This window comes from Citrobacter braakii (assembly GCF_002075345.1).
Lineage (GTDB): Bacteria > Pseudomonadota > Gammaproteobacteria > Enterobacterales > Enterobacteriaceae > Citrobacter > Citrobacter braakii.
On record NZ_NAEW01000004.1, the window covers coordinates 228,571 to 286,241 of the forward strand.

Annotated in this window: 45 protein-coding genes and 3 tRNA genes (2 of these 48 only partly in view); 16 read left to right on the forward strand and 32 right to left on the reverse strand. The window is 52.3% G+C overall.

Translation table 11 applies throughout. The annotated features are described in order from the left end of the window. The 5 genes from eno to rlmD all read right to left on the reverse strand — a co-directional run. Positions 1 to 589: the beginning of a phosphopyruvate hydratase gene (gene eno, locus BZK42_RS10990; protein ID WP_003034129.1), read on the reverse strand. 710 nt of this gene lie to the left of the window's left edge; only the first 589 of its 1,299 coding nucleotides appear in the window; the start codon lies at positions 587 to 589; its stop codon lies off the left edge, out of view. An 87-nt stretch (positions 590 to 676) separates the two neighbouring features. Beyond that, positions 677 to 2,314, reverse strand: a complete 1,638-nt coding sequence (gene pyrG / locus BZK42_RS10995; protein WP_016154233.1) for a glutamine hydrolyzing CTP synthase — start codon at positions 2,312 to 2,314, stop codon at positions 677 to 679. A 224-nt stretch (positions 2,315 to 2,538) separates the two neighbouring features. Beyond that, positions 2,539 to 3,330 carry a nucleoside triphosphate pyrophosphohydrolase gene (gene mazG / locus BZK42_RS11000; RefSeq protein WP_016154234.1) on the reverse strand — a complete coding sequence of 264 codons (792 nt, stop codon included), beginning with the start codon at positions 3,328 to 3,330 and terminating at the stop codon, positions 2,539 to 2,541. A gap of 130 nt (positions 3,331 to 3,460) precedes the next feature. Continuing rightward, positions 3,461 to 5,695 (reverse strand): GTP diphosphokinase, encoded by a 2,235-nt coding sequence (gene relA, locus BZK42_RS11005; protein WP_016154235.1) that lies wholly within the window; start codon positions 5,693 to 5,695, stop codon positions 3,461 to 3,463. Between the two features lie 100 nt (positions 5,696 to 5,795). Further along, positions 5,796 to 7,094 carry a 23S rRNA (uracil(1939)-C(5))-methyltransferase RlmD gene (gene rlmD / locus BZK42_RS11010; protein ID WP_016157350.1) on the reverse strand — a complete coding sequence of 433 codons (1,299 nt, stop codon included), beginning with the start codon at positions 7,092 to 7,094 and terminating at the stop codon, positions 5,796 to 5,798. Between the two features lie 57 nt (positions 7,095 to 7,151). On the opposite strand from rlmD, the gene barA reads away from it, so the two are divergent. Beyond that, a complete protein-coding gene (gene barA / locus BZK42_RS11015; protein WP_046276146.1) occupies positions 7,152 to 9,899 on the forward strand; it encodes a two-component sensor histidine kinase BarA in 2,748 nt (915 codons plus the stop codon). A 51-nt stretch (positions 9,900 to 9,950) separates the two neighbouring features. Here the strand turns inward: barA and BZK42_RS11020 are convergent, their stop codons facing one another. The 10 genes from BZK42_RS11020 to syd form a co-directional block, all read right to left on the reverse strand. Further along, entirely contained in the window at positions 9,951 to 11,093 is a 1,143-nt protein-coding gene (locus BZK42_RS11020) for a glycerate kinase (RefSeq protein ID WP_080859158.1), read from the reverse strand. An 81-nt stretch (positions 11,094 to 11,174) separates the two neighbouring features. Further along, positions 11,175 to 12,515 (reverse strand): glucarate dehydratase, encoded by a 1,341-nt coding sequence (gudD, locus tag BZK42_RS11025; RefSeq protein WP_016154239.1) that lies wholly within the window; start codon positions 12,513 to 12,515, stop codon positions 11,175 to 11,177. 20 nt (positions 12,516 to 12,535) lie between these two features. Then, a complete protein-coding gene (locus BZK42_RS11030; protein ID WP_029139643.1) occupies positions 12,536 to 13,876 on the reverse strand; it encodes an enolase C-terminal domain-like protein in 1,341 nt (446 codons plus the stop codon). A gap of 2 nt (positions 13,877 to 13,878) precedes the next feature. Further along, complete coding sequence (gene gudP, locus BZK42_RS11035) at positions 13,879 to 15,231, reverse strand: galactarate/glucarate/glycerate transporter GudP (protein WP_016154241.1); 1,353 nt, start codon at positions 15,229 to 15,231, stop codon at positions 13,879 to 13,881. A 599-nt stretch (positions 15,232 to 15,830) separates the two neighbouring features. Then, positions 15,831 to 16,247: a hypothetical protein gene (locus BZK42_RS11040; protein WP_080859159.1), complete on the reverse strand. Its 417-nt coding sequence runs from the start codon at positions 16,245 to 16,247 to the stop codon at positions 15,831 to 15,833. Beyond that, positions 16,225 to 17,898, reverse strand: coding sequence for a DUF8093 domain-containing protein (locus tag BZK42_RS29270; RefSeq protein ID WP_227021723.1), 1,674 nt, complete (start codon positions 17,896 to 17,898; stop codon positions 16,225 to 16,227). The genes BZK42_RS11040 and BZK42_RS29270 overlap by 23 nt, the downstream gene beginning before the upstream one ends. 324 nt (positions 17,899 to 18,222) lie before the next feature. Further along, entirely contained in the window at positions 18,223 to 18,672 is a 450-nt protein-coding gene (locus BZK42_RS11050) for a flavodoxin (RefSeq protein WP_016154242.1), read from the reverse strand. A gap of 19 nt (positions 18,673 to 18,691) precedes the next feature. Beyond that, positions 18,692 to 19,474: a tRNA pseudouridine(65) synthase TruC gene (gene truC, locus BZK42_RS11055; protein ID WP_047499384.1), complete on the reverse strand. Its 783-nt coding sequence runs from the start codon at positions 19,472 to 19,474 to the stop codon at positions 18,692 to 18,694. Beyond that, on the reverse strand, positions 19,474 to 19,803 hold the full coding sequence (locus BZK42_RS11060; protein ID WP_016154244.1) for a YqcC family protein: 330 nt from the start codon (positions 19,801 to 19,803) through the stop codon (positions 19,474 to 19,476). The genes truC and BZK42_RS11060 overlap by 1 nt, the downstream gene beginning before the upstream one ends. Positions 19,804 to 20,434: 631 nt before the next feature. Next, entirely contained in the window at positions 20,435 to 20,980 is a 546-nt protein-coding gene (gene syd / locus BZK42_RS11065; protein WP_080859160.1) for a SecY-interacting protein, read from the reverse strand. 68 nt (positions 20,981 to 21,048) lie between these two features. Between syd and queF the strand changes: the two genes are divergently transcribed. From queF to xni, 5 genes are all read left to right on the forward strand, one after another. After that, positions 21,049 to 21,897, forward strand: coding sequence for an NADPH-dependent 7-cyano-7-deazaguanine reductase QueF (gene queF, locus BZK42_RS11070; RefSeq protein ID WP_016154246.1), 849 nt, complete (start codon positions 21,049 to 21,051; stop codon positions 21,895 to 21,897). Between the two features lie 113 nt (positions 21,898 to 22,010). Beyond that, positions 22,011 to 23,375, forward strand: a complete 1,365-nt coding sequence (gene ppnN, locus BZK42_RS11075) for a nucleotide 5'-monophosphate nucleosidase PpnN (RefSeq protein ID WP_003840366.1) — start codon at positions 22,011 to 22,013, stop codon at positions 23,373 to 23,375. Positions 23,376 to 23,937: 562 nt separating this feature from the next. Then, positions 23,938 to 25,227 carry an HAAAP family serine/threonine permease gene (locus BZK42_RS11080; RefSeq protein ID WP_016154247.1) on the forward strand — a complete coding sequence of 430 codons (1,290 nt, stop codon included), beginning with the start codon at positions 23,938 to 23,940 and terminating at the stop codon, positions 25,225 to 25,227. Positions 25,228 to 25,280: 53 nt separating this feature from the next. After that, positions 25,281 to 26,648: an L-serine ammonia-lyase gene (locus BZK42_RS11085; protein WP_016154248.1), complete on the forward strand. Its 1,368-nt coding sequence runs from the start codon at positions 25,281 to 25,283 to the stop codon at positions 26,646 to 26,648. 137 nt (positions 26,649 to 26,785) lie between these two features. Beyond that, positions 26,786 to 27,541: a flap endonuclease Xni gene (gene xni, locus BZK42_RS11095; protein ID WP_016154249.1), complete on the forward strand. Its 756-nt coding sequence runs from the start codon at positions 26,786 to 26,788 to the stop codon at positions 27,539 to 27,541. 91 nt (positions 27,542 to 27,632) lie between these two features. On the opposite strand, the gene fucO is transcribed toward xni, so the two are convergent. The 7 genes from fucO to BZK42_RS11130 form a co-directional block, all read right to left on the reverse strand. Continuing rightward, positions 27,633 to 28,781 (reverse strand): lactaldehyde reductase, encoded by a 1,149-nt coding sequence (gene fucO / locus BZK42_RS11100; RefSeq protein WP_080859161.1) that lies wholly within the window; start codon positions 28,779 to 28,781, stop codon positions 27,633 to 27,635. A 27-nt stretch (positions 28,782 to 28,808) separates the two neighbouring features. Next, the gene (gene fucA / locus BZK42_RS11105; protein ID WP_003034062.1) at positions 28,809 to 29,456 is read right to left on the reverse strand and encodes an L-fuculose-phosphate aldolase; all 648 of its coding nucleotides are present in this window, start codon (positions 29,454 to 29,456) and stop codon (positions 28,809 to 28,811) included. A 141-nt stretch (positions 29,457 to 29,597) separates the two neighbouring features. Beyond that, positions 29,598 to 30,596: a LacI family DNA-binding transcriptional regulator gene (locus BZK42_RS11110; protein ID WP_016154251.1), complete on the reverse strand. Its 999-nt coding sequence runs from the start codon at positions 30,594 to 30,596 to the stop codon at positions 29,598 to 29,600. Positions 30,597 to 30,662: 66 nt separating this feature from the next. Beyond that, positions 30,663 to 32,243: an FGGY-family carbohydrate kinase gene (locus BZK42_RS11115; RefSeq protein ID WP_080859162.1), complete on the reverse strand. Its 1,581-nt coding sequence runs from the start codon at positions 32,241 to 32,243 to the stop codon at positions 30,663 to 30,665. Positions 32,244 to 32,296: 53 nt separating this feature from the next. Further along, on the reverse strand, positions 32,297 to 33,247 hold the full coding sequence (locus tag BZK42_RS11120; RefSeq protein ID WP_016157361.1) for an ABC transporter substrate-binding protein: 951 nt from the start codon (positions 33,245 to 33,247) through the stop codon (positions 32,297 to 32,299). Between the two features lie 73 nt (positions 33,248 to 33,320). After that, positions 33,321 to 34,304, reverse strand: coding sequence for an ABC transporter permease (locus BZK42_RS11125; RefSeq protein ID WP_003034055.1), 984 nt, complete (start codon positions 34,302 to 34,304; stop codon positions 33,321 to 33,323). Between the two features lie 3 nt (positions 34,305 to 34,307). Then, positions 34,308 to 35,807 carry a sugar ABC transporter ATP-binding protein gene (locus tag BZK42_RS11130; RefSeq protein WP_080859163.1) on the reverse strand — a complete coding sequence of 500 codons (1,500 nt, stop codon included), beginning with the start codon at positions 35,805 to 35,807 and terminating at the stop codon, positions 34,308 to 34,310. 463 nt (positions 35,808 to 36,270) lie between these two features. On the opposite strand from BZK42_RS11130, the gene fucI reads away from it, so the two are divergent. The 4 genes from fucI to fucR all read left to right on the forward strand — a co-directional run bounded on the left by fucI (position 36,271) and on the right by fucR (position 40,774). Continuing rightward, entirely contained in the window at positions 36,271 to 38,046 is a 1,776-nt protein-coding gene (fucI, locus tag BZK42_RS11135; RefSeq protein ID WP_047357907.1) for an L-fucose isomerase, read from the forward strand. Between the two features lie 99 nt (positions 38,047 to 38,145). Next, a complete protein-coding gene (gene fucK / locus BZK42_RS11140; RefSeq protein ID WP_080859164.1) occupies positions 38,146 to 39,564 on the forward strand; it encodes an L-fuculokinase in 1,419 nt (472 codons plus the stop codon). 1 nt (position 39,565) lies between these two features. Beyond that, positions 39,566 to 39,988, forward strand: a complete 423-nt coding sequence (gene fucU / locus BZK42_RS11145; protein WP_080859165.1) for an L-fucose mutarotase — start codon at positions 39,566 to 39,568, stop codon at positions 39,986 to 39,988. A 57-nt stretch (positions 39,989 to 40,045) separates the two neighbouring features. Then, entirely contained in the window at positions 40,046 to 40,774 is a 729-nt protein-coding gene (fucR, locus tag BZK42_RS11150; RefSeq protein ID WP_016157366.1) for an L-fucose operon activator, read from the forward strand. 35 nt (positions 40,775 to 40,809) lie between these two features. On the opposite strand, the gene rlmM is transcribed toward fucR, so the two are convergent. From rlmM to BZK42_RS11170, 4 genes are all read right to left on the reverse strand, one after another. Continuing rightward, a complete protein-coding gene (rlmM, locus tag BZK42_RS11155; RefSeq protein WP_003034040.1) occupies positions 40,810 to 41,910 on the reverse strand; it encodes a 23S rRNA (cytidine(2498)-2'-O)-methyltransferase RlmM in 1,101 nt (366 codons plus the stop codon). Then, on the reverse strand, positions 41,903 to 42,298 hold the full coding sequence (locus BZK42_RS11160) for a DUF423 domain-containing protein (RefSeq protein ID WP_003034037.1): 396 nt from the start codon (positions 42,296 to 42,298) through the stop codon (positions 41,903 to 41,905). Before BZK42_RS11160 ends, rlmM begins: the two co-directional genes overlap by 8 nt. Positions 42,299 to 42,316: 18 nt before the next feature. Continuing rightward, the gene (gene gcvA, locus BZK42_RS11165) at positions 42,317 to 43,234 is read right to left on the reverse strand and encodes a glycine cleavage system transcriptional regulator GcvA (protein WP_016154260.1); all 918 of its coding nucleotides are present in this window, start codon (positions 43,232 to 43,234) and stop codon (positions 42,317 to 42,319) included. Positions 43,235 to 43,597: 363 nt separating this feature from the next. Further along, complete coding sequence (locus BZK42_RS11170; protein ID WP_016154261.1) at positions 43,598 to 43,825, reverse strand: YgdI/YgdR family lipoprotein; 228 nt, start codon at positions 43,823 to 43,825, stop codon at positions 43,598 to 43,600. Between the two features lie 192 nt (positions 43,826 to 44,017). On the opposite strand from BZK42_RS11170, the gene csdA reads away from it, so the two are divergent. Further along, a complete protein-coding gene (csdA, locus tag BZK42_RS11175) occupies positions 44,018 to 45,223 on the forward strand; it encodes a cysteine desulfurase CsdA (RefSeq protein ID WP_016154262.1) in 1,206 nt (401 codons plus the stop codon). After that, positions 45,223 to 45,666: a cysteine desulfurase sulfur acceptor subunit CsdE gene (gene csdE / locus BZK42_RS11180; RefSeq protein WP_046276137.1), complete on the forward strand. Its 444-nt coding sequence runs from the start codon at positions 45,223 to 45,225 to the stop codon at positions 45,664 to 45,666. The genes csdA and csdE overlap by 1 nt, the downstream gene beginning before the upstream one ends. Positions 45,667 to 45,713: 47 nt before the next feature. Here csdE and tcdA read toward each other — a convergent pair whose 3' ends face one another. Then, complete coding sequence (gene tcdA / locus BZK42_RS11185) at positions 45,714 to 46,520, reverse strand: tRNA cyclic N6-threonylcarbamoyladenosine(37) synthase TcdA (protein ID WP_019077596.1); 807 nt, start codon at positions 46,518 to 46,520, stop codon at positions 45,714 to 45,716. Between the two features lie 39 nt (positions 46,521 to 46,559). Beyond that, on the reverse strand, positions 46,560 to 47,657 hold the full coding sequence (gene mltA, locus BZK42_RS11190; RefSeq protein ID WP_019077597.1) for a murein transglycosylase A: 1,098 nt from the start codon (positions 47,655 to 47,657) through the stop codon (positions 46,560 to 46,562). A 205-nt stretch (positions 47,658 to 47,862) separates the two neighbouring features. Between mltA and BZK42_RS11195 the strand changes: the two genes are divergently transcribed. From BZK42_RS11195 to BZK42_RS11205, 3 genes are all read left to right on the forward strand, one after another. Beyond that, positions 47,863 to 47,939, forward strand: a tRNA-Met gene (locus tag BZK42_RS11195). 34 nt (positions 47,940 to 47,973) lie between these two features. Beyond that, a tRNA-Met gene (locus BZK42_RS11200) sits at positions 47,974 to 48,050 on the forward strand. A gap of 34 nt (positions 48,051 to 48,084) precedes the next feature. Further along, positions 48,085 to 48,161 (forward strand) — tRNA-Met (locus tag BZK42_RS11205). 74 nt (positions 48,162 to 48,235) lie between these two features. Here BZK42_RS11205 and amiC read toward each other — a convergent pair. Then, positions 48,236 to 49,489, reverse strand: a complete 1,254-nt coding sequence (gene amiC / locus BZK42_RS11210) for an N-acetylmuramoyl-L-alanine amidase AmiC (protein WP_080859166.1) — start codon at positions 49,487 to 49,489, stop codon at positions 48,236 to 48,238. A gap of 235 nt (positions 49,490 to 49,724) precedes the next feature. Here amiC and argA point away from each other — a divergent pair, with 235 nt between their 5' ends. Beyond that, on the forward strand, positions 49,725 to 51,056 hold the full coding sequence (gene argA, locus BZK42_RS11215; RefSeq protein WP_008785703.1) for an amino-acid N-acetyltransferase: 1,332 nt from the start codon (positions 49,725 to 49,727) through the stop codon (positions 51,054 to 51,056). A gap of 46 nt (positions 51,057 to 51,102) precedes the next feature. Here argA and recD read toward each other — a convergent pair whose 3' ends face one another. The 3 genes in view from recD to ptrA are tightly spaced (each overlapping or abutting the next) and all read right to left on the reverse strand, a layout consistent with a single transcriptional unit that may run on beyond the window. Beyond that, positions 51,103 to 52,923 carry an exodeoxyribonuclease V subunit alpha gene (gene recD, locus BZK42_RS11220; protein WP_049269353.1) on the reverse strand — a complete coding sequence of 607 codons (1,821 nt, stop codon included), beginning with the start codon at positions 52,921 to 52,923 and terminating at the stop codon, positions 51,103 to 51,105. Next, complete coding sequence (recB, locus tag BZK42_RS11225) at positions 52,920 to 56,465, reverse strand: exodeoxyribonuclease V subunit beta (protein WP_080859167.1); 3,546 nt, start codon at positions 56,463 to 56,465, stop codon at positions 52,920 to 52,922. Before recB ends, recD begins: the two co-directional genes overlap by 4 nt. After that, positions 56,458 to 57,671, reverse strand: partial view of a pitrilysin gene (ptrA, locus tag BZK42_RS11230; protein ID WP_053390052.1) — the 3' end only. 1,675 nt of this gene lie beyond the right edge of the window; 1,214 of the gene's 2,889 nt are visible here — the last part of the coding sequence; the start codon falls outside the window, past its right edge — the gene reads right to left on this strand; its stop codon occupies positions 56,458 to 56,460. The genes recB and ptrA overlap by 8 nt, the downstream gene beginning before the upstream one ends.

The following is a 57,671-nucleotide window of genomic DNA, read 5'->3' on the forward strand; positions in this document are numbered from 1 at the left end:
GAACTTTAGCCAGGTTGTGGAACACTTCAGAACCCATACGTACGGCTTCTTTCAGGGTTTTAGCGCCAACCGGCTGAATCATGAACTCCTGGATGTCAACGTTGTTGTCAGCGTGCTCACCACCGTTGATGATGTTCATCATCGGAACCGGCATGGAGTATTTGCCCGGAGTACCGTTCAGTTCAGCGATGTGTGCATACAGCGGCAGGCCTTTAGCAGCAGCTGCTGCTTTGGCGTTCGCCAGGGACACAGCCAGGATGGCGTTTGCACCGAAGTTGGATTTGTTTTCAGTACCGTCCAGATCGATCATGATCTTGTCGATGCCAGCCTGATCTTTAGCATCTTTACCCAGCAGAGCCTGAGCAATTGGGCCGTTAACAGCTGCAACAGCTTTCAGTACGCCTTTACCCATGAAACGGGATTTGTCGCCGTCGCGCAGTTCCAGTGCTTCGCGGGAACCAGTAGAAGCACCTGACGGAGCTGCTGCCATACCAACGAAACCACCTTCCAGGTGTACTTCGGCTTCAACAGTCGGGTTACCACGGGAGTCGATGATTTCACGACCGATGATTTTAACGATTTTGGACATTAGATTTTCCTCAGTACAAGTTAAACTAAAACTCCAGACAAACAATGCACCCGGATGGGTGCATTGCCGTTCTAACTTTTTTACTTCTTACTTCGCCTGACGCTTCTGATGTTCACTGGCGGCTTTCACAAAGCCGGCAAACAGCGGGTGCCCATCACGTGGCGTGGAAGTAAATTCCGGGTGGAACTGACAGGCCACGAACCACGGATGATTCGGTACCTCAATGATCTCGACCAACTGATCATCACCGGAACGGCCTGCAATACGCAGACCCGCAGCTTCAATCTGTTTCAACAGCATATTGTTGACTTCGTAACGGTGGCGATGGCGTTCAACAATTGTCGGCGCGCCGTACAGCTGACGAACCAGGCTATCGTCGCTCAACTGACACTGCTGGGCGCCAAGGCGCATTGTGCCGCCCAGATCGCTCTTCTCGGTACGGACTTCAACGTTGCCGTCTTCATCGCGCCATTCGGTAATCAGGGCCACCACCGGGTACTTACAGTCTGGCACAAATTCCGTGGAGTTGGCGTTATCCATACCCACTACGTTACGTGCAAACTCAATCAACGCAACCTGCATACCCAGGCAAATACCCAGATAAGGAACATTGTTTTCACGCGCAAAGCGCGCTGTCGCGATCTTACCTTCAACACCACGGTAGCCGAAGCCGCCAGGGATCAGGATTGCATCAAGACCTTTCAGGATCTCAACGCCGCGCGTTTCGACATCTTGCGAATCGATCAGCTTAATGTTGACGGTGACACGATTCTTCAGACCACCGTGCTTCAATGCTTCGATAACTGACTTATAGGCATCCGGCAGTTCAATATACTTGCCGACCATACCGATAGTCACTTCGCCTGCCGGATTCGCTTCTTCGTAGATAACCTGTTCCCATTCTGACAGATTAGCTTCCGGACAGTTCAAGCTGAATCGTTTACAAATATAATCGTCAAGGCCCTGGGATTTCAACAGGCCTGGAATTTTATAGATGGAATCGACATCTTTCATTGAAATAACGGCTTTTTCTGGCACGTTACAGAACAATGCAATTTTTGCACGTTCGTTGGCCGGAACCGCGCGATCGGAACGACAGATCAGAATGTCAGGCTGGATACCGATAGACAGCAACTCTTTTACCGAGTGCTGAGTCGGTTTAGTTTTGACTTCACCGGCAGCGGCCAGGTAAGGAACCAGAGTCAGGTGCATGAACAGCGCGTGTTCACGACCAATATCTACCGCTAATTGGCGAATCGCTTCCAGGAATGGCAGGGATTCGATATCACCGACCGTACCGCCGATTTCAACCAGAACGACGTCATGACCTTCACCACCGGCAAGGACACGCTCTTTAATGGCGTTGGTGATGTGCGGGATAACCTGTACGGTTGCACCCAGATAGTCGCCACGGCGCTCTTTGCGCAGGACATCGGAGTAAATTCGACCGGTAGTGAAGTTATTGCGGCGAGTCATTTTGGTACGAATGAAACGCTCATAGTGACCCAGGTCCAGGTCGGTTTCAGCGCCGTCTTCAGTAACGAACACTTCCCCGTGTTGGATTGGACTCATAGTACCTGGATCGACGTTGATGTACGGATCCAGTTTCATCATGGTCACGTTGAGGCCACGAGCCTCAAGAATGGCTGCCAGGGAGGCTGCGGCAATGCCTTTACCCAGAGAGGATACGACCCCGCCGGTCACAAAAATATAGTTCGTTGTCATGCTGGACCTGAGAAGTTAGGGTGAAACGATGGAATTACCAAGACGGGAAAGTAGTATACCCGAACATGACGAGCGCCACAAACTTTCATTATTCCTCCTCTTCACCAGGCTCACATAAACATCGGGAGTGAGAAAATAGCCCCTTTGGGGTAAATGTTTTTGACGTAAATCAAGCGCTTGTTATTTAAAAAATCACACAAATCGCCCTTGACCGGCGAAATCCCTTAGAGATCAATTTCCTGCCGTTTTACCTGTTGCCAGACTTCTTCCATAGTTTCCAGATCAACACCAGTCATTTCCAGACCCCGGGCCGCTACAATTCGCTCAACCTCACGAAAACGGCGCTCAAATTTCTCGTTCGCTTTTTGCAATGCGGTCTCTGCTTTAGTGCCTAAATGCCGAGCCATATTGACCGTAGCAAACAGCAGGTCGCCCATTTCCTCCTCCAGTTTAGCCTGGTCGACAACAGCCTGCTTCGCCTCAAACATGACTTCATCGATCTCTTCGTAAACCTTGTCGACAACCGGTCCTAATGTTTTCCAGTCGAAGCCAACATTAGAGCAGCGTTTCTGGATTTTTTGGGCGCGCATTAACGCCGGTAAACTACGGGGAATATCGTCGAGTGCGGAATGCTGCGCCTTCTGGGCGCGTTCTTCGCTTTTGATTTGCTCCCAGCGGGTCAATACCTCAGTGCTGTTACTGGCAGAAACATCAGCAAAAACATGTGGGTGGCGACGCTCAAGCTTATCGCTGATGGCGGCGCAAATATCATTGAAATCGAAACGTCCTTCTTCCTGCGCCATCTGGGCGTAAAACACCACCTGGAACAGCAAGTCACCCAGCTCTCCACGCAGGTCGTCGAAGTCTTCCCGCGCAATTGCGTCCAGCACTTCATAGGTTTCTTCGAGGGTGTAAGGGGCAATAGTGGCGAATGTCTGCTCTTTGTCCCAGGGACAACCGTTTTCCGGGTCGCGCAGGCGCTGCATAATACCGAGCAGTCGGTCGATTTGATTCATTGGAATATCCTGAAATTTCAATACGCGAGGCCAGCTAAGACGACAGCCGATATCCGGCAACATGGCAATGCCTGATGGCAACGCTAACGCGCCTCACCAGGCATGCAAACTTATCTGGCCTATAAAATAATTAATTACCGTGCAGACGACGTGCGTCGATCACATCCGGCACCTGGTTCAGCTTGCCAAGCACGCGCCCGAGCACCTGCAGGTTATAGATTTCGATGGTCATATCGATGGTAGCCAGTTGCTGTTTGGTATCACTCCGGCTGGCAACCCCCAGCACGTTCACCTTTTCGTTGGCAAGAATCGTGGTGATATCACGTAATAAGCCGCTGCGATCGTTGGCCTGGACGCGAACCACCAGCGAATATCCTGCCGAGTAGCTTTCACCCCAAACCGCATCAACAATACGTTCCGGCGCATGGGAGCGCAGCTCGGTCAACTGTTCGCAATCCGCCCGGTGCACGGAAATACCGCGGCCCTGAGTGATAAACCCGACAATTTCATCGCCTGGAATCGGCTGGCAGCAGCGCGCGATGTGGTGCATCAGGTTACCCACCCCTTCCACCACCACGCGACCGTCGTCTTTACGGCGACTCTGCGGCGCCTGCGTTTTCTGCTGAAGCTGTTTCAGCGCGGCGGCATCCTGTTCGGCTGCGCTTGGCTTATTAAACTGCGCCTGCAGGAAGTTCACCATCTGGTTGAGGCGAATGTCCCCCCCACCAATCGCCGCCAGCAGCTCATCCAGCTCATTGAAGCTGTAGCGCGGCAGCAGGTGCTTTTCCGCTTCTTTCAGGCTAATGCCTAAATGCGCCAGCTCATCGTCGAGGATCTGGCGGCCAGCAAGGATGTTTTTGTCGCGGTCCTGTTTACGGAACCAGGCGTGGATCTTCGAACGCCCCCGACTGGTGGTGACATAGCCGAGGTTAGGGTTCAACCAGTCGCGGCTTGGGTTGGGCTGTTTCTGGGTGATAATTTCAATTTGATCGCCCATCTGCAGCTGGTAGGTAAACGGTACGATGCGCCCGCCAATTTTCGCGCCAATGCAACGATGCCCCACATCACTGTGAATATGATAAGCAAAATCGAGCGGTGTGGAGCCCGCAGGTAAGTCCACAACGTCGCCTTTTGGCGTAAAGACGTACACTCGGTCATCAAAGACCTGGCTACGGACTTCATCCAGCATTTCGCCAGAGTCCGCCATCTCTTCCTGCCAGGCGATCAGCTTACGCAGCCATGCAATACGATCTTCATGACCAGAACGCGCTACGCCTGAAGCGGTGCCCTCTTTGTACTTCCAGTGTGCCGCAACGCCCAGTTCGGCATCTTCGTGCATCTGTTTCGTACGGATCTGAATTTCAATGGTTTTCCCGCCCGGTCCCAGCACAACCGTATGAATTGACTGATAGCCGTTGGGTTTCGGGTTAGCGACATAGTCATCGAACTCATCCGGCAGATGGCGATAGTGAGTATGCACTATCCCGAGCGCGGCATAGCAGTCCTGTAAACGCTCCGCCACGATACGCACCGCGCGCACGTCGAAAAGTTCATCGAAGGCCAGCTGCTTTTTCTGCATTTTGCGCCAGATGCTGTAGATGTGTTTCGGACGTCCGTACACTTCGGCTTTGACGCCTTCCGTTTTCATCTCTGAGCGCAAATGACCGACGAACTCATCAATGTAATGCTCGCGATCGATGCGACGTTCGTGCAGCAGCTTGGCAATACGTTTGTATTCAGCCGGGTGCAGGTAACGGAAGCAGTAATCTTCCAGTTCCCATTTTAATTGCCCGATACCCAAACGGTTGGCCAGCGGCGCATAGATATTGGTGCACTCTTTTGCCGCCAGAACGCGTTCATCTTCTGGAGCGTCCTTCACTTCACGCAGATGTGCAATTCGTTCGGCCAGCTTGATGACCACACAGCGGAAATCGTCCACCATAGCCAGCAGCATGCGGCGAACGTTATCGACCTGTTCGGAAGAGACTGAATCGGTATGAGTGGCCTTAAGCTGGCGTATTGCCGCCATATCCCGCACGCCGTGGATAAGATGAACAATGGATTTGCCCACGCTCTCGCGCAGGATGTCTTCACTGACCACGTTGGCATCTGCCAGAGGGAACAGCATTGCTGCGCGCAGCGTGTCGATATCCATGCTCAACATGGAGAGTATTTCAACCATCTCCACGCCACGCCATAACAGCAGATCCGCATCCGGATGCCCCTGTGTCTGCTGCTGGCAGTACGCCCAGGTTTCGGCTAAGCGTTCACACGACTGCTGGCTGGAGATCCCCAGACTCGCGATCCATTTCTTTGGATCAAACTCACCAGCTTTATTTATATGTGCACTTCTTACCGCAACCATTGTCCTCTCCTTAAGGGGCCTGGCCTGTCGAAGTCGACAAGCCATACCCATTGTCTTTCACGCTGCATTACCACCCGAAATCCAATGGGTACAAAATTTATTACATACGCTCAAACAGGACCATTGATTCCAGGTGTCCAGTGTGCGGGAACATATCAAGCATCGCCAGTCGCCGTATGGCATATCCCGCGTTGAGCAAAGCGTCGCTGTCACGAGCCAGCGTTGCCGGGTTACAGGATACATAAACAACGCGTATAGGTTCTAATTTTATAATATGTTGCATCACACCTGCAGCCCCCGCACGCGCAGGATCGAGCAATACTTTGTCGAATCCGTTTTTCGCCCACGGCTGCCGGGTAACATCTTCCTCAAGGTTTTCATGAAAGAATGTCACATTGTGTAATCCGTTATTCAGCGCGTTTTCCCGGCCTTTTTCCACCAGCGCCGGTACCCCTTCCACCCCCACCACGTTTGCAGCCCGGGTTGCCAACGGCAGGGTAAAATTACCCATTCCACAGAACAGATCGAGTACGCGATCTTCAGGTTGCACATCAAGCCATTCGAGCGCACGGGCCACCATTTGTTGGTTTACCCCTTCATTGACCTGAATAAAATCACGCGGGCTGAAGGTTAACCGTAGTCCATTTGAGTCATACCAGGGCGACTCTTCTGATATTGATTCCAGTATCTCGCTTTGCGGGGCCAGAAACAAAGACAGCCCCTGAGAATGCGAAAAGCATTCCAGTTTTTCTTTATCCTGAACACTTAATGGCGCCGTGTGGCGCAAAATCATCAGGGTTCCGCTCCCCGCCTGCACCAGCTCGACATGACCAAGATGGCGTAACCCTTGCAGACTTTCCAGACACGCCCGGATGTGGGGCAAGAGCGCTTCAAGCTGGGGCACCAAAATAGGGCATTGTTTAACATCGATAATGTCGCTGGATGCGGATTTGCGAAACCCCATCTGCAATTTTTGTTCTTTTGGCCGATAGTTCAGGCTCAACCTGGCGCGACGACGATAGCCCCACGGGGTATCAGCTATAACATCCGACACTTCACATTTCATTAAACGCGACAACGCCGCGCTTTTGCTACGCTGCTGCAACGAGATGCTGGCATGCTGCTGCTGGCAGCCGCCGCACACGCCAAAATGCGGGCAACGTGGCACTTCACGCTGCGGACTGTCGTTTAAACGTCGTTTTACTTGCGCGCGGGCGAACTGTTTTTTATCTTCGGTAATCACCACCTCGGCGCTTTCCTGAGGTAGCAATTCCGGTATAAACAACGCCTTTCCGTTATGGCGAGCAACGCCCTGGCCGAAAGGATCAAGGTCATTGACGGTAACGGTTATGATCTGACGCGTCGTCACGCGTCGTTTTGCAGAGTAGAATTGCGCCATCGACGAGATATATCTCTATTTAACAGTGTGACCCTAATTGTCCCATAACGGAACTCCATGACCAACTACAGCCTGCGCGCACGCATGATGATTCTGATCCTGGCCCCGACCGTCCTGATTGGTTTGCTGCTCAGTATCTTTTTTGTTGTGCATCGCTATAACGACTTGCAGCGTCAACTGGAAGATGCTGGCGCCAGCATCATTGAGCCACTCGCGGTCTCCAGCGAATATGGCATGAATCTGCAAAACAGAGAATCCATCGGCCAACTTATCAGCGTGCTGCATCGTCGCCATTCCGATATCGTGCGGGCAATTTCTGTCTATGACGAGAATAACCGGCTGTTTGTCACATCCAATTTTCATCTCGATCCGTCTGAAATGCAGCTGGCAACCGGTTCACCATTTCCCCGTAAGCTGAGCGTCACCCGGCTCGGGGATATCATGATCCTACGAACGCCAATTATATCGGAAAGCTATTCGCCGGATGAATCTGCCGTCAGCGACGCCAAAAATACGGAAAATATGCTGGGGTATGTGGCGCTTGAGCTGGACCTCAAGTCAGTACGATTGCAGCAGTATAAAGAGATCTTTATCTCCAGCGTAATGATGCTGTTTTGTATCGGTATTGCGTTAATTTTTGGCTGGCGTCTGATGCGCGACGTGACTGGCCCGATTCGCAATATGGTAAATACCGTTGACCGAATACGTAGAGGACAGCTCGACAGCCGCGTCGAAGGTTTCATGTTGGGCGAGCTGGATATGCTCAAAAATGGCATCAACTCGATGGCGATGTCACTTGCGGCCTACCATGAAGAGATGCAGCACAACATCGACCAGGCCACCTCTGACCTGCGCGAAACGTTGGAGCAGATGGAAATCCAGAACGTCGAACTGGATCTGGCGAAGAAACGCGCCCAGGAAGCGGCGCGTATTAAGTCTGAGTTTCTGGCTAACATGTCGCATGAGCTGCGTACGCCGCTGAATGGCGTGATTGGCTTCACCCGCCTGACGCTTAAAACCGAGCTCAACACGACGCAGCGCGATCACCTGAATACGATTGAACGCTCGGCCAACAATCTGTTGGCCATCATCAATGATGTGCTCGACTTCTCCAAACTTGAGGCGGGCAAACTGATTCTGGAAAGCATCCCATTCCCGCTGCGTAGCACGCTGGATGACGTCGTCACGCTGTTAGCGCACTCATCCCATGATAAAGGGCTTGAGCTGACGCTAAATATTAAGAATGACGTGCCGGACAACGTCATCGGGGACCCGCTGCGCTTACAGCAGGTAATCACTAATCTGGTTGGCAATGCCATCAAATTTACCGAAGGCGGTAATATCGACATTCTGGTCGAGAAACGCGCCCTCAGTAACACGAAAGTGCAAATTGAAGTGCAAATCCGCGATACCGGAATTGGCATCCCTGAGCGCGATCAGTCACGCCTGTTCCAGGCCTTCCGCCAGGCCGATGCCAGTATTTCCCGCCGCCACGGCGGGACCGGACTGGGCCTGGTCATTACGCAAAAGCTGGTCAATGAAATGGGCGGGGATATCTCCTTCCACAGCCAGCCGAACCGGGGCTCCACGTTCTGGTTCCATATCAGCCTCGATCTCAACCCTAACGTTCTCGTGGATCGCTCAACCACGCACTGTCTGGCCGGAAAGCGGCTGGCCTACGTTGAACCTAACGCCACAGCCGCGCAATGCACGTTAGATATCTTGAGTGAAACGCCGCTGGAGGTGATTTACAGCCCTTCATTCTCCGGGCTGCCGAAGGATCACTACGATATTCTGCTGCTTGGCATACCGGTCACTTTACGCGAACCGCTCACAATGCAGCATGAGCGGCTGGCAAGCGCAGCGGCGATGACCGACTTTTTGTTACTGGCTCTGCCTTGCCATGCGCAGATTAACGCCGAGAAATTAAAGCAGGGCGGCGCGGCGGCGTGCCTGTTGAAACCTCTAACCTCAACCCGCTTACTGCCAGCGTTGACAGAGTATTGTCAACTGAACCACAGCGCGGCTCCGCTACTGTTAGACGAGAGCAAAATTGCGATGACCGTCATGGCGGTGGACGACAACCCGGCGAACCTCAAGCTGATTGGCGCACTGCTGGAAGATAAAGTGCAGCACGTCGTGCTCTGCGACAGCGGACATCAGGCAGTGGATCGCGCCAAACAGATGCAGTTTGATCTCATCCTGATGGATATTCAGATGCCAGACATGGACGGTATTCGCGCCTGCGAACTGATCCACCAGCTTCCTCATCAACAACAGACGCCGGTCATTGCGGTCACCGCGCATGCCATGGCTGGGCAAAAAGAGAAGCTGCTCAGCGCCGGGATGAACGATTACCTGGCGAAGCCTATCGAAGAAGATAAGCTGCATAATCTGCTGTTACGCTACAAACCCGGCGCGAGCTCATCGCTGAGGGCGCTCGCTGTTGAACCAGTCGTCAATCCGAATACCACACTCGACTGGCAACTGGCGTTAAGGCAAGCCGCCGGTAAAAACGATCTGGCGCGGGATATGCTGCAAATGCTGCTCGATTTTCTGCCCGAAGTGCGTAACAAAATTGAAGAACAGCTGGTAGGTGAAAACCCTGAAGGACTGGTGGATATGATCCATAAACTGCATGGCAGTTGCGGTTATAGCGGCGTTCCCCGCATGAAAAACCTGTGTCAGCTGATTGAGCAGCAATTACGTAGCGGGAGCAAAGAAGAAGACCTGGAGCCTGAGTTTTTAGAGCTTCTGGATGAAATGGATAACGTTGCGCGCGAAGCGAAGAAGTTGTTAGGGTAAAGATCTGATTGCCGGATGACGACGCTCACGCGTCTTATCCGGCCACATCATTCAACGTAATTGCTGACCCGCTTTCAGGGTCGCGGCCACGTTTCGCGCCGTCATTCGCACGTTCTCACTCGCGTTCTTCAGCGCCTCATCCAGTGTGCAAATGGTATAGATAACGCTAAAAACCGCATCCAGCCCATGCTCATGTACAACACCGACATCAGCTGTCAGGCTGCCAGCAATGCCGATAACCGGTTTGTTGTAACGCTTTGCCACCTTCGCCACGCCAACCGGAACCTTACCGTGAATGGTCTGGCTGTCGATACGTCCTTCACCCGTGACCACTAAATCCGCATCCGCAACGCAGTCGTCGAGGTGTAACGCATCCGTCACGACCTCAATACCGCAGCGTAACTGCGCACCGCAAAACGCATACAGTGCCGCCCCCATACCACCAGCCGCGCCACCACCCGCCAGTTCCAGCACGTTGACGTCCAGATCGCGGGCAATGAGTTGCGCATAATGCGTGAGCGCCCGATCAAGACGAAGAATCATCTCCGGCGTCGCCCCCTTTTGCGGACCGAAGACCGCAGAGGCCCCCTCTTCACCGGTCAACGGATTAGTCACATCGCAGGCCACTTCAATACGGCACGCGGCAAGACGCGGGTCTAGCTGAGAAATATCAATCCGGGCGAGTGATTCAAGGCCAGTCCCGCCATGAGCAATATCGTTATTTTGCGCATCCAGTAATTTTGCTCCCAGCGCTTGCACCATCCCGGCACCGCCATCATTGGTGGCGCTGCCGCCAATGCCGATAATGATATGTTCAACGCCCGCGTCCAGCGCATGACGGATTAGCTCCCCGGTACCCCAGGAGGTCGTTTTCAGCGGATCGCGTAAACCTGCGGGAACCTGCTCCAGTCCGCTGGCGGCCGCCATTTCGATAAACGCCGAACGCTCATCCCCGGATAAACCATAAAATGCCTGAATCGTTTTACCCAGAGGGCCGGTAACATCAACATGCACAAGGTGGCCTTGCGTTGCGGCAACCATCGCTTCGACCGTTCCCTCACCGCCATCCGCGACCGGGATCTTCACGTAATTCGCCTCAGGCCAGATCTCACGAAATCCCAGCTCAATAGCCGTTGCCACTTCAAGCGCACTCAAACTTTCCTTATAGGAATCCGGTGCGATTACTATTTTCATAAAGCATCCTTACGCATGTTGACTGTGTTAAGCATACACCAGGAGAAAAACCGCCCCTTTGTGGGAGCGGTCCCAGTTCGCTTAGCGTACCATGCACGGACGCTTATTATCAAACGTCCAGTTCGGGATCAGATACTGCATTCCCATGGCATCATCGCGCGCTCCCAGTCCATGTTGCTGATACAGCTCGTGAGCTTTCATAACCTGATCCATATCCAGCTCCACGCCCAGACCCGGCTTCGCCGGTACCTGCACCATGCCACCTTTGATTTCAAACGGCTCTTTGGTCAGGCGTTGATTGCCTTCCTGCCAGATCCAGTGGGTATCGATAGCGGTAATTTTGCCCGGCGCCGCCGCCGCAACATGAGTAAACATCGCCAGCGAAATATCAAAGTGGTTGTTAGAGTGCGAGCCCCAGGTCAGCCCAAACTCATGACACATCTGCGCAACGCGGACAGAACCCTGCATAGTCCAGAAGTGCGGATCCGCCAGCGGGATATCCACGGACTGCAACGACAGCGTATGTCCCATCTGACGCCAGTCGGTGGCGATCATGTTGGTGGCGGTCGGCAAACCGGTAGCACGACGGAATTCCGCCATGACTTCACGGCCTGAGAACCCCTGCTCGGCACCGCACGGATCTTCCGCATAAGCCAGCGATCCTTTCAGGTACTTACCAATTTTAATCGCTTCATTCAGCGACCACGCGCCATTGGGATCGAGCGTGACACGTGCCTGTGGAAAGCGTTTCGCCAGCGCCACAATAGATTCCGCTTCTTCTTCCCCGGCCAACACCCCGCCTTTCAGTTTGAAATCGTTGAAACCATATTTCTCATATGCGGCTTCCGCCAGGCGCACCACTGCATCCGGGGTCATCGCCTCTTCATGACGCAGGCGATACCAGTCGCATTTCTCATCCGGCTGGCTCTGATACGGCAGCGGCGTCGCGTTACGGTTACCGACGAAGAACAGGTAACCCAGCATTTCAACTTCGCTACGCTGCTGACCGTCGCCCAGCAGAGATGCGACGTTAACGCCCAGATGCTGACCCAGCAGATCCAACATGGCCGCTTCGATCCCGGTAACCACATGAATAGTGGTACGTAAATCGAAGGTCTGCAAACCACGGCCACCGGCATCACGATCGGCAAAGGTATTGCGGACCGCATTCAGTACGTTTTTGTATTCACCTAACGTTTTGCCCACCACCAGCGGAATGGCATCTTCCAGGGTCTGACGAATTTTTTCGCCGCCGGGAATCTCACCCACGCCGGTATGACCGGAGTTATCTTTGATAATCACAATATTACGCGTGAAGAACGGGGCATGTGCGCCGCTCAGATTCATCAGCATGCTGTCATGGCCCGCAACCGGGATCACCTGCATCGCGGTTACGACTGGGGTAGTAAATTGTGCGCTCATAATTAAGTCCTTATTCAAAATTAGTGGCGGCCGAAAACGGGACGTTTACGGTCAAAAGTCCATCCAGGGATCAGATACTGCATCGGGCCTGCGTCATTACGCGCGCCGCCGGGCAGCGCCTTATAGGCTTCATGCGCTTTCTGTACCTGATCCCAGTCCAGTTCCACACCCAGGCCGGGCGCGTCGGGTACCGCAATTTTTCCGTGTTTAATCTCCAGCGGATTTTTGGTCAGGCGGCAATCGCCCTCCTGCCAGATCCAGTGGGTGTCGATCGCCGTTGGGTTGCCCGGCGCAGCGGCACCGACGTGGGTGAACATCGCCAGGGAAATATCAAAATGATTGTTAGAGTGGCAGCCCCAGGTCAGTCCCCAGTCATCGCATAGCTGTGCCACACGCACCGCGCCGGAAAGGGTCCAGAAGTGCGGATCGGCCAGTGGAATATCTACCGAGTTGAGCATCACCGCATGGCCCATCTCACGCCAGTTGGTGGCTATCATATTCGTTGCTACCGGCAGACCGGTTGCACGGCGGAACTCGGCCATCACTTCGCGGCCAGAAAAGCCCTGTTCTGCGCCGCACGGATCTTCGGCGTAGGTCAGAACATCGTTCAGCCCTTTACACAAGGAGATAGCTTCATCCAGCAGCCAGGCACCGTTAGGATCGACCGTAATACGCGCATCCGGGAAGCATTGTTTCAACGCGCGAGCGGTGTCGATTTCCTGCTCGCCAGGCAGCACACCGCCTTTGAGTTTGAAATCTTTAAAGCCGTAGCGATCCTGCGAAGCCTGAGCCAGACGCACCACCGCCTCACTGTTCATCGCCTGCTGGTGACGCAGGTGATACCACTCATGGTTGCCCGGCGTGCTATCCAGATACGGCAGATCGGTTTTGCTGCGATCTCCCACGTAGAACAGATAGCCGAGCACGGTGACCGCATCGCGCTGCTTGCCTGGCCCTAACAGTTCGCAGACCGGCACGTTCAGCGCCTTGCCCAGCAGGTCGAGCAGTGCGGCTTCCAGCGCGGCCACCGCATTAACCCGCAGTTCAAAGGTCCAGGCACCTTTGCCAAAGGTGTCAAAATCAGCGGCCTGGTTGCCTTTATGCACCTGCTGAACCACCTTATTCAGGCGCGCGACTTCCTGGCCCAACACTTGTGGAATCGCGTCCACAAGCGTCTGATAAATCACTTCGCCGCCCGGTGCTTCACCGACGCCAGTATTTCCGGCGTTATCGGTGAGCACGACGATATTGCGGGTAAAGTATGCGTTATGCGCCCCGCCAATATTGAGCAGCATGCTGTCATGACCGGCCACCGGGATGACCTTCATATCGGTAATAATGGGACTCGATTGTGTTGTCATCATCATTGCCCTGCGACAGGTTTCAGTTCGATACGTTTAATATCACCCACCAGCACCAGATAGCTCACTACAGCAATCAGCGCATGCACCCCGACGTAAATCAACGCACCGTTAAACGAGCCAGTGGTACCTACGATGTAGCCGATAGCAATTGGCGTAACGATACCGGAGATGTTGCCAAACATATTGAACAGACCGCCGCTCAAACCGCTGATCTCTTTTGGCGCAGTATCGGCCATCACCGCCCATCCCAACGCACCGATACCTTTGCCGAAGAAGGCCAGCGCCATAAAGCCGATGATCATCCACTCTACGTTGACGTAGTTACAGAACACCATCACCATCGACAACAGCATACCCAGTACGATTGGCGTTTTACGGGCGATATTCAGCGAACCGGTACGGCGCATCAGCCAGTCGGAAATAATGCCGCCGAGCACGCCGCCTGCAAATCCGCAAATGGCCGGGACCGAGGCAACAAAACCAGCTTTCAAAATCGACATACCGCGTGCCTGTACCAGATAAACCGGGAACCAGGTGATAAAGAAATAGGTCAGCGCGTTTATGCAGTATTGGCCGATATAAATACCGATCATCATCCGTGAGCCCAGCAGTTGCTTGATCTGCCCCCACTTCACGCTGAACGGCACTTTGGCTTTGGCTGCCGCCTGATCCATATTGATCAGCGCTCCGCCTTCGGCAATGTAGTCCAGCTCTTTTTGGTTTACGCCCGGATGCTGGTTCGGTTCATGAATCACCTTCAGCCAGATAAAGCTGATAACAATCCCGAGACCGCCCATAAAGAAGAACACATGCGACCAGCCCACTTCGTGGGTCAACCAGCCCATGATTGGCGCGAAGATCACGGTGGCAAAGTACTGCGCCGAGTTAAAAATAGCGACCGCCGTGCCCCTTTCCTGCGCCGGGAACCACGCCGCCACAATACGACTGTTGCCGGGGAAGGATGGCGCTTCGGCTAACCCCACGAGGAAGCGCAGGGTAAACAGCGCAACGATAATGCCGAAGCCGCTGAAGATATCGACGAAGCCCTGCAGCAGGGTAAACATGGACCAGATAAAAATGGACCAGAAGTAAACACGTTTTGAACCGAAGCGGTCGAGCAGCCAGCCGCCGGGGATCTGACCGATAACATAGGCCCATGAAAAAGCGGAGAATACATACCCCATCCCTACCGCATCCAGACCAATATCTTTGGCCATCTCCGAGCCGGCGATGGATAAGGTGGCGCGATCGCCGTAGTTGAAGGATGTGACGATAAACAGCATCACCACTATCCAGTAGCGAGCGTTAGTGCGTTTTTCCGCGCTGCTCGCCGCCTGACTTAATGAACTCATTGTTGCACTCCTGAATCTTGGCTTTCGCCAGTTCATTCTGTACAGCACCTGTAGGGTGATCAGAATGAGAGGTTAGTGTGTGGCAGTTTTGGTACAGCTCAGGGCCGTTTTATTCTGACTCGCTGCCTTTTCGGGAACTGACGGGAAAAGTATATGAAGGAGTGCCTCTTACCCTCACCGTGCAAAAACACAACATTGCGGGAGGTGAATGAGGTTGTTTATGGCATAAGCCTAAGGGAATGGAAGATGCTTCACGAAATTGGCGTTTGGTGGGCGATTTGTTGCCGTGTGGCGGCAACATCTAACCAGCGGTGCCCGTCTGGGTTTAAGGCGCTACTACTTATGACGACTAACAGTTTAGGAAGCTGATCTCTTAGATTGCGCACCAACTCCTAACGTGACTCAATTGTTTTTTAGTGGGGTTATTACCTGCCGCTAATTATGGTGAGATTGTTGATCAGGAATATGGGACATTGAAATAAAAATAAAAATAAAAATAAAAATAAAAATAAAAATAAAAATAAAAATAAAAATAAAAATAAAAATAAAAATAAAAAAGGGACTCTAGTTTATTGGAGTCCCTATTAACATTAGATTTTTCAGAAAAAATAATAAAGGATCACCAAAAAAGCCAGAACAATAAACTCAACAAACCAGAACGCCGCTTCAACTTTAAACCCGGTGGTTAATTCTTTGAGTAAGGAACGAATAAAATGATATGCTTCAATACTCATATCATTATTAAAAACCCTGTTATAGGGAAAAATCAGACTAGACATAATGAAATCTATTTTTGCAAAGTAGATACCGGGAGTACCAATTAAGCTTGCTGTTCTCGCCAAACTTGCAGTGATAGGAAGACGACCAAACTCCTCCTCGTATAATATTACTATTTTTTTATACTTCTCATCATTTATCACATAAGAAATAAGTATTAAAATCAAAGTTATAATAACCAGCATTATGCCAAGGCTCATATTAATGACATCTAGATTATCTGTTAAAAATCTTTTCATATATTAGAATGCCTGCTGCTTCATTAAATGAATCTGGGTCATACAGTTTAAGTTCTGGATTATCAATATCGTCATTCACTAATCCACCAAACCTATCACCTAGTTTCTCACCCATTTTTTCCAAAAATTTACCTCCTGCAATACTTGAAGCAATGCCACTTACCAAACATACACTTGCGCCAATACCTCCTGCTTCTGATGTAATCAATCCCAGAACCCATGTACACGCGGCTCTCCCCATAATTCCCCCGGCAGCTCCGCCAGCAAAACTTGCAGTTTGTTTGAAGCCGAATTTGCTGTACTCCGTTATCGCTGCTTTTCTACATTCGCTTTCACGTCCTTTTGCGCAAGCTTCATAAACGTTAGTTGTATAACTCGCAAAATCAAGACCAACACCTACATAGCCTGTTGTTCTCATTATTTTTATCAGTTTGGCTGACTTTTCTATGTAGCTTGCATATCCCTCAATATCCTTTACTCCTGTTTGATCCCACTTATGCATAATCGATTTGGTTGATAAACCTAATGCCTGCTTTATATCTTCATATTGTTTTAAATTTAGCCGTTCTTTTGAGAATTTATTCAAAATACCGTCTAATTTTTTAAATAGTCGTTCTCGTTGACCAAAAAACTCCTCTCCAGAAATACGACCAGAATTACTACTATATGTTTTCTTATAAAGCGCCTGTATTTCATTGAGTGTTTTATTTATTTCTTCATAATACCCCCCACCGGTATCTTTTATGTAACCTAAGATATCCCCGCTTTGTCCTAAAGCATCGCTGTATAATTGTGAAGAAAAAATATCTACGGAAGCTCTGTTTTCGTGTAACACACGGGCTTCTGGCAGTGTTAATGGCGCAAGCGCGTTATCAATTCGATCACGCGCTTTTTGCAATGTTTCAATCTGTTGCTGATCTTGCTTTTCAGGATCAACGACAAGCAGAATTGAACCCGGTTGTTTTTTTATATCTGGATTGAGCTTGTGATATAACTCACGTGTACCATCCGGAGGATTAATAAAAAACCTGGATTCGAAAGATGACGGTGTGGCATCATAGGGCAGTACACAAAATCCTGCATCTACAGGTTCGCGAGACGGTTTATCCTCTTCAACCGGACATGAATGCCTTGGTACTACGGTAAGAGGTTTTAGTGTGGGTTCAAGATAACCTGGTGCACCATACTCAATCTTTTGAGTGGGTCTGGGTTTTCTTTCCAGTCCCCTGTCGAGGGTTTCCTGATAAGCTCTCCTTACTCTCTCTGCGAAGATACTGTCGAATACATCAGGCATAAATGGTTCATAAACTAACTCCCCGTCCTGATCAAAATAAAAAGGATTTCTGTCCCAGGACCAATGCTCATCATAATCTATCGCTATTATCCAGCCCACGCTTAATTTGTGTTGTATCTCATCATAAATGCGATTACATCTACCAATAGGGGGCCTTTCATACGCACCAGAAGAATATCGGTTTACATTCCATTTTCTCTGTGGCAGGCCAAATATAGTTGAGCGCTGATTTTTATCATCATCAAGTTCATAATATATCCTTGCTAACCTAATACCTTCTTTAGGTGAAATTATTTTTTCAAAGTCTTCTAATCTGGCGCTTTGGCTAAAATCCCGTGAATTATACAAAGTAAACAAATTGCATCTCCTTAGCTTAATAATTTCCAATTATTATCATTCCATCTCATTTATTCACCTCATTAATTCATTCACAAAATCCAGATTTTGGGCCTGTTTTTATTAAAGCATGATAACCGGGTTATTTGTTTGTGCTTTTGATCTCATAAATAATAAAAAACCCGAATTTAATTTTTATAAATTCGGGTTACAAATAAAATTATGCGATTGTATTTATAATACAGATAAATTAAAGCAAATCTCCCTTAGTGATAATCAGATTGTTCTCTCCATGTCCATCATTTGTCACAGGCCCGTGCAAACAAAGCGCTGCCGGGCGCAAGGTTATTTAAGCAAGGTTCCCCAGTTTTCTACCCAGGGATTGGATTCGCTTTCCGGTTCAGGATGCTCGCTGGCGTCAATCAGCAGCATTTCCCCTACACGTTGGGCGCTTTGTTCCTGCAACAGTGCATCGAACTGCTTGCCGCCATTGCAGAAATTAACATAGCTACTGTCACCCAGCGCAATTACCCCGTAATGCAGATTTGGCTGGAAACCGAGATTATCTTTGATCCCCTGAAACAGCGGCACGATGCTATCCGGCAGATCGCCCTGTCCGGTCGTTGAGGTCACCACCAGCACATATTTTTCCTGATATGCCTGCCAGTCGCTGAGCTCGGGATCTTCGAACACCGTGGCTTTATGACCCTGCGCCGTCAAAATAGCTTCGGCCTCTTCGGCAACCAGCAACGCGTTTCCGTACATCGTGCCGACAAAAATTCCAATTTCCGCCATAACCGTAATCTCCTGGGACTTAAGAATCTATCTGCTCATCCTGACCTGACAGCCCGTTGAACTCAACCCTTTCATTCTCAGGGAGAAGTCCACGCCAGCCAAACTGTGATAGCGCCTGCATCCAGACATCATCCAGCCCGGCGCGAATAACCAGCGGTTCGCCGGTGAAAGGATGAGTCAGCGCAAGCTGGCTGGCATGAAGCATCAAACGCTGACAGCCAAAGTGCTCAGCGGCGCTGCGGTTTTGCCGCAAATCACCGTGCTTACTGTCGCCGATAATTGGATGACGTAAGTGCGCCAGATGGCGTCTGAGCTGGTGTTTTCGACCGGTTTTAGGATCCAGTTCCACCAATCCGTAACGGGTCGTCGGATAACGCCCGGTCGCTACCGGCATCTCAACCGTCGCCAAACCGCGATAATGGGTGACGGCAGGCTGCGGGCCTTTATCATCACGGGCAAACTTATCAGCGATCTTATCCAGTTCTTCGACCAGCGGGTAATCCAGCACGGCATCATCCATCAGCCAGCCACGCACAATCGCATGATAGCGTTTCTGAATTTGATGATGTTCAAATTGCTGGGACAGCAACCGCCCGGCTTCGCTGGACAGTCCCATCAGCAGTACTCCGGAAGTCGGTCTGTCGAGTCGGTGGGCGGTAAAAACGTGCTGACCAATCTGGTCGCGTACCGTTTGCATCACAACCACTTTCTCATCCCGGTCGAGCCAACTGCGGTGAACCAACCAGCCCGAAGGTTTGTTAACTGCGACCAGCCATTCGTCCTGATACAGAATCTCCAGCATCAGGCGTTATCACTTGTAAACAGAGCATCCAATTCCTGCAATGCCGTCAGCAGAATTTCGCGTTGCGGGTGATCGGCTGCCAACGCCATTTCGTAATACGGTGCGACGGCAAAAGCCTGCGGAAGCGGCTGAGCGTTATCAATCAGCGTATGCATGCGGGGAATCAATACCCATTGCAGCCACTCAACCGGCTCCATGGTATCCATACAAAAAGGCTGCGTGCTGGTAAACAGATGCTCTGCAGGCTCATCCAACCGCCAGTGATTATGTTCACGCAGTAGCGCTTCAAGCGCGTGTAACTGCTGGCGCACACGGTCATGAGTCGTCATGAAATTAACCTCAATGATGAAAAATCTGGCGCGAAGAATAGCACTAGTGAAGGGAAAGAAAAAAAGGGAGCACTGTAAAAACAGTGCTCCCGGTTCGTTTCGCAGCGTTCCAGCTACTTTTAGTGCTCCCTGCTCATCCGTGACAACTTTTCCTATGGTCTTGCGACCTTGTTCATCCTGAACTTTTGCATCCTGCTCACACCACCCCGATGTGAAAACTTCATCCTGAAGTGTCCTGGCCATCCTGACCCGCCGAACATCCTGACCGGCTCTCATTCTCCATCCTGGAGGTGTCCCTTAACGCATCCAGCGCTTTCCGCTTTGCTTCATCCTGAAGCCTGTCCTTGTAACACCGTCCTGGTGTGTCCTGCCGAAGAGCCATCATCCTGATGTTCTCTTCGTTGTGCGACTCCTTGTCGACAGATATAGAATCGCCTGTTTCGCCTTGTCTTACAAGATGCTTACAGACACTCCCTTAAGATTATTTTCGTATGAAAGTTGACAATAAAACATTAACCTTATGAATAATAAGGAATAATTATTTTATCCGTTCATTAAGTCTTTACTTATCACCTGGCAATGTCCTACAGGGTTTGTAAGAGATCTCTCACAAGGTTCAGGGCAATCTGGATTACAGAACTGGCTTAAGCTGAGTGAGAAATTCCGCAAGTGAGTCCGTCAGCACCGTTCGTTTACGGGTTCCCAGCGTTTCTTTGCACACTTCACCGGAGAGATTGCACACCGAAATAACGTCAAGCTCATTGTCCTGGGTGGCAATAAAAAGCGTAGGCGACAGCTTGAGGCGCTTTTGCGTAACCAGGTGACCAATCAGGTTTTCCTGAACGCGCCTGAAGTCGTCTTCGCTCCAGGTTTGCAGCAGCGTTAGTTTTTCATCCGCAAACTGCGCGTGCATGTCCCCGGCAAACTGGGTGGTGTAAAAAGCGTGAACGGCTGGTTGTATCACGATATCAAAGGCGCGTTCAACCGCATTGAGGTTTTTTTCGCCGACAAAAGGCTGAGGTTGCCAGAATACCGCATCGTCTGTGGAAGAAATGATGCACGGAGAAGGTACGCCATACAGCTCTTCGCTGAGGGGCCAACTGTTGTTTTTTTCGTACCATGCGTCGCAATAACGTGTCGTAAAGGCTGTCAACGCCTGCGCTGTCAATTCGTCCACTGATTTCTCTCTTCACAAAAGCCAGGATACACTTGTCGCATAGTGTATCTGGTTTATGACGGTGAAACATGTCCTCTTATGAAAATCATCAGGCGCTTGACGGCCTGACTCTCGGTAAATCAACAGATTACCGTGACAATTACGATGCCAGCCTGCTGCAGGGCGTTCCACGCAGCCTGAACCGCGACCCGCTGGATTTACAGGCCGATAATCTGCCTTTTCACGGTGCCGATATCTGGACGCTATATGAACTGTCATGGCTGAATGCCAACGGTTTACCGCAGGTAGCGGTCGGTCATGTAGAACTGGATTACACCAGCGTAAATCTGATCGAATCGAAAAGCTTTAAGCTTTACCTGAACAGTTTTAACCAGACGCGTTTTGATTCCTGGGATGCGGTACGCCAGACGCTGGAAAACGATCTGCGCGCTTGTGCTCAGGGTGATGTCAGCGTAGCGCTGTACCGTCTTGACGAACTGGAAGGACAACCGATAGCCCACTTTAACGGCACCTGTATCGACAATCAGGATATCGTCATCGATAACTACCAGTTCAGCACAGAGTATCTGGAAAATGCCGTTGGCGGTGAAAAAGCGGTGGAAGAGACGCTGGTCAGCCATCTGCTGAAGTCTAACTGCTTGATCACCCACCAGCCGGACTGGGGCTCCATACAGATTCAGTATCGCGGACGAAAAATCGATCGCGAGAAGCTGCTGCGTTATCTGGTCTCCTTCCGTCACCATAATGAGTTTCACGAGCAGTGCGTGGAACGCATTTTCAATGACATTCTGCGCTTCTGCCAGCCGGAGAAACTGAGCGTTTACGCACGCTACACGCGACGTGGCGGCCTGGACATTAACCCATGGCGCACCAACACCGATTTCACTCCGGCAACGGGGCGTCTGGTACGTCAGTAATCTTTTTTCTCAATTTTGCGTGCCGGATTCCGCGCGCAAGGTTGTGAAAGGTCATAAGCCAGGGCTATTGTAATCAACAGGGAATGACGTGTTGCGTCCCATAAGGAGTTTACTTGATTACACATATTAGCCCGCTTGGCTCAATGGACATGTTGTCGCAGCTGGAAGTCGATATGCTTAAACGCACGGCCAGCAGCGACCTGTATCAACTGTTTCGTAACTGTTCGCTTGCCGTTCTGAACTCCGGCAGTTTGACCGACAACAGCAAAGAGCTGCTGTCACGCTTTGAAAGTTTCGACATTAACGTGCTGCGCCGCGAACGGGGCGTAAAGCTGGAACTGATCAACCCGCCTGAAGATGCGTTTGTTGATGGACGCATTATTCGCGCACTGCAGGCCAACCTGTTTGCTGTGCTGCGCGACATTCTGTTCGTCAATGGCCAGATCCATAACGCCGGTCGCTTTCAGCATCTGGATCTTGAAAGCTCGGTGCATATTACCAACCTGGTATTCTCGATCCTGCGCAATGCCCGGGCGCTACACGTGGGTGAAGCGCCGAACATGGTCGTCTGCTGGGGGGGTCACTCAATCAACGAAAATGAGTACCTGTACGCCCGTCGCGTTGGTACCCAATTGGGCCTGCGCGAACTGAACATCTGTACCGGCTGTGGTCCGGGGGCGATGGAAGCGCCAATGAAAGGCGCTGCGGTCGGTCACGCCCAGCAACGATACAAAGACAGCCGCTTTATCGGTATGACCGAACCGTCAATCATTGCCGCTGAGCCGCCTAACCCGCTGGTTAACGAACTGATAATCATGCCGGACATTGAAAAACGTCTGGAAGCGTTCGTGCGTATCGCCCACGGTATAATCATCTTCCCAGGCGGCGTAGGGACAGCAGAAGAGCTGCTGTATCTGCTGGGGATCCTGATGAACCCAGCCAACAAAGATCAGGTTTTACCGCTGATCCTGACTGGACCAAAAGAGAGCGCCGATTACTTCCGCGTGCTGGACGAATTTATCGTGCACACACTGGGGGAAGATGCGCGTCGCCACTATCGCATTATCATAGACGATGCAGCAGAAGTGGCTCGTCTGATGAAAAAAGCGATGCCGCTGGTGAAAGAGAACCGCCGTGACACCGGTGATGCCTACAGCTTTAACTGGTCGATTCGTATCGCGCCTGATTTGCAGATGCCGTTCGAGCCGTCCCATGAAAACATGGCTAACCTGAAGCTGTACCCGGATCAACCCGTGGAAGTACTGGCGGCAGACCTGCGCCGTGCGTTCTCGGGGATTGTAGCCGGTAACGTGAAGGAAGTCGGGATCCGCGCCATCGAAGAGTTTGGCCCGTACAAAATCCACGGTGACCGCGAAATGATGCGCCGCATGGATGATCTCCTGCAGGGCTTTGTTGCACAGCATCGTATGAAGTTACCAGGCTCCGCGTATATCCCTTGCTACGAGATTTGCGCCTAACCTCCAACAGCCGCCAGCAGACGCTATCGCGGTGACAGTTTTGTCCATATCAAAGCCGGGTTTGGCGCATCAGCCTCCCGGCTTTTTTTAGTGATACCAGTCACATAGCTCAGACGATCATATAAATACCGATGATGTTTCATTAAAAATAGCGCGCTACGCAAACGATTACCTTTAAAACCCAACCGTGATTTATCTTAGGAAATTATTATTAGTCGCCAAAATCCTCTAAAAACAACAGTTTTTACAGCGTAACGCTCGTATCTTCGCGCCTTCGCTTTCATGATATATGTCGTTAATGTTAGCCTTCGCGCCCGTAAATTCGCTTTGACTATTTTTTAACAGATTAATGGTCCAAATTTATCCACATAAAAGGTGGATTATTGCATTTGGGATCGCGATCACTGATACATTCATTACTAAAATGTATCTTTCCGCCCGCAAATTATTACGGCGAAAAATTATATAAAAAATCGCTCAACGAATTTCGATTTACAGTCGGGTATTTTCTCATTGGATTGATCCCAAACCCGACTTTTTAAGCTTCCTCCAGGAGAAATAGATGGAAAACACTCAAACCAGCACTATCGTTACGGGCCAGACCCGCAGCGCATGGCGCAAGACAGACACCATGTGGATGCTGGGCCTTTACGGCACGGCGATTGGCGCGGGTGTATTGTTCCTGCCGATTAACGCAGGCGTAGGCGGTATGATTCCGCTGATCATCATGGCGATCCTCGCTTTCCCAATGACCTTCTTTGCACACCGCGGCCTGACTCGCTTCGTGCTGTCCGGTAAAAATCCGGGTGAAGACATTACTGAAGTAGTAGAAGAACACTTTGGTGTAGGCGCAGGTAAACTGATTACCCTGCTCTACTTCTTCGCTATCTACCCAATTCTGTTGGTCTACAGCGTAGCAATCACCAACACCGTCGAAAGCTTCCTGACCCACCAGTTGGCAATTACGCCGCCGCCGCGCGCAATCCTGTCTCTGATCCTGATTGTCGGCATGATGACCATCGTGCGTTTCGGTGAGCAGATGATCGTGAAGGCGATGAGCATCCTGGTATTCCCGTTTGTTGCCGCCCTGATGCTGCTGGCGCTGTACCTGATCCCTCAGTGGAGCGGTGCAGTTCTGGAAACCCTGTCCTTTGACTCTGCAGCAACCACCGGCAACGGACTGCTGTTGACCCTGTGGCTGGCAATTCCGGTAATGGTGTTCTCCTTCAACCACTCACCAATCATCTCCTCCTTCGCCGTGGCGAAGCGTGAAGAATACGGTGATGAAGCTGAGAAGAAATGCTCTAAGATTCTGGCATTCGCTCACATCATGATGGTGCTGACCGTTATGTTCTTCGTCTTCAGCTGCGTATTTAGCCTGACCCCAGCGGATCTGGCTGCAGCGAAAGAGCAGAACATATCTATCCTGTCTTACCTGGCAAACCACTTTAACGCGCCGATCATTGCCTGGATGGCACCGATTATCGCGATTATCGCTATCACCAAATCCTTCCTCGGCCACTACCTGGGCGCACGTGAAGGTTTCAACGGTATGGTGATTAAGTCTCTGCGCGGCAAAGGCAAAACCATCGAAATCAACAAACTGAACAAAATCACTGCGCTGTTCATGCTGGTAACCACCTGGATTGTGGCGACGCTGAACCCAAGTATCCTCGGTATGATTGAAACCCTGGGTGGCCCAATCATCGCGATGATTCTGTTCCTGATGCCGATGTATGCAATTCAGAAAGTACCGGCAATGCGTAAATACAGCGGCCATATCAGCAACGTCTTCGTTGTGATTATGGGCCTGATCGCTATCTCCGCTATTTTCTACTCTCTGTTCAGTTAATTCCCCTGCGCCGCTCCTCGGGGCGGCGCACCTCGATACACAATGGACGCCTCATGATTAGCGTATTCGATATTTTCAAAATCGGCATTGGCCCTTCCAGCTCCCACACTGTTGGCCCGATGAAAGCAGGCAAACAATTCACGGATGACCTGATTGCACGCGGAATTCTCACTGACGTAACCCGCGTAGTGGTTGATGTCTATGGCTCCTTGTCTCTGACGGGGAAAGGTCACCATACCGACATCGCGATTATTATGGGCCTGGCGGGTAATCTGCCGGATACCGTAGACATTGATGCCATCCCGGCCTTTATCCAGGATGTGAATACTCATGGACGTTTGCTGCTGGCGGACGGTCAACATGAGGTCGAGTTCCCGGTCGACAAGTGCATGAATTTCCATGCGGACAATCTGTCTCTGCACGAAAACGGGATGCGTATTACCGCACTGGCGGGCGAAAAAGCTATTTACAGCCAGACTTACTATTCCATTGGCGGTGGGTTCATCGTTGATGAAGAACATTTTGGTTTACCGAACAACTCTCCGGTAAACGTGCCGTATCCGTATAAATCTGCGGCTGATTTGCAACGTCATTGCCAGGAAACCGGCCTGTCACTTTCCGGTCTGATGATGCAAAACGAACTGGCGCTGCACAGCAAAGAAGAGCTGGAACAACACTTCGCCAACGTCTGGGACGTCATGCGCAGCGGGATTGAGCGCGGCATCACCACCGAAGGTGTATTGCCGGGCAAACTGCGCGTTCCACGTCGCGCGGCGGCGCTGCGTCGTATGCTGGTCAGCAGCGACAAAACCACCACTGATCCGATGGCGGTTGTTGACTGGATCAACATGTTCGCGCTGGCCGTGAACGAAGAAAACGCTGCTGGTGGACGCGTGGTTACGGCGCCAACTAATGGCGCATGCGGGATTGTTCCTGCCGTGCTGGCGTACTACGACAAGTTTATCCGCGAAGTGAACGCTAACTCGCTGGCACGCTACATGCTGGTCGCGAGCGCCATTGGTTCACTGTACAAGATGAACGCCTCCATCTCTGGCGCCGAAGTGGGCTGTCAGGGTGAAGTCGGCGTTGCCTGCTCCATGGCTGCGGCCGGTCTGGCTGAACTGCTGGGCGGTAGCCCAATGCAGGTGTGCATCGCGGCGGAAATCGGTATGGAACATAACCTGGGTCTGACCTGCGATCCGGTTGCCGGCCAGGTGCAGGTACCGTGCATTGAGCGTAACGCCATTGCTTCGGTTAAAGCAGTGAACGCCGCACGTATGGCGCTGCGCCGTACCAGCGAACCGCGCGTGTGCCTTGATAAAGTCATCGAGACCATGTACGAAACCGGTAAAGACATGAACGCCAAATACCGTGAAACATCTCGCGGCGGTCTGGCGATGAAGATTGTCACCTGCGATTAAGTCCCACCACGTTTCAGGATCTGTAGGCCGGATGAGGCGCTCGCCGCCATCCGGTCTACGGATAACGCTATTTCGCAACACTCGCCTCCCCTCGCCGTGAATGTTACCCTACAAACTTATTTGTTAGGGAGAACACCGTGGCCGTCCACCTGCTCATTGTCGATGCACTGAACCTTATCCGCCGCATTCACGCCGTACAGGGCTCACCCTGCGTAGAGACGTGCCAGCACGCGCTCGATCAGTTGATTGTGCACAGTCAGCCTACGCACGCCGTGGCGGTATTCGATGATGAAGCGCGCAACAGCGGCTGGCGTCACCAACGGTTGCCTGACTACAAAGCCGGTCGCCCCCCGATGCCTGATGAATTGCACCAGGAAATGCCCGCCTTACGCGCCGCTTTTGAACAGCGCGGCGTCTGCTGTTGGGTCTCCAGCGGGAATGAAGCCGATGATTTAGCCGCAACCCTGGCGGTTAAAGTGAGCCAGGCGGGACATCAGGCTACCATCGTCTCAACCGATAAAGGCTATTGTCAGTTGCTCTCCCCGACGCTGCGTATTCGTGACTACTTCCAGAAGCGCTGGCTGGATGCACCGTTTATTGAGAAAGAGTTTGGCGTGCTGCCGCAGCAGTTGCCTGATTACTGGGGACTGGCCGGGATCAGCAGTTCGAAAGTACCGGGGGTTGCAGGTATTGGTCCCAAAAGCGCCACGCAGCTGCTCGTACAGTTTCAACATCTGGAAGGCATTTACGCGCATCTTGATGAAGTACCGGACAAGTGGCGCAAGAAACTAGAGATGCACCAGGAGATGGCGTTTCTGTGTCGCGATATCGCACGGCTGCAAACGGACTTACATATCGACGGAAACCTGCAGCAATTACGGTTGGTGCGATAGGTCTGTTGCCGAATGGCGCTGTGCTTATCTGGCCTACACGTCGAACACCCCGGTAGGCCGGATAAGGCTTTCACGCCGTCACGCTGAAAAATTACCAGGCAGTGTGGTACAGCTCAACGATATCCCCAAGATTCGCTTCACGGGGATTTCCCCCGGTACAAACATCGTCAAATGCCGCCTGCGCCAGCGCAGGAATATCCTCTTTACGTACGCCAACATCGCGTAAATGCAGTGGGATCCCTACATCGCGGTTAAGGGCGAAGACGGCATCCACTGCCGCTTTACGTGCCTCTGCCAGCGTCAGTTCTTCAACCTTAACTCCCATCACCCGGGCGATATCGCGGAATTTTTCCCCGGTGAATTCGGCGTTATAGCGCATCACGTGCGGCAGCAAAATGGCATTTGCTACGCCGTGCGGCGTGTTATAAAACGCGCCTAACGGGTGTGCCATTCCATGCACTAATCCCAGACCAACGTTGGAAAAGCCCATCCCGGCCACGTACTGGCCCAGCGCCATCGCTTCCCCGGCCTGGGTATCGCCCGCAACGGAACCACGTAATGCCCCGGCTATCATTTCAATGGCTTTAATGTGCAGCGCATCGGTAAGCGCCCATGCTGCCCGCGTAATGTACCCCTCAATAGCATGGGTCAGGGCATCCACTCCGGTGGCGGCTTTTAGCGCCGCTGGCATGCCGTCCATCATGTCAGCATCGATGAACGCTACCTGTGGGATGTCATGGGGGTCGACACAAACAAACTTACGCCGATTTTCTTCGTCAGTGATCACGTAGTTAATGGTCACTTCCGCTGCCGTTCCCGCGGTGGTTGGGATAGCCATAACCGGCACGCTCGGGCTGTGCGTTGGCGATAACCCTTCAAGGCTGCGTACATCCGCAAACTCAGGGTTATTATTGATAATGCCAATCGCTTTACAGGTATCCTGAGGGGAGCCTCCGCCGATGGCGATCAGATAGTCTGCGCCGCTTTGCTGAAAGACACCCAACCCTTCCTGCACCACCGCAATGGTTGGGTTAGGAATAACGCCTGAATAGATTTCCCATGCCAGACCTGCAGCATCCATTCGGGAAGTCACCTTATCGACAACGCCGCACTGCACCAGATTTTTATCAGTCACAATCAACGCCTTGCGATAACCACGACGGATGACTTCATCGGTTAATGCACCAACAGCTCCCCGGCCAAACCATGCCGTTTCGTTCAGAATCATTCTGTTCGCCATCGTATTTCTCCTTTTCGCTATGCGAAATTACTCTTCAATGCGTAATCCGTAAGATTTGAATTTCTCCAGCACAATGGCGATCTCCTCGTCATCCAGCACCGGCACCGGGTCAACAATCGCCAGCGTGCTCAGATAAAGGCGGGCCAGAACTTCCACTTCATGCGCCAACCACAGTGCTTTTTCCAAATTCGCTTCACAAGCAATCAACCCATGGTGCTGTAAAAGCGTTGCCTTACGGTTTTTCAGGGCGACGCTCACATGCTCTGACAGCTCTCGTGTACCAAACGTCGCATAAGGCGCACACGGAATAGAGTTCCCCCCAGCCGCCGCAATCATGTAGTGAATTGCCGGGATAGGGCGATTAAGAATAGAAACGGCCGTGCAATGTACGGCATGGTTATGGACAACCGCATTGGCATCCGGACGTGTCTGGTATGCCGCCAGGTGAAAACGCCATTCACTGGAGGGTAATTGTCCTTTATCATATTTCCCGTCGTTATCTACATACACGATCATATTTTCAGTAAGTCTTTCGTAAGGAATACCGCTGGGCGTGATCAGCATCCCATTTTCATAACGCGCACTCACATTTCCCGCCGTCCCCTGATTCAATCCAAGGCTGGTCATTTCAAGGCAGGTTTCAATGATTTCTCGTGACAAACGCATTCTTTCCATAATGATTCTCCGGGTACAGTTTCCCCTCGTCTTTATTGCGAAAAATGCAGCCGCAGAGTAAGACGGGTCAGGTTTCAGATACAGGCAGCCACTGAACGTATATATTCAGGTTCAGTAGGCCGATTTATTTATAGCGGCGTATTAAGGTTGTCTTACGCGCTTAATAAGTTTCATCTCAACTTTTACAGTTTCTTTAATTGGCTGGTCATCAATAGCACTCATCATCATATCGAACGCTTTTTCCGCCCAAACATTTTCATCCTGCTGCATTGACCAGACATTATTGGCGAGGAATCCCAGCATCGGGTGTTCATCAAATGTCCCAATATTAATTTCAGGTGGAATTGTGCCAAAACGATTACGAATAGCGTTAATGGCCCCCTCCAGTACGGGTAATGATGAGGCAATAAATGCCTGTGGGCAGCCCTGTTCGCCGATCAACTCATCCATCAGTCGATAACCCCCCTCGGGCGTGTTGTCCGGCCCTTCGCGCACCCAATCGCTATGCAAAATACCATTATTGTTCAATGCATTAAGATAACCTTGCAAACGGTCGCCGATGCTGGGTAATCCGGTATCTCCCACCAAAAACCAGATCGGCGACTTTCCAGCGTCAAACAAACTTTGCGTCAATTTTTCGCCGCCCAAAATGTTATGGCTTTCTACCAGAGCGTTATCGGTATACTTAAAATCACGGTCAAGTAACACCATCGGTTTTCTGACCTGACGTAAATGGTGCTGCTGATTCTCTAATGTTGAGGGAACAATAAAAAGGCCATCGACATTGCGAGCTATTAACGCTTTGGTCAGTTTATTTTCGTAATCAACATCGTCATAGGTACAGCTAATCGTTAGCTGATAACCGGAACGACGACAGCGTTGCTCAAGTTTTTCTGCGAGTGTGGCAAAAAACACGTTGGAAATATTGGGCACAATCAATCCCAACGTATCCGTTTTATTCAATTTCAGGCTGCGTGCTGAATGGTTAATGACGTAACCATAGCGCTCGACATATTCATTAATACGCGTTTGGGTTTTGACACTGATTCGATATTGCTCTGCTTTCCCGTTCAGCACCAGTCGTACGGTCGTAACCGATAAATTCAGATCGCTGGCTATCTGTTCTACTGTTTTAGCCATTTATATGCCCCAGTTCACATCCAAAAACGTCAATCTACAATCATAAAAGTATTTTAAACTTTTGTCTTACTGCATAAGTTGGTTAATCGCCTGCTGCTGATCCCACATCATCAGATAAGCCTGATATTTGCGGTCATAGAAGTTCCGCCGTGCCGGGTTAGCCTTAATCACCTCGCCAGATCGAACCATCGCCTGGCATGCAGATGGAATATTTTCCCACGCGCCGCAGGCAACCGCGCCAGTGATGGCCGCACCTAACGTCACCGCATCCTCTTCCTGCATCAGATGAATATCGCATCCGGTGGCATCGGCATATTCTCGCAACCATAGTGGGTTATGCGTTGCGCCGCCGCACAGCGTCAGTCGGGAAATGGTGTGACCGTTTTCGCGCATCACTTCCATAATATGCCGCGTACCGCAGGCGATCGCCTGTAATGTCGCCAGGTACAGACGAGCAACCTGCATCTCGCCTCGCTCAAGAGTCAAACCGCAAACACTCCCCCGGGCATCGGGTCGCGCGCGCGGTGAACGATTACCGTGATGATCGGCCAGCACATGCAAATAACGACCAGGCTCTGGCTCCAGCGCCTCAAGTGCGGCAACCCATTCATTAACTAAAACGATGGGATGGCAACCCCGCGCCTCAGCCTTGTGAAATAGCGCCGCGCTGGCTCCTGACTCCTGAAGCGTCCAGTCGACTAACGCCCCAGCAGCACTTTGCCCCCCTTCTGTCAGCCAGTAGCCTGGCAGCATGGCTGACCAGTACGGCCCCCATACACCTGGTGTATGAATTTCCTGCTCGCTGCACAGCATATGGCAATTTGACGTTCCGCTGATCAACGCCAACGTCCCCTCAGGCTCAACACCGGCAAGCGCTACTCCGCCCGCATGGGCATCAATCATTCCGCTGGCGACGACCACTGCAGTCGTCAGCCCCAGCGCCTGGGCCGCATCGGCGCTAAGCGTTCCAACGGCAGCGCCTGGCGGCAGGATCCGCGACGGGATTTTTCCCAACAAATCCGTTAGCTCAACAGCGTCAAGCAGGGAGTGGCTAAAGCGTTGTTCATGTGCCAGATAGTTCCATTTACAGGTCAGCGTGCACAGACCAGCAACATCACAGGCGGTAGCTTTAGAGACCAGAAAGTCCGCCAGATCGTAGAAGCGATGCGCACTCTGCCAGGTGGCTGGAAAATGGTTTTTCAACCACAGTACTTTAGGAAGCTCCATTTCGACGCTGACTTCACCGCCAACGTAGCGCAAAGCCGGATCCTGCGTGGCGTTTATACGTTGCGTCTCCTGCGCCGCACGATGATCCATCCACATGATGATGTTATGGTCTGATGGTTCGCCTGGTGAAACCGCCAGGCCCCGCCCCAGTTCATCCAGTGCCACCAATGAACAGGTGGCATCAAATCCCAATGCGCGGATCTCCTCAATGCGAACCCCGGATGACGACACCGCCTCCTTCACTGCATGGCAAACCTGCTGCCAGATTTCTGCAGATGACTGCTCAACCCGCTCAGGACCGGGTCGAAACTGCGAGATGGCGTGTGTCGCAAAAGCCAGCCGTTTGCCACTGGCATCAAAGACACCAGCCCTGACGCTGGCGGAACCGACATCCACACCGAGGAAATATCCACTGCCCATAGTAACTCCCTGACGCTGGCGAATGATGGGGCGAACACATCGCCCCAACGGTGTTATTTTTTACCGAATGGGTGTAACAGCTTGTCAATTTCCGGGGTGTCAATGTTCTTCGCATTAACGAATTTAACCGGAATATCAATTTCTTTCGGTACAGACTGACCCGATACCGCTGCATTTAGTGTCTTGATACCCTGGTAGCCAATCTGATAAGCGTCCTGCACGACAAAACCCTGAATGACCCCAGACTTCAGGAAAGCAATGATTGCCTCGGTGCTATCAAAACCAATCACTTTCACTTTGCCTTTCAGGTTTTGACTATCAATGGCGTTTGCTACGCCCAGCGTTGAGCCTTCATTGGTGCCATAAATCCCTGCAATATCAGGGTTGGCCTGGATCATATCGATGGTTTTATCCATCGCTTTTTGCGGATCGCCATCGCTGTACTGGACCGGCAGCACCTGGATTTCCGGGTATTTCTCCTTCATGCGGGCAATAAACCCTTCCGAACGCTCAATCGCTGAGGAGGTCCCCGCTACGTGCGCAATAATGCCCACTTTACCTTTGCTGCCCACTTCCGCTGCCAGTGCATCCGCCGCTTCAGCACCGGCTTTACGGTTATTCGTGGCGACAAAGCTCACCGGGATATCGGAATTCACGCCGGAGTCAAACGTCACAACTTTAATGCCGCGTGAATTTGCGGTCTCAACTAATGGCGCCAGCGCATTGGCATCTAACGCTGCCAGCAATAGCCCATTGGGTTTTTGCGCCATCGCGTTTTCAACTAGCTGAATCTGCTCGGCAATCTGAGTTTCATCCGCCGGGCCAACATAGCTGGTTTTATCACCCGACTCTTTTGCTGCTGCTTCCGTCCCCATTTTTACGGTTTGCCAGAATTCATGCTGGAAACCTTTACTGACCACCGGAAGGTTCATATCTTTAGCCAATACGCTGGATGTCATACAGGCCAGCAGGGATAACGCATAGACAAAATTCCTGGTTCTCATTGTTTTACTCCGTTCTGAGTGAGTCACCCTAAACGTCAGGGTTATGATGCCCCGTGACTTCCGGGAGCGTAAATCAACGAATTTTTTTGCGTAATGTATCGAGATAAACCGCAGCAATGACCACCACGCCCATGGCCACCATTTGCCAGAACTGGGAAACCCCCATCAGGTTCAGACCGTTTTTCAACACGCTCATAATGAATGCGCCGATGATAGTCCCGCCGATGGTGCCAATTCCTCCCATCAGGCTCGTACCGCCAATAACAACCGCCGCGATGGCTTCCAGTTCATAACCCACACCAACCGTTGGCTGACCAGAGTTCAGACGTGAGGCCAGAATAACGCCGGCGATCCCGGTCAGCAGACCACAAAAGGCGTAGACGAAAATTTTGACGCGTTGAACTTTAATACCGGAAAGATGTGCGGCCACCTCATTGCTACCCACAGCGTAAACATAGCGACCAATCACCGTTTTCTTCAGGATGTAGGCGGCGATTAGCGCCACCACCACCAGGTAAAAAACGGGATAAGGCAACACATCGAACAAACGTCCCTGGGCCAGCATTTTGAAGGTGGGGTAATCAGCGAAATAAATCGCACGACCATCTGTCATCACCATATTGATGCCTCTGACAGACATCATCAGGCCCAGCGTGGCGATAAAAGGCGGGATAGTCATTTTGGTGACCAGCAGACCATTGATATAGCCGCATAATCCACCGGCCAGCACCCCGGCCAGAATACATACGGGCAGAGGCAATCCCAGCGTGGCGCTGATGCCTACCGCAACACCCGAAAAGGCCACCACCGAGCCAAGAGAAAGGTCGATTCCTGACGTGATAATGACGAAGGTAACGCCAATCGCCATAATGCCAATCACTGAAGTTTGCAGAGCGATTGTCATGATGTTTTCAGTGTTAAAGAAAAATGGCGAACCAAAGCTAAAAAATATTACTAAAATAATCAGACTCAAAAGCGGCGCAAGGCGCATTAAAAGTTCTTTGTTAATTTTTATTTTCTTATTATTGCTGTCTGAAGAGGTTACAGAGATAGTCATAAATTAGTCCTCTAACGTCGCATATTGCATGATTTTTTCTTGTGTGGCGTCATCAGAAGCTAACTCCCCGGTAATACGTCCATTACGCATCACTAAAATGCGATCGCACATACCCAGCACTTCCGGTAATTCAGAGGAGATCATGATAATTGACTTCCCTTTTGCCACCAGTCGATTCATTAATTCATAAATCTCAAGTTTGGCACCCACATCAATACCGCGAGTGGGTTCATCAAAGATGAGAATATCGGTGTCTTTACACACCCATCTGGCAATAATAATTTTCTGCTGATTACCACCACTTAAATTCAGAGCAGCCTGTTCTAAATGTGGTGTTTTAATGCGTAGGGCTTTCACCTGTTCTTCGCTGGTTTTCTGACAACGTTTGCTGTCCACGTTGCCATAACGATCGGAATACTCAGGATAATTGCCCAACATAATATTGCGCTCAACGGACAGTCCTAATGCCAGCCCCTCTTTTTTCCTGTCCTCGGTTAAATAGCTGATACCCTGTTTGATAGCATCAGGAATATCTTTAATTACCGTCACGTTACCGTTCAGCTTGAGGGTTCCGCCATCAATGGGATCCGCACCAAAAATTGCCCGCGCCAGCTCAGTACGTCCTGCCCCCATCAGACCGGCGAAGCCCAAAATTTCGCCCTGATACAGAGTGAAATCAATATTGTTCAATACGCCATTGCGCGTCAGACCGCTTACTTCCAACACCGGCTTGCGTTGAGCCAAAGGTTCGCGGCGAGGATAGATATTGCCAAGATCGCGCCCAACCATCATGGCAATCAGATCGCTAATTTTAACCGCATCATAATCCACAGTGGCAATAAACTGACCATCCCGCATCACCGTCGCGCGATCGGCGATCAGCGCCAGTTCCTCTAATCTGTGCGAGATATAAACAATGCCCGTTCCCTGTTCTTTCAGCAAACGAGTTACCTGAAATAAGCTGTCAATTTCCGTTTCAGTCAGCGCTGCCGTCGGTTCATCCATAATAAGAATCTTGGCATTCACCGATATCGCTTTAGCAATCTCAACCATTTGTTGTTGCGCGACGGTCAGATCGGCCACCAGCGTTTCTGGAGAGATATTCAGGTTTAATTTTTGCAAAATATCGATAGCTGCCTGTCGCTGTTGTTTTTCATCCAGACGCCAGCGATTATTTTTGCAAAACTCCCTGCCAATAAATATATTATCTTCCACCGTGAGTTCAGGGAAAAGGTTAAACTCCTGGTGAATGATGGTGATACCTGCGCTTTGTGCACTCAACGGGTTCGCAAAAGTAACAGGTTGTCCCTCAAAAATAATATCCCCTTCATCAGGCTGATAAACACCGGATAAAATCTTCATCAACGTAGACTTTCCTGCGCCATTCTCACCCAGCAGCACATGAACCTCTCCTTTGCGTAAAGCAAAATCCACATTACTCAACGCTAATACGCCGGGAAAACGTTTCGTAATATGACTCATCTGTAAAAATGTTTCAGACATTGCTGCTTTCCTCAATATACAGAAACTGCAATCAGTGAATCAGGCGCAAAACGTTGCCAGGAAGCCATCGTCACCGTTAATGCGAATACTACCTATAAGTTCATATGCGTTTTATCAATTATGCTAACTCGAGTTAGCGAAGTGCCTTTTAAAGCTATTTTAGCTACTCAAAATAGCCAAATCATTTGGTTTAAAACTGTGACGCTGAACAGACAATTTATTACAACCAATTAATTTAAAAAGGATTTATTGAAAATACCCGTCCTGGTTTATTTGACGCAGATCGAATTTTAACCACTTCTCGTGAAGCCTCTCACAGTTCCACAACAAAAAAGTTGTGCAAAAAACTCTCTAATACCTAAGCTAACTCGAGTTAGCAAAAATGGGTTATTCAGCCAACTGCGACGGTGGTGTTCAACATCCGCTTTTGCAGCACGGCATAAAGTGAGATGAGGAACCTCGAATGAACAAAAATAGCTTACCGAAAATTGGAATTCGTCCGGTGATTGATGGGCGCCGTATGGGTGTTCGTGAATCGCTCGAAGAGCAAACCATGAATATGGCAAAAGCCACTGCTGCGCTGATCACAGAGAAACTTCGTCACGCCTGTGGTGCACAAATTGAATGTGTGATTGCCGACACTTGCATTGCCGGGATGGCTGAATCTGCCGCCTGTGAAGAAAAATTCAGCAGCCTGAACGTAGGCGTGACGATTACTGTTACCCCATGCTGGTGCTACGGTAGCGAAACCATCGACATGGATCCGATGCGCCCGAAAGCTATCTGGGGCTTTAACGGAACAGAACGTCCCGGCGCAGTTTATCTGGCCGCAGCATTGGCTGCGCATAATCAAAAAGGACTTCCCGCCTTCTCTATTTACGGCCATGACGTACAGGATGCCGGTGACACCACGATCCCTGCCGATGTTGAAGAAAAATTGCTGCGCTTTGCCCGAGCGGGCCTGGCGGTTGCCAGTATGAAAGGCAAAAGCTACCTGTCCGTAGGCGGTGTTTCAATGGGCATTGCCGGCTCGATTGTCGATCATAACTTCTTTGAATCCTGGCTGGGAATGAAGGTTCAACCCGTTGATATGACCGAACTGCGTCGTCGCATCGACCAAAAAATCTATGACGAAGCTGAGCTGGAAATGGCGCTGGCGTGGGCGGATAAAAACTTCCGCTACGGTGAAGATCAGAACGCACAGCAATATAAGCGTAACGCAGAGCAGAGCCGTGCGGTGCTGAAAGAGAGCCTGCTGATGGCCATGTGCATTCGCGACATGATGCAGGGTAACCAAAAACTGGCAGACAAAGGTCGGGTTGAAGAGTCACTGGGGTACAACGCGATTGCCGCAGGCTTCCAGGGCCAGCGTCACTGGACCGATCAATACCCGAATGGCGATACCGCCGAAGCACTGCTCAACAGCTCCTTTGACTGGAACGGCATTCGCGAACCGTTCGTTGTCGCCACCGAAAACGACAGCCTGAACGGCGTGGCGATGCTGTTTGGTCATCAACTCACCGGCACAGCGCAGGTCTTTGCCGATGTGCGCACCTACTGGTCGCCAGAGGCGGTTGAACGCGTCACAGGTAAACCGCTAACCGGCCTTGCTGAGCACGGTATTATTCACCTGATTAACTCCGGCTCGGCAGCGCTGGATGGCTCCTGCAAACAGCGCGACGGCGAAGGGAAACCGACCATGAAGCCGCACTGGGAAATCTCACAGAAAGAGGCGGATGATTGCCTGGCTGCTACCGAATGGTGTCCGGCTATTCACGAATACTTCCGCGGCGGCGGCTATTCTTCTCGCTTCCTGACCGAGGGCGGCGTGCCGTTCACCATGACCCGCATCAACATCATCAAAGGCCTGGGCCCGGTGCTGCAAATCGCGGAAGGCTGGAGCGTGGAATTGCCGAAAGAGATGCACGACCAGCTTGATGCGCGCACCAACTCCACCTGGCCAACCACCTGGTTCGCTCCGCGCTTAACCGGTAAAGGCCCGTTCAGCGATGTCTATTCCGTCATGGCTAACTGGGGCGCAAACCACGGCGTACTGACGATTGGTCACGTGGGCGCGGACTTTATTACGCTCGCCGCCATGTTGCGTATCCCGGTTTGTATGCACAACGTGGAAGACGAAAAAATTTACCGCCCTTCAGCCTGGGCAGCCCATGGTATGGATATGGAAGGCCAGGATTATCGCGCCTGCCAGAACTACGGCCCGCTGTATAAGCGTTAATGCGACTCTGGCCCGGTGGCGCAAGCTTACCGGGCCTGCGCAGTGAATTTTGTAGGCCGGGTAAGCGCTGCGCCATCCGGCTACGTTTGGGGAGCGATTATGAAACAAGACGTTATCCTGGTTCTCGACTGTGGCGCGACCAACGTGCGGGCTATCGCCGTTGACCGACAGGGAAAGATTGTCGCCCGCGCAGCGACCCCGAACGCCAGTGACATCGCAACAGAAAACAGTACCTGGCATCAATGGTCGCTGGAGGCCATTCTGCAACGCTTCGCCGATTGCTGTCAGCGCCTCTGCACGCAACTGGCCGCCTGCCATGTCCGCGGGATCGCCGTCACCACTTTTGGCGTAGACGGCGCGCTGGTTGATAAGAACGGCAAGCAGCTGTATCCGGTGATTAGCTGGAAATGCCCACGCACCGCAGCGGTGATGGAGAATATTCACCGCTACATATCACCGCAGCAATTGCAGGAAATTTCCGGCGTCGGCGCATTTAGCTTCAACACGCTGTATAAACTGGTGTGGCTGAAAGAAAACCATCCGCAATTTCTGGAACAGGCGCACGCCTGGTTGTTTATCTCGTCGCTTATCAACCACCGTTTAACCGGCGAGTTCACTACAGATATCACCATGGCGGGCACCAGTCAGCTGCTGGACATCCGGCAGCGCGATTTTAGTCATGACATTTTGCATGCTACGGGCATACCGCGCCGTCTGTTCCCGCGCCTGGTTGAAGCAGGCGAAAAGATTGGGGCTTTGCAACCGGAGGCTGCCAGCCTGCTCGGGCTTACGGCGGGAATTCCGGTCATCTCTGCCGGCCACGACACGCAGTTTGCGCTATTTGGCGCTGGAGCCCAGCCAGATGAACCGGTGCTCTCTTCCGGCACATGGGAAATTCTGATGGTGCGCAGTGCGCAGGTGGATACCTCCCAGCTCAGCCAATATGCGGGTTCCACTTGTGAGCTGGATAGCCAGGCTGGACTGAATAACCCCGGCATGCAGTGGCTGGCTTCCGGTGTACTTGAGTGGGTGCGTAAGCTGTTGTGGACTGCCGACACCCCCTGGCAGACGTTGATTGACGAAGCCAGGGCCATCCCGGCAGGCGCCGAAGGCGTGAAGATGCACTGCGACCTGCTGGCCTGTCAGAATGCGGGCTGGCAAGGGGTTACGCTCAATACCACCCGTGGGCACTTTTATCGCGCCGCGCTGGAAGGACTGACAGAACAGCTGCAGCGAAACCTCCATACGCTGGAAAAAATCGGTCATTTCCAGGCCACAGAACTGCTATTGGTTGGTGGGGGAAGCCGCAACGCGTTGTGGAATCAGATCAAAGCGAATGTGCTCGGGATACCTGTCAAAGTGCTGGATGACGCCGAAACCACCGTGGCAGGTGCCGCAATGTTTGCGTGGTCGGGCATTGGGGAATTTGCCTCACCGGAACAGGCACGCGGGCAGGTACGCTACCAGTACCGTTACTTTTATCCGCAAACCGAATCCGAACTAACAGGAGTTGAGTAATATGCTCAAAACAATATCTCCCTTAATTTCGCCCGACCTGCTGAAGGTGCTGGCTGAGATGGGCCACGGCGATGAGATTATATTTTCCGATGCCCACTTCCCGGCCCACAGCATGGGACCGCAGGTTATCCGCACCGACGGTCTATTGGTCAGCGACCTGCTACAGGCGATTATTCCGCTCTTTGAACTGGACAGCTATGCCCCACCGCTGGTGATGATGGCGGCTGTTGAAGGCGATGCCCTCGATCCTGACGTCGAGGCCCGCTATCGTCAGGCGCTTTCACTGCAAACCCCCTGCCCGGACATCACGCGTATTGACCGCTATGCCTTCTATGAACGCGCGCAACAGGCGTTTGCGATCGTTATCACAGGAGAGCGGGCAAAGTACGGGAATATTCTATTAAAAAAAGGAGTAACCCCGTAATCTCTGGTCTGAATGCCCGTCAGCTACGGGCATTCATCATAAAATGAGGATCAGAACATGAAAGCGGCGCGCCAGCAGGCGATCGTAGATCTGCTTACCAACCACAAAAATCTGACAACCGAAACCCTTGCTTTGCAACTTAAGGTCAGCAAAGAGACCATCCGCCGCGATCTCAGCGAGCTACAAGCCCAGGGAAAAGTGCTGCGCAATCACGGACGGGCCAAAGTGATTCATCGGCAAAATCAGGACAGCGGCGACCCGTTTCATATGCGACTCAAAAGCCACTATGCCCACAAAGCGAATATTGCCCGCGAAGCGCTGGCATGGATCGAAGAAGGTATGGTGATAGCCCTGGACGCCAGCTCAACGTGCTGGTACCTGGCGCGACAGTTACCGGACATCAACATTCACGTCTTTACCAACAGCCAGCCCATTTGCCAGGAATTGGCTAAACGCGAACACCTTCAGCTCATCAGCTCCGGCGGTCGCCTTGAGCGTAAATACGGTTGCTATGTTAACCCCTCGCTCATCTCGCAGCTCAAACCACTCGAGATCGATCTGTTTATTTTTTCCTGCGTAGGGATCGACAGCGACGGCGCACTCTGGGACTCTAACGCGACCAATGCCGACTTCAAGTCCATTCTGCTTAAGCGCGCAGCGCAGTCATTATTGCTGATCGATAAAAGTAAATTTAATCGTTCGGGAGAGGCCCGGATTGGGCATCTGGATGATGTGACGCATATTATTTCAGATACGCCGCTGATTGAAACAATGCAGGCCGGATAAGGCATTTACGCCTTCATCCGGCCTGCAATTTTACCTTATCGCTCGTCGCGACGGCCACCAACAGCAGCCCACAGGCGACGGACGTGCACGGTGACTTCTTCACGGTCATGATACAGCTGACGCGCCTGAATCTGGGCATTTACGCCATGCTCGTCAAGCTGTGCCTGAATATAAGCCAGGTTTTGCGACACCTCTTCGTAGCGTTTTTTCATCGGCAGCTTGAGGTTGAAGATAGTCTCACGACACCAGCCGTTGACCAGCCACTGCGCCATCAGGGCGGCAACCTTCGCGGGCTTTTCCACCATGTCGCAAACCATCCACGAAATGTTATTGCGATTTGGCCGGTACTTAAATCCGTCTTCGCGCAGCCAGGTAACTTGTCCGGTATCCATCAGACTTTGCGCCATCGGACCATTATCCACGGAGTAAACCCACATGTTGCGTTTAACCAGTTGATAGGTCCAACCGCCCGGGCATGCCCCTAAATCCACCGCATACATTCCGTTAGCCAGACGTTCATCCCACTCATCGGCAGGAATGAACACGTGCAGCGCTTCTTCCAGCTTCAGTGTTGAACGGCTCGGCGCATCGGCCGGGAACTTCAGACGCGGAATGCCCATGTAGAACGGGGAGTTATTGTCAGGCCAGGAATAGCCGGTATAGCAACAGCCTGGTGCGATAAAGAACACATGAACCACCGGACGTTTTGGCGTTTCATATTTTGCCAGCACGCCCGCTTCCCGCAGCGCCGCGCGCAGTGGTACGGTAAATTTACGGCAAAATTTAACCAACTCTTTGCTTTCATTGGTATCAGCAACTTCAACGCGCAGATCGCCGCCTTTCTCTACCACGCCCTGCAACATGCCGACAATCGGCGTAATGCGGTCTTCCGGCGGTAAATATTGCAGCAGTTCGCCCACCACAAACATTTGACGGGCAAAAATCAGCGAGCTAAACGGCAACTCTTTCACTAACTTTTCGGCATCGTCCTGCTGATAGCATTCGAAGATGACGTAACCCGCATTGTCTTTCACGCGGGCAAAACCGAAGATTTCCCGGCGTCCTGCTTTATCCGTAATTTCTGCGGCGCACTCTTTTTCAAAACCTGGGCGACACAACAATACAACCTTATTCATGGCTAACGCCCTTACGTTTCAATCGAATAGCGCCCACTAACATCAGCGCCCAGCCCACAAGGAAGCTGAAACCGCCGACGGGGGTAACAAACGCCCACAGGCGTAAATGCGAGAGCGCGAGGCAATACAGGCTGCCGCTAAACAGCACCGTTCCTAATGCCAAAAACACGCTACTCCAGTAAAACCAAATGCTAATGCGCCGCTGCATGGCGACGGCCAGGCCAAATATAGCCAGCGTATGGAACGCCTGATACTCGAGGCCTGTCTGGATCCACCCCATCTCAACGACACCGAGGGTTTTACTCAGAACATGTGCCCCAAAGGCGCCCAACGCCACAAAGATAAAGCCACTTACGGCGGCAAAAATCAGCATAAAACGGCTGGTCATGTGAATACCCTACGTAAATTATTGTTCATAACGAAAGCGGAATTTTTCTTGTTCCGTGGCCGCTTTCGCCAGAATCCACTGACGGAAGGCGGCTATTTTACCCAGTTCTGCCTGACTGTCATGACAAACCAGATAAAATGCGTTTTTGCTGACCAGAACATCATTAAACGGACAGACCAGACGTCCGGCTTCTATTTCGGATTGCGCCATGACGTTATTAGCCAACGCAATTCCCTGTCCATGGATAGCAGCCTGGAGCACCATGGCGCTATGGCTGAAGATGGGTCCCTGCTGTACGTTGATATGATTCAGGCCAAGCTGGCGCGTATAGGCTTGCCAGTCACGGCGTGACGCATCGTGCAATAATGTGTGTTTCGCCAGATCTTCGGGCGTCTTTAGCGGTTTATCACCGGTGAGTAATAGCGGCGAGCAGACCGGCAATAAATATTCTGCGTACAATTTTTCAACGCGCAGACCCGGCCAATTGCCACGTCCGTAGAAAATCGCCACATCAACATCGTCAGCCAGTTTGTCTTCCTGACGGTCCACCGCCTGGATCCTGACATCGATTCCCGGATAAGCTGAGTTAAAGCTAGAGAGTCTGGGAACCATCCATTGGATTGCAAAACTGGGCAATAAACTCACAGTGAGCGCACCTTTTGCACTGCGTGCCTGAAGTTTACGCGTCGCGTCGGTTAATTGCGAAAAAATCTCTTTGATGTCGAGAAAGTAGCTTTGGCCTTCTTCCGTTAACAGCAAAGATCGATTGCGTCGACGAAACAGCTTCAGCCCCAGGAAATCCTCAAGTGACTTGATTTGATGACTTACTGCGGCCTGCGTCACAAAAAGCTCTTCTGCTGCGCGAGTAAAGCTCAAATGACGCGCTGCAGCATCAAAAACACGCAACGCATTTAGGGGTGGTAATCGTTTTGACATGACTTTTAGGCTTTGATGTTAAATGAATTTAACAATTAACCAACAGGTTGTAACCTATTAGTTTTTTTTATCTGAGCCATTATAAATTGTCCGTTGAGGTTCTACCAGCAAATACCTATAGTGGCGGCACTTCCTGAAGCCGGAACGAAAAGTTTTATCGGAATGCGTGTTCTGGTGGGCTTTTGGCTTACGGTTGTGATGTTGTGTTGTTGTGTTTGCAATTGGTCTGCGATTCAGACCATGGTAGCAAAGCTACCCTTTTTCACTTCCTGTACATTTACCCTGTCTGTCCATAGTGATTAATGTAGCACCGCCAAATTGCGGTGCTTTTTTTTGTCCGACTCTTTGTCGATGGACGACCGGTTAGTTATCCAGTTCTACCATCTCTTTCACATCGGTACGGTTAATCTGCTGTTTGTTGCCGTTAGCGTCTTTATACGAAATCATCCCCGTTTCATTGTCGGTCTGTGGCTTACCATCAGATACGATTGATCGACCATCATTGGTGTGCATCACGTAATTCGAACCAGAACAGGCGCTCAGGGCAAAAGTCAGCATACAAGCAGAGATAATTGCGGCAGTCTTTTTCATCTTTTTCTCCTTAAAGCGATTTATGCTATTAAAAACACACTCCGTAACAGGCTAAATTGCTCGCCTAACGGTATATAGCATAAGACACTGCGTGGACTTTGCCAGGATATCCAGAGTATTCCGATGGTTAGCACACCCCTTGTATCAGCGCCCTTTTTGCGCCACGATCGGTTTACTGAACTGAGGAATACCATGAACGCTTTTAACCCCGCGCAGTTTCGCGCGCAATTTCCCGCACTCAACGATGCTGGCGTCTATCTCGACAGCGCTGCTACCGCACTGAAGCCGCAGGCAGTGATTGAGGCCACCCATCAGTTTTATAGCCTGAGCGCCGGGAACGTCCATCGCAGCCAGTTTGCCGAAGCACAGCGCCTGACCGCACGCTATGAAGCCGCGCGGGAAAAAGTCGCAAGCCTGATTAATGCGCCGGATGACAAAACAATCGTCTGGACCCGCGGTACGACGGAAGCGATCAACATGGTTGCCCAAAGCTATGCGCGACCGCGCTTACAACCGGGTGATGAGATTATCGTTAGCGCAGCAGAGCATCATGCCAACCTCGTGCCCTGGCTGATGGTGGCGGAGCAAACGGGGGCGAAGGTCGTCAGGCTGCCGCTTAACGACCATTTATTGCCAGACGTTGAAAGCCTCGCGCAACTCATCACTCCACGCAGCCGCATTCTGGCGCTTGGGCAGATGTCGAACGTTACCGGCGGTTGCCCGGATTTAGCCCGCGCCATTACGCTCGCCCATGCGGCTGGAATGGTGGTGATGGTGGATGGTGCCCAGGGGATTGTCCATTTCCCCGCCGACGTACAGCAATTAGACATTGATTTCTATGCGTTCTCGGGCCACAAGCTGTATGGCCCCACCGGCATTGGCGTGCTGTACGGTAAACCGGAACTGCTGGATGCCATGTCTCCCTGGCTCGGTGGGGGTAAAATGATTAGCGAAGTCAGTTTTGACGGTTTCACCACCCAGGCTGCTCCATGGAAGCTGGAGGCCGGTACGCCTAACGTTGCTGGCGTTATCGGACTAAGCGCGGCGCTCGAATGGCTGGCGGACGTTGACGTGGTGCAGGCCGAAAACTGGAGCCGGGGTCTGGCGACGTTGGCAGAAGATGCACTGGCGAAACGCCCCGGCTTTCGCTCCTTCCGCTGCCAGGACTCCAGTCTGTTAGCCTTTGATTTCGCAGGCGTTCATCACAGCGACATGGTGACACTGCTGGCCGAATATGGCATTGCGCTGCGTGCAGGACAACACTGTGCGCAACCGCTGCTGGCAGAACTGGGCGTATCCGGGACGCTACGCGCCTCATTTGCACCTTATAATACGCAAAGTGATGTAGATGCGTTGGTCGCAGCCGTTGACCGCGCGCTGGAAATATTGGTGGATTAATGACAAGCCCTCTGTTCGCCGGACACCCGTTTGGCACAACCGTAACGGAAGAGACGTTACGCAATACCTTTACCCCGCTCACCCAGTGGGAAGATAAATATCGCCAGCTGATTCTGCTGGGTAAGCAGTTGCCAGCGCTTCCTGATTCGCTAAAGGCACAGGCCAAAGAGATCGCGGGCTGCGAAAACCGCGTTTGGCTGGGGCATACCCTTCATGAGAATGGTACTTTGCATTTCTTCGGCGACAGCGAAGGTCGCATTGTACGCGGGCTGTTGGCGGTATTACTCACGGCGGTTGAAGGTAAAACCGCAGCCGAGTTAGTGGCGCATTCGCCTATGGCATTATTTGACGAGCTAGGTTTACGCGCGCAGCTCAGCGCCTCGCGTACCCAGGGGCTGCATGCTCTTAACGAGGCGATTCTTGAGGCTGCCCGACAGGTTTGATGGTTGCCGGATGGCGACGCGAACGCGTCTTATCCGGCACAACACACTCAACTCTGGCGCGCCGCTTTCGCCATCATCTTCTTCAGCGCGTGTGAGACGGCAACAAAGCCAAAGGTGGCGGTCACCATAGTGGCCGCGCCAAAACCGGATGCGCAATCCATGCGCTTCGGCCCTTCCGCCGTCGCCTTCATCGCACATACCGAGCCATCTGCCTGCGGGTAAACCAGCGCTTCGGTCGAGAACACACAGTCCACGCCCAGCTTGCCTTTGCTGTTTTTCACCACGCCAAAATCGCTTTTCAGCCGCTCGCGTAGCTTGGCTGCCAGCGGATCCTGGATAGTTTTTGCCAAATCAACGACCTGTATCTGCGTCGGGTCGATCTGCCCTCCCGCACCACCGGTGGTCACCAGCGGAATTTTGTTACGCCGACACCAGGCGATCAGTGCCGCTTTTGGGCGCACGCTGTCAATCGCATCAATGACATACGAATAACCCGCACTCATATACTCAGCAACATTATCCGGCGTGACAAAATCATCGACCACGTTCACCCGGCACTCCGGGTTAATCTGGCGGATACGTTCAGCCATCACTTCAGCTTTTGCCAGGCCGACGTTATCGCGCAGAGCATGGATCTGGCGGTTAGTATTGGTGACGCACACATCATCCATATCGATGAGCGTGATGGCGCCAATACCGGTACGCGCCAGCGCTTCCGCCGCCCACGACCCTACCCCGCCAATCCCGACCACGCAAACGTGCGATTGGGCAAACAACTGCAGCGCATTTTCGCCATACAGACGCGCCGTACCGCCAAAACGCTGGCGCCAGGCATCACTGATAACCACAGACATAACACCTCAAATTAATTAATATCGAGCGCCATCCGGCTATTAACCGCTGAACACGTTACCCGTACCCGGCGCTGTTTTCAGTACCCAGACGCGACCGTAGTGATTATACCACCCCGCACGGTGTCCGGCGTCAGCACCAATGCCCTGATAGATATCGAAGTGTTGTCCTTTAATAGCGCCACCCACATCTAACGCCACCATCAGGCGCAGTTCGTACTGGCCGGTAAACTTGCCGTTATTGTCCAGTAACGGGACTTCCGCCAGCAATGTTGTGCCCGCCGGAATGATACTGCGGTCAGAAGCCACAGACGCGCGGCCAATCAACGGTACCGCGCTGGCCCCTTTGACCGGTGCAAAAGATTGCGGTTTAAAGAAGACAAACGATGGGTTCTGCTCCAACAGCTCACGCACTTCGGCTTCGCTGTGCGTTTCACCCCAATGGCGAATAGCCTGCATCGACATATCTTCTTTTTTCACTTCGCCACGGTCGATAAGCACTTTACCGATGCTGCGATAGGCGTGGCCGTTTTTCCCGGAATAGCTAAAGAAGTTAAGCGGACTGCCATCGCCAAAATCGATGTAACCACTGCCCTGCACATCCATAATGAAGTTATCCATCAGGGAGTTGCTGTACGCCAGAATGTAGTTGTCGCTCAGCGCACCCGCGTAAATCTCGGCACGGCTTGGTAAGCGCCCACGTTTTGGCGGCATGCGATAGATAGGATACTGAAACTCGCCCTGGCGCGTATGGCGCGCCTGAATAACCGGCGTGTAATAACCGGTAAACTGGACGTTACCGTAGTTGTCCGCCCCTTCCATTTGCCAGGCATCAATACCAAACTGGCGCATACTGCGCGTATCACCGCCCGCACGTAACCACTGCTGGATAGCGTTGTAAACGTTGCTCTGGTTGCCGTACAAACGTGGCGAAGCGCTGCGAATTTGATTAACCTGCTCGGCGAAATCACCGGCATTGATTGGTGCGCCAACCGCATCAGGCTGGTTCACCAGTGAGAAAGGCTGGGTAAATTTCCCGTCTTTATACTGCTGCCCACGATCGGTGGGTTTTGAGGAACACGCGGCGAGCATCGCGACGACTGCTCCCGCAAGAAGATATTTTGCCCAACGTCCTTTCATTGTTCTCGTCTTATGTTGCCTGAATGCGAGACGAAGATAACAAACCCCCGAACCTAATGAAATGCGTATACATACCCGAACGCAAATTTTGAGCAAAAAACAATCCAGAATGCGTTGTTTTTGTTCATTTTCACCTTAAAAACGTGATCAAGGTGAAAAAAGGGTTGCATGAAAATGCGAGCAGAGTATAGTGCGCATCCACGGACGCGGGGTGGAGCAGCTTGGTAGCTCGTCGGGCTCATAACCCGAAGGTCGTCAGTTCAAATCTGGCCCCCGCAACCAATTAAAATTTGATGAAATAAAAGCAGTACGGTGACGCGGGGTGGAGCAGCCTGGTAGCTCGTCGGGCTCATAACCCGAAGGTCGTCGGTTCAAATCCGGCCCCCGCAACCAATCAAATTTGATAAAATATAAAGCAGTACGGTGACGCGGGGTGGAGCAGCCTGGTAGCTCGTCGGGCTCATAACCCGAAGGTCGTCGGTTCAAATCCGGCCCCCGCAACCAACATTATAAACACCCTAAAGGGTGTTTTTTTGTATCTGCAGTCTATAAAAAAAGCGCTTTTCAGCGCTTTTTTGTTATCCCCTTCTCGCCAGCGTCGCACCATCGGCAAAGTAGGCTTTGATCCCCGCCAGAATCGACTCTGCAACTTCCTGCTGGAAGGTCGCAGTTTTGAGCTTACGCTCTTCCTCAACGTTACTGATAAATGCGGTTTCCACCAGAATAGACGGAATATCCGGCGCTTTAAGTACCGCAAACCCGGCTTGTTCAACCTGGTTCTTATGCAGATTGTTAACTTTACCGAGCTTATTCAATACCGCTTTACCAAACTTCAGGCTATCGGCGATGGTCAGCGATTGCACCATGTCGAACATGGTATGGTCGACGTAGCGATCGCCGCTCTTGCTGACGCCGCCAATCAAATCCGAGGCGTTCTGAGTTTGCGCCAGATATTTCGCGGCGGTGCTGGTCGCCCCTTTAGTCGAGAGCGCAAATACCGACGAACCTCTGGGCTGTCGACTGGTAAATGCATCGGCGTGAATAGAGACAAACAGGTCTGCACGCTGCTTCTGCGCTTTCGCCACGCGGACTTTAAGCGGAATGAAGATATCTTCATTTCGCGTCATAAAGACCTTCATGTTGCCCTCTTTCTCTATGAGGGCTTGCAGGCGTCGGGCAATCTGCAGCACCACATCTTTCTCACGCGTCTTGTATTTCCCCACCGCACCGGAGTCCTCTCCGCCATGTCCTGGGTCGAGCATAATGACAATGGGACGATCGCGCCCCGCTTTACCCGGCTGCGGGCCACTTTGCGCAGGCGGCACCTGTTTGTCCAGATCGCCCTTGTTGTATTCTTCCAGCAACGCCAGCAGCGGATCCTGAACATCCTGGGCATTCGCGGGATAGAGATCCATCACCAGACGTTCTTTAAAGCCGGCCACCGGAGCCAGCGCAAAAAGTTGCGGCTTCACATTCTGTTTCAGCTCGAACACCATCCGCACGGTCTGTGGGTCAAACTGCCCGACGCGCGCCGATTTAATATACGGATCGTCAGGACGGATCTGCGCACCCATGCCCTTGAGCACCGAGTTCAAATTAACGCCTTCAATATCCACAACCACACGCTCAGGATTACTCAGGGCAAACTGTTTGTATTTCAGCAGACGGTTAGATTCTACCGTGACGCGGGTGTAGCTGGACGCTGGCCAGACACGTACGGCAACGACCTGACTCATGGCAGCCAGACCAACCTGGCTGACGCTCAAAAGCCACATAGCACCCGCACCTTTCAGTAAACGGCGGCGACTGATTGCTGAATTGGATCCCGACATGCTTCTCCCGAGCAAAAAGAAATCTTTATTGAGGTAATACGTAAAACGTCTGAATTGACCGGAAACTTTAGCGAATGACGCATAATCTGTCATCTATAAAAGGGTAAACATTCTTTTTATATTCACGGCATTACTGAGAAAAATCTTCGGCATGGGTAAAAATTACGCTTGCGCACAGCGCCAAAACAGAATAAAAATACACAAATTACGAATAATCATGCAATGAGGGTGTACCGTGGTGAAGGAGCGTAGAACCGAACTGGTACAGGGATTCCGCCATTCTGTTCCCTATATCAATACCCATCGGGGAAAGACGTTTGTCATTATGCTGGGCGGCGAAGCCATCGAGCATGAAAACTTTTCCAGTATCGTCAATGACATTGGCCTTCTTCATAGCCTCGGCATCCGCCTTGTCGTGGTCTATGGCGCACGACCGCAGATTGATGCCAATCTTGCGGCACATCATCATGAACCGGTGTACCACAAGAATACGCGCGTTACCGACGCTAAAACCCTGGAGCTGGTCAAACAGGCGGCAGGGTTACTTCAGCTTGATATTACCGCCCGCCTGTCAATGAGCCTGAATAATACGCCATTGCAGGGGGCGCACATCAATGTGGTCAGCGGTAATTTTATTATCTCCCAGCCGCTGGGCGTTGATGACGGCGTGGATTACTGCCATAGCGGACGTATTCGTCGTATTGATGAAGATGCCATTCACCGGCAGTTAGACAGTGGCGCGATTGTGCTGATGGGTCCGGTCGCCGTTTCCGTCACCGGTGAGAGCTTTAACCTGACTTCAGAAGAGGTCGCCACGCAGTTGGCTATCAAACTGAAGGCAGAGAAAATGATCGGCTTTTGCTCCTCTCAGGGCGTCACCAACGATGATGGCGATATTATTTCCGAGCTGTTTCCTAACGAAGCCCAGGCGCGCGTTGAGTTGCAGGAAGAGAAAGGCGATTACAGCTCCGGCACAGTGCGCTTCCTGCGTGGGGCAGTGAAAGCCTGTCGCAGTGGGGTACGGCGCTGCCATCTGATCAGCTATCAGGAAGATGGCGCATTGCTGCAGGAACTGTTCTCCCGTGACGGGATCGGTACGCAGATCGTAATGGAAAGCGCCGAGCAGATCCGCCGCGCTACCATTAACGATATCGGCGGGATTCTGGAGCTGATCCGTCCGCTGGAGCAACAAGGCATTCTGGTACGTCGCTCCCGCGAACAACTGGAAATGGAGATCGACAAATTCACGATTATTCAGCGCGATAACCTGACCATCGCCTGCGCCGCTCTGTACCCTTTCCCGGAGGAGAGAATTGGCGAAATGGCGTGCGTGGCGGTGCATCCGGACTACCGTAGCTCATCGCGCGGGGAAGTATTGCTGGAGCGGATCGCCGCGCAGGCCCGGCAAATGGGACTGAGCAAACTGTTCGTGCTGACCACGCGCAGCATTCACTGGTTCCAGGAACGTGGTTTCACGCCGGTGGATATCGACCTGCTGCCGGAAAGCAAGAAAGAGATGTACAACTATCAGCGGCGGTCAAAGGTGCTGATGGCGGATTTGGGGTAGTAGTCGTTGCCGGATGCGGTATAAATGCCTTATCCGGCAACGAATTTTATTGATTAAACAACGCCGCCAATCCGCTGCGACGTTCGGTGCGGGTGGCAATGGCGTTACTTAATATCCGCTCATCGGCATACAGTGACAGACGCCGGCGCGCGCGGGTGACGGCGGTATAGACCAGCTCGCGGGTAACCACAGGTGAATGCTGGCTCGGTAAAATCAACGCCGCATGGTCAAACTCAGATCCCTGTGATTTGTGCACGGTCATCGCCCAGGTGGTTTCATGTTCAGGTAAGCGACTGGGCTGGACTGATTTGATAGAACCGTCCGGCAGCGCAAACCACACCCTCAGGCCCTGTCCACGATCGAGGGCAATGCCGATATCACCGTTAAATAATCCCAGCGAACTGTCATTGCGCGCGATCATCACCGGCCTTCCCTCATACCAGCGGCTATGCGTTGAACGATGAATTTTACGTTTTTGCGCCATCACCTGCTCAAGGCGTTCATTCAAACCACCCACGCCAAACGGGCCTTCACGCAGGGCACACAACAGCTGATACTCATTGAAGGCCTGAATGACGGCATCCGGCTCAGCGCCCTCGCGCAGTAAATCCAGATAGTGCCCATAACCCGCCAGCGCCTCATCCAACATCGCGGCGTAATCTTCGCTGCTATGTAGCGTGCGTTTTTCGATGTCGCTAAACCCCTGCTGGAAGACCGTTTTGAGCGCGGCTTTGTCACCACGATTAATCGCAGCAGCCAACTGACCGATTCCGGAATCGCTACCGAAACGGTAACTCTTTTGCAGCAGACACAAACTGTCGCGCAAAGCGGCGGCCTGAGTTCCCGGACCTGCCGGAATAGCGCTTCCGGTCAGACGACTGAGCTGGCGGGCGCGTTCCGGGGTAAACCCGTCACCGACGAAAGCACAGATATCCCCCAGCACCGCCCCCGCTTCGACGGAAGCGAGCTGGTCACGATCGCCAAGAAAAATCACCCGCCCGTGCGGCGGCAGCGCATCGATAAGGCGCGACATCATCGGCAAATCAATCATCGAGGCTTCATCCACCACCAGCACATCCAGATGCAGCGGGTTTCCCGCATGATGGCGCAGGCGCTGACTGCCTGGCTGAGCGCCTAATAATCGATGCAACGTACTGGCGTCATCGGGAATGCGTTTCTTTTGCTCTTCGGTTAACGGCAGTTCTCGTAGCGCTGCGCCCAGCGAGGCAGTCAGGCGCGCTGCCGCCTTTCCAGTAGGAGCCGCCAGACGAATACGGCAGCGTTCTCCCTCCGCCATCTGAATCAACGCCGCCAGAAGCCTCGCAACTGTTGTCGTTTTTCCGGTCCCCGGCCCGCCGGAGATCACCGATATACGACGGGTCAACGCCACCGCAGCGGCCACTTTTTGCCAGTTAACACCTTCCGCTGGTGGAAACAACGCCGCCAGCGTGTGGGTAAGCCGTTGTTCATCCACCTCAATGGCGTGGTTAACTTCACTGAAAAAGCGAGCCACCGCCCGTTCGTTATGCCACATCCGGTTCAGATACAAGCGATCGCCGTGCAGCACCAGCGGCGTGGGTTGCTCACCACGGCTTACCGCCCCGGAGGCCAGCAGACATTCCGTCCAGTCTTCTGGCTCCCCTACTTCAGCGAGCCAGGCGCTTAAAAGGGGATGGGCGTCCTCGCTCAGGGATAACCGCGAAAGTGGTAAGCAGACGTGCCCTTCTCCTGCTTCACGACTGAGCAACGCCGCCGCCAGCGCAACGGCAGGGTTATCATTTCCGGCAACCGCCAGCGCAAACTGAGCATCCAGAGGCCGGAGCTGTTTTTGCTCCACAGCCTCCAGTAATCGTTTCTGGATTGTCATGACATCTCCTCCAGTGGCGCACCGACAAACATCTCGTCCATCAAGGCGATTAACTCCCCGTCAGGTCGGGTCGCGTAAATTCCCTGTTGCGGATTTTCACTGTCAATGCCACGCAAGAAGAGATAGATAACACCGCCAAAATGGCGTTCATAATCATAATCAGCAATGCGATGGCGCAAGTAGCGATGCAGCGCCAGGGTATAAAGTTGATACTGCAGGTCGTAGCGATGCGCCTGCATGGCAGAGGCCATCGCCTGCTGCGTATACGCTGAGCTGTCTTCCCCAAGCCAGTTCGATTTGTAATCGAGAAGGTAATAACGCCCCTGGTGGCGGAAAACCAGGTCAATAAATCCTTTCAGCATGCCGCGTACCTGCATAAATTCCAACGCAGGGCACCCCGCGGAGAGCGGATCGTATTGGCGAATTAACGCATCAAGTTGGCTGGCCATCAGCGGCTGCGAAATCGGCAGGTAAAACTCCATCTCCACCTGTTTTTCACCCGCGGAAAGATGGCTCAAACTTACGCCCGTCTCGTTGAGAGGCGCCTGCAAAATGGCATCCAGCCATTCGGTCAAAACCGGCGTCCAGTGCGCGTCATAACCGCCCAACGCCAGTTTTTCCTCGACCCAACTCGGATCTACCGGTTGAGTAAAGTCGAGATCTTCAAACAGGCTATGCAAGAATGTACCTGGCGAAGCGCCGCGCGGGAACTGATGCGGTGTAAGCCCTGACTCTTCAATAACCTCACCAACGCCTGCGGCATCAATATCCAGTCGCGGGATCAGATCCTGCGCGATTCCATGCCCACGCTGTTGCAGACCGGAATAACTGGTCACGCGCCAGCTATCGCCGGGCGTACGCTGCAGTATTTTCGCACTCAGTTCGCAGCTAACAGCCTGCGCAACTTGCCAGCGTTCACCGTCAGGCTGCGCAGGCGTCTGGCAGGCAATATCGTCGCTACACAGTGCTTCAATCGCACTACGCAGACCCGCGGCATCCATCGGCTCACCTTTTTGCAACAGGCGACCAAGGGCGCTGTGATGTACATCGGTATCCCCTTTTTTATCGCCCCGACGTCGCACCAACGGCGCAACGCCAAGGCTGCAGTGCCATACCGAACGGGTTAGCGCGACATAGAGCAAACGCAGGTCTTCCGCCAGACGCTCCGCTTCAGCCAGCTCAACGCTCTCCTCGGCATCGCTGAGATCCAGCACGGCTTCAAAAGAGCTGCGATCGTGGTAGAAAGCCTGATCCTGGACGCGGAAATTCGTGATAAACGGCAGCCAGACCAGCGGATACTCCAGCCCTTTAGATTTATGGATAGTGACGATTTTGACCAGATGCTTGTCGCTTTCCAGCCTGAGCTGCTGGCTGGACGCGTTGCTGTCGGGTTCAAGAATATGCTGGGACAGCCAGCGCACCAGCGCATGCTCGCTTTCCAGCTGCGAGCCTGCTTCCTGTAACAGTTCGCTGATATGTAAAATATCGGTCAGGCGGCGTTCGCCCCCCGCCGTCGCCAGCAGGTTTTCCGCAATCTGGCGGGTTGTCATCAGCGCGCGCAGCATCGGCATCACGCCGCGTTTATGCCAGATCTGACGATAGCCATCAAACTCTTCGACCACCGCATCCCAGGCATTTTCGTCGTTATTTAAGGCTTCAAGATCCTGCGCATTCAGCCCCATCATTGAGGTCGCCAGCGCGCTACGCAGCGTGTTCTCACGCTCCGGCGTCATCACCGCCTGCAGCACCCACAGTAACTCCCGCGCTTCCAGCGTTTCAAATACGCTGTCACGGTTGGAAAGGTAGACGGAGGGAATTGCCAGCTGCGTCAGCGCATCACGGACCAGTGCCGCCTCCTGGCGGCTACGAACCAGTACGCTGATGTCCGACGCGCGTACCGGACTGGATGTTTTACCACTGACCAGTTGCGCAGCGCCAGACTGCCCGGCCTTAAGCCAGTCGCGAATTTGCGTGGCGCACACCTGGGCCATGTAGTTCTGATAATCGCCTACGCCGCAGCTTTCCCCTTCCATCAGCCACATGCTCATGGCTGGCTGTGTCTCACCGTGTAAAACAAACCGAAACGACTGGTTTTTTTCTGCAAATTTTACCGGGCTAAAGGGGATTTCGCGGAACATAAAGGCGTCATCCATCTGGCTGAAAAGCGTATTTACGCTATTGACCATGCCGGGGGCCGAACGCCAGTTGGTATCGAGCGTATAGTGTGCGCTGACCTCGCTGCGCGCCTTCATATAGGTGAAGATATCCGCGCCGCGAAACGCGTAAATCGCCTGTTTTGGGTCGCCAATCAGCAGCAGTGCGGTATCCGGCTGATGCTGCCAGATCCGGCGAAAAATACGGTACTGCTGCGGATCGGTATCCTGAAATTCATCGATCATCGCGACCGGAAAACGGGTACGGATAGCCGTCGCCAGCGCATCGCCGCTTTCACTGCGCAACGCCCCATCCAGACGGCTGAGCATATCGTCAAAGCCTAGCTCACCGCGGCGTCGTTTCTCCTCGGCAACCGCTGAACGGATCTCCGCCAGCGCCCGGGTGATCACCAGATCGCGGAGAGTTAACGGTTCGCTAAGCAGTTCATCAATAGCGACAAACAGCGGGTGCTGAGGGGTTATTCCGCCCGCTTTAGTGCGCTCTTCCAGAAAACGCTGTGAGAATTTCTCCAGCGCGTCAGGAAGCTGATAACTTTGGGTTTCTTCTTGCGCCCATGCGCTGATCTTTTCGATCCACTTACCCTGGTTACCACGGTTAAATTTACGCCGGTCGATCCCGGAGGCTTCCAGCAGGCCATCCAGCTCATCAACGGAATCACGCCATTGCTGCTTGATCTGGTTAATGCGCGCGAGAATTTGTTCGTGTCGGGAAGCCAGCGTTTCGTCATCAGACGGCGGAGCCTTGATGACCGGCGCTTCCCCCTGCAGATAGCGATCGATGTCTCTCAGCAGAGCCTGCGGTCCTTTCCACGTTTCAAAAATCACCTGCGCAATGTCGCGGGGTAGTGGATAGCAGTGTCGACGCCAGAAGTCCGCACAGGCCTGATAGCGCAGCAGCGATTCATCTTCTATCAGTTGCTGTTCGAACAGCATGCCTGATTCAAAGGCGTTGAGACTGAGCATACGCTGACAAAAGCCGTGGATGGTAAACACCGCCGCTTCATCCATCTGTCTTTCAGCCAATAGCAGCCACTGAGCGGCCTGTTTTTTATCGGCGATTTCATCTAACAAACGGGCATATAGCGGGTTGTCGGTCTTTTCACGCAGGCAGGCAATTCGCAGTTCATGAATGTTGCTACGAATTCGTCCGCGCAACTCTTCGGTGGCCGCCTCGGTGAAGGTGACCACGAGCAGTTCTTCAACGGTCAGAGGACGAGGAAAGGCGGCAGAGCCGCCCAGTCCAAGCAGTAAACGTAAATACAGGGCGGCGATGGTAAAGGTTTTACCGGTGCCCGCAGAGGCTTCAATCAGGCGCTCGCCCGTCAGGGGCAAGCGCAGTGGATCAAGGGACTCAGCGGCATCATTCATTCTTATCACTCATCAGGGGTAAGGTTTGCTGCAACGCGCTGACGGTCTGCCACACTTTCCAGCCTTCCGGGTGCACATATTCTGCTTTCCCGTTCTGACTGCCGGAAACCTGTGACAGTATCGCCATGCCTTGCGGCTCAACCACCGCCTGATGGAAGAAGTCGGCAAGTTTTTGCGGCGTCAGCAGTTTAATCTGAGCCACTATTTTATCACGTGAATCGAAGCGCATATTGCCGCGATCAAAATCTTTGCTTAACTGTGAGGCTTCTTCCCCCAGCGTTTGCGGCGCCTGCAGCATTTGCGCAATAATCGCCTGCTGAATTTGCGCAAACTCTTCAGGTTTCATCGCCCGCAGCTTCGCTTCCGCCGTCGGGAAAAACGCTTTATAACGCTCCCAAAGATAAGACGGCTGCTTATCATTGCTTTGCAGCAGGAACCCCATTCCCCACTGACGGCCGATACTCATCGGGAAAGCAAATACAGCGTAGCCTAACTGCTCTTCAGTACGCAGTTGATTGTAGAACCACGGCTGAACAATCTGCCCTAACATGGCGCTGTAGGCTGAACTGGCGTATTCATCGTATCCGGTTGGCACAAATACCGCCGCCAGCGCGGAGTCCGTGCTACTGCCTGCTTTTTCAAAGATGACGGACTGCTTCTTGTCCACAACCACATCTTTATTGCGACACCACTGTGACCCGTTAGCGCCAAGCTGTTGTTGGATATCCCGCGCCATGGTCGTCGCCTGAGCGGCGCTCATATTACCAATTACCAGGAATTCAGGCCGCGCACCGGTTTTTAAGGCGTCGCGGTACGTCATCACCTCTTTCAGGGTGATGGAAGGCAGTAGCTTACGGCGCTCATCGCGTGAGAAGTACGGCACCTGAGAAAGCATTTGCACTGGCATAATTGCCTGATCGTAGGCTTTACCCTTCTCTGCAGAATCCATCATCTGGGCATACCAGGATTTCGCCTGTTCCAGCTGTTCATCCGTTGAGGTGTAGCTGAAATAGCCGCTCAGCAGAGCCTGAAAAAGCTGCGGCAGACGTTGGGTGTAGCCGTTGGCGTTAAGCATTAACCCATTGTTAGCGTTGGTAGAGAAACCAATTCCACCTACCGACGCCTGGTTGCTTAACTGATCGAGCGCAATCCCCGCCAGGTAATCGTTAAGTGCGAATAATACCTGGTTGCGAGCGCTGTCCATGG

Coding starts and splice junctions, on each gene's coding strand:
- BZK42_RS11115 (WP_080859162.1), bottom strand. CDS start 32,243: ATGGGCAGTGGATATTTCCTCGGTGTGGATGTCGGTTCCGCCAGCGTC.
- mazG (WP_016154234.1), bottom strand. CDS start 3,330: ATGAATCAAATCGACCGACTGCTCGGTATTATGCAGCGCCTGCGCGAC.
- BZK42_RS11085 (WP_016154248.1), top strand. CDS start 25,281: ATGATTAGCGTATTCGATATTTTCAAAATCGGCATTGGCCCTTCCAGC.
- relA (WP_016154235.1), bottom strand. CDS start 5,695: ATGGTTGCGGTAAGAAGTGCACATATAAATAAAGCTGGTGAGTTTGAT.
- BZK42_RS11110 (WP_016154251.1), bottom strand. CDS start 30,596: ATGGCTAAAACAGTAGAACAGATAGCCAGCGATCTGAATTTATCGGTT.
- recB (WP_080859167.1), bottom strand. CDS start 56,465: ATGAATGATGCCGCTGAGTCCCTTGATCCACTGCGCTTGCCCCTGACG.
- gudD (WP_016154239.1), bottom strand. CDS start 12,515: ATGAGCGCACAATTTACTACCCCAGTCGTAACCGCGATGCAGGTGATC.
- BZK42_RS11160 (WP_003034037.1), bottom strand. CDS start 42,298: ATGACCAGCCGTTTTATGCTGATTTTTGCCGCCGTAAGTGGCTTTATC.
- rlmD (WP_016157350.1), bottom strand. CDS start 7,094: ATGGCGCAATTCTACTCTGCAAAACGACGCGTGACGACGCGTCAGATC.
- csdE (WP_046276137.1), top strand. CDS start 45,223: ATGACAAGCCCTCTGTTCGCCGGACACCCGTTTGGCACAACCGTAACG.
- fucU (WP_080859165.1), top strand. CDS start 39,566: ATGCTCAAAACAATATCTCCCTTAATTTCGCCCGACCTGCTGAAGGTG.
- queF (WP_016154246.1), top strand. CDS start 21,049: ATGTCCTCTTATGAAAATCATCAGGCGCTTGACGGCCTGACTCTCGGT.
- BZK42_RS11060 (WP_016154244.1), bottom strand. CDS start 19,803: ATGACGACTCATGACCGTGTGCGCCAGCAGTTACACGCGCTTGAAGCG.
- fucI (WP_047357907.1), top strand. CDS start 36,271: ATGAACAAAAATAGCTTACCGAAAATTGGAATTCGTCCGGTGATTGAT.
- fucO (WP_080859161.1), bottom strand. CDS start 28,781: ATGGCGAACAGAATGATTCTGAACGAAACGGCATGGTTTGGCCGGGGA.
- BZK42_RS11170 (WP_016154261.1), bottom strand. CDS start 43,825: ATGAAAAAGACTGCCGCAATTATCTCTGCTTGTATGCTGACTTTTGCC.
- barA (WP_046276146.1), top strand. CDS start 7,152: ATGACCAACTACAGCCTGCGCGCACGCATGATGATTCTGATCCTGGCC.
- BZK42_RS11130 (WP_080859163.1), bottom strand. CDS start 35,807: ATGTCTGAAACATTTTTACAGATGAGTCATATTACGAAACGTTTTCCC.
- BZK42_RS11040 (WP_080859159.1), bottom strand. CDS start 16,247: ATGAAAAGATTTTTAACAGATAATCTAGATGTCATTAATATGAGCCTT.
- fucA (WP_003034062.1), bottom strand. CDS start 29,456: ATGGAAAGAATGCGTTTGTCACGAGAAATCATTGAAACCTGCCTTGAA.
- BZK42_RS11020 (WP_080859158.1), bottom strand. CDS start 11,093: ATGAAAATAGTAATCGCACCGGATTCCTATAAGGAAAGTTTGAGTGCG.
- BZK42_RS11120 (WP_016157361.1), bottom strand. CDS start 33,247: ATGAGAACCAGGAATTTTGTCTATGCGTTATCCCTGCTGGCCTGTATG.
- rlmM (WP_003034040.1), bottom strand. CDS start 41,910: ATGAATAAGGTTGTATTGTTGTGTCGCCCAGGTTTTGAAAAAGAGTGC.
- amiC (WP_080859166.1), bottom strand. CDS start 49,489: ATGTCGGGATCCAATTCAGCAATCAGTCGCCGCCGTTTACTGAAAGGT.
- BZK42_RS11050 (WP_016154242.1), bottom strand. CDS start 18,672: ATGGCGGAAATTGGAATTTTTGTCGGCACGATGTACGGAAACGCGTTG.
- gudP (WP_016154241.1), bottom strand. CDS start 15,231: ATGAGTTCATTAAGTCAGGCGGCGAGCAGCGCGGAAAAACGCACTAAC.
- fucK (WP_080859164.1), top strand. CDS start 38,146: ATGAAACAAGACGTTATCCTGGTTCTCGACTGTGGCGCGACCAACGTG.
- gcvA (WP_016154260.1), bottom strand. CDS start 43,234: ATGTCAAAACGATTACCACCCCTAAATGCGTTGCGTGTTTTTGATGCT.
- recD (WP_049269353.1), bottom strand. CDS start 52,923: ATGACAATCCAGAAACGATTACTGGAGGCTGTGGAGCAAAAACAGCTC.
- BZK42_RS11125 (WP_003034055.1), bottom strand. CDS start 34,304: ATGACTATCTCTGTAACCTCTTCAGACAGCAATAATAAGAAAATAAAA.
- pyrG (WP_016154233.1), bottom strand. CDS start 2,314: ATGACAACGAACTATATTTTTGTGACCGGCGGGGTCGTATCCTCTCTG.
- BZK42_RS11080 (WP_016154247.1), top strand. CDS start 23,938: ATGGAAAACACTCAAACCAGCACTATCGTTACGGGCCAGACCCGCAGC.
- tcdA (WP_019077596.1), bottom strand. CDS start 46,520: ATGTCTGTGGTTATCAGTGATGCCTGGCGCCAGCGTTTTGGCGGTACG.
- csdA (WP_016154262.1), top strand. CDS start 44,018: ATGAACGCTTTTAACCCCGCGCAGTTTCGCGCGCAATTTCCCGCACTC.
- BZK42_RS11030 (WP_029139643.1), bottom strand. CDS start 13,876: ATGACAACACAATCGAGTCCCATTATTACCGATATGAAGGTCATCCCG.
- truC (WP_047499384.1), bottom strand. CDS start 19,474: ATGCTGGAGATTCTGTATCAGGACGAATGGCTGGTCGCAGTTAACAAA.
- fucR (WP_016157366.1), top strand. CDS start 40,046: ATGAAAGCGGCGCGCCAGCAGGCGATCGTAGATCTGCTTACCAACCAC.
- mltA (WP_019077597.1), bottom strand. CDS start 47,657: ATGAAAGGACGTTGGGCAAAATATCTTCTTGCGGGAGCAGTCGTCGCG.